The organism is Lysinibacillus sp. JNUCC-52 (genome assembly GCF_015999545.1).
GTDB lineage: Bacteria > Bacillota > Bacilli > Bacillales_A > Planococcaceae > Lysinibacillus.
The window spans coordinates 686,896-744,566 of sequence record NZ_CP065546.1; the positions used below are offsets into that span (position 1 = coordinate 686,896).

Here is a 57,671-nt window from a genome sequence, read left to right on the forward strand (position 1 = left end):
CTCGCCTTCGCTTACTAAAAGCTACCTTGGATGAAAAGGCTGAGAATTTCAAAGATATTATTAAAATCGGACGTACTCATTTACAAGACGCTACTCCACTGACTTTAGGTCAAGAGATAAGTGGCTGGTCAGCAATGCTAGGTAAATCTGAGCAAATGATTAAACATAATGTTGAATATATGAAGGAGCTTGCAATTGGCGGTACGGCTGTCGGTACTGGTATTAATGCACATCCTGAATTCGGCGATCGAGTAGCAGCTGAAATTAGCGAGCTGACAGGAAAACAATTTACATCTGCAGCAAATAAGTTCCATGCACTAACAAGTCATGATGAAGCTGTCGTGGCGCATGGCGCATTAAAAGCACTCGCAGCGGACTTAATGAAAATTGCGAATGATGTACGTTGGTTAGCAAGTGGTCCTCGTTCTGGTATCGGTGAAATTACCATTCCAGAAAATGAACCAGGCTCATCCATTATGCCAGGTAAAGTAAATCCAACGCAAAGTGAAGCGATGACAATGGTCGTGACACAAGTCGTTGGAAATGATGCAACGATTGCCTTTGCCGCTTCACAAGGGAATTTTGAGCTCAATGTTTTTAAACCAGTCATTATCTATAATTTCTTACAGTCAACTCGCCTCCTAGCCGATACGATGAAATCATTCAATGATAACTGTGCGATTGGTATCGAACCAAATATTGAAGTGCTTGATCATAACCTGCAAAACTCCTTAATGCTAGTCACTGCATTAAATCCTTATATTGGCTATGAGAATGCAGCAAAAATTGCGAAAAAAGCACATAAAGAAGGCACTACATTAAAAGAAGCTGCTATTGCTTCTGGTTTGTTAACTGAAGAACAATTTAATGAATATGTTGACCCAGCTACGATGATTTATCCAAACGCTTAATGTTATAAGTGTGGGACAACGGAGCTAACTACACATAAAAAAGCCTTGATATTACATCAAGGCTTTTTTCTCTGTCAGAAATTCCACTATAAGACGTGACTTGCTATGTAATTTTATAAAGAATAAGAGCTGTGTAAACACTATGCTTATCATAAAAAGTATATGTAGAATACTTAATATCGACAAAGTCTCCTTCTGGTAAATCATATAAAAATTTATTAATCATGTTTTCAAGCGTATCTTTATCTCTAGCCTCAAGTATGTTCGTTCTTAATCGTGCCACTTTAATCACCTCGCTGCATTCATCATATATTAAATGTCTATATTTGCCAATACTATAGATTGAATATAAATGATAGGAAGCTAAGAGCCTGACTACACAAATCAGACTCTTAACTAAACTATTGATGCAGCTCTAATCGTTTTTGTTTAAGTGAATTCCAAATTTTTATCGATGCTGCGAATACAAAAATTAGTGAAACAATTACGAACACTAAACCAACTGTATATTCATGAAGGTTACTGCCCATATAACTATATAGAATCCTTAATGGGGTACTCGCAATAATCACAGTAAAAATGTAAGTTGAATACTTAATCCCTACAGATGCGGACAAAAAACAAATCACATCTGCTGGTGCTATTGGACATATGACGCCTATTGCTAAAAATTTGTAATTGTACGTTTCTAATAAATTATTCAAGTCGGGGTACCTATTTTCTAAATATTTATTTAGCCTATTCCCCGCAAAGCTTTTTGAAAGTATATAGACGAACGTTTCGCTCAATACAATGCCTACAGTTGATAACATGAAAGCCTCAATAGGTTGGAAACAAACTCCCCCCAAAATCATTAGTGTTGTACCTGGAATAAGCAATATCAGTCTAATTATCCAAAGGCCAATAAACAATAAGTATGCATAATTTTTATTGGCCGAAATCAAATCATTTAGTGCATTCAAATTAAGTGGCAGTAACTGAAAATGCTTTAATATATAAATGAATACGAACCAAATTGCAATTATGAGCAGTTTCTTTGTCATTTCTACACTCTCCTCAACACTTTCAATAAACACATAATAAGAATTAAATATTAAGAAATACGCGTTGAAATCATTAAGGATTCTTAAGATGAGCAATATATACTTATGTCAATGTATGATAAATTAGGTTGCACAGTGATTATTAAAAGTCGAGACTAAAAAAGAGATGTATTGGCATGCACATCTCCTGCTTCTTCATTAATTTATTCTCCTCAATAGGGAGCATCACAATAAACGTTATCCAGCTATCCTTGTATACCGCGCGTAAATCCACATGATGAAGTTCAATGATTCTTTTAGAAATAGACAATCCAAGACCAGTACCTTTTGCGTCCATTCTTGCTTTATCCCCTCTAAAAAAACGTACAAACATTATTAGAGTTTCTTTTTTCAAGCAATTTTTCTGTGAATACCTGTATCTGGCCCAGATACAACAATATATTTTGCTACTTTAAAATCAATTTTTTCAATCATTTTATCACCGAGAAAACTTGAGCTTGGAAGAATGGCTCCAATTGTTTTTGGATTTGCGAAAAATTGAGTTAAGAAAGAAAGGTTTTTCACACTTATTCACCTCAGTAGTTTGAATTGATATAGATACTTTAAAATTCAAACCTTAAGAGGATATATCGAAAATTCTAAGAATCCTTAACATTTCTTTTCATTACCTATAAGACGATTTAATTCGTTTAAAGCAAATAAAAAAGAACAGTATTAGAACTTCCTTCTCTTCTAACACTGTTCCATATTTATTTTTGTAAAAATTATTTCATCATCTTGTCCAATTAATCGGCTTCCAATCTTCATCAATCCATTTTGAAGATGGTATTTCGAATGGTGCTGTCGCTAATAACTTGCCCTGTTGCCATATGGCAGCTTTAGAGCGAATCATTTCATCCAGTAATAGTTGGACAAACTCCTTAGGCTCTAATTGGAAAGAGTGCACGGCAAAATCATGAAACCAGCCACAGCCGAGTAGATACGGTGGAATTTCCTTGCTCGTTAATCCATTTTTCAGCATCAGTGTGAAAGAAAAAATTCGCTTACATGCATGCCAAGCCATTTTCTCAGGAGATTTCATCCACTTTTCGAGTCGTTCTCTTGCTTTATCTATCATTAGTAACGGTTCTTCAATCGCTCGCCCATGCCCAGGGTAAGCTAGTTTTATTGGTAGCTTAGCGAGTCGCTCCAAACTTTCGTATGAACGTCTTACACTATTTGTGCCTTCACGAAAAATATTCAACCAACCTACATCATTATATTGAAATAAGTCTCCACAAATTAATATCTGTTGCTTTTGTTCGTATAAAGCTATATGCCCTAATGTATGTCCTGGTGTATGTAAAACTTGAAGAGCACTATTTCCCGTTAAAATTTCTTGTTCATCTATAAGTAGCTGTTGCACAACATACTGTTCTACTGGTTGATCTAAATAATGGGAACCACATGACTCTAAATCACAATGGTTCACCATCTCCCCCTCCCAAAGATGTGCAGCAATCGGTAATGCGTACCGCTGTTGAAAATAATGATTACCCCCAACATGATCACTATGATAATGTGTATTAATGATACCTGCTAACTGCTTTGGTAATATCCCTGCATCGGTTAAAAGTTTTTCCGTTCGGAGCACATCACTACCAAAGCCCGTATCAACTAAAAAAGGTTGATCGTCTTGAATAACAATGCAATTGGCACTTGGAAACGGCCGTTCAAAAAACATCATATTTGTAGTTTTCATATGCTAGCCTCCACTTCTATAATTTATAGAATAATGCCAGAAAAGCTCCCTTTTAATACCTCTTTGTTAAGTTGATTTATACAAGAAAATGATGTATTAATCGCTTGACGATTTTTTTCATCTAGTTCAAATTGTTCAATCATGACATCACAGCGAATAGTATCACCGCTAAAAACTGGACGTAAAAACTCGAAGTTCATTGTACGCGCCAATACGTTAAAGTCACCACCCACTTTTGTTGGGAGTGTAGCTGTCAAAAGCCCCTGCACAACAAAACGACCTTGTTCATCTGGTGTGATATGATGAACACCTTCATCCTTTGATACCTTTGTAAATAATTCAACATCTTCTATTGTAAACGTACGTTCAAAAGTAATCTTTTCACCTACTTGTACTTTCATCATTTGCCCCCCTCTATATAAAACAAATTGTAGACTGAATATTAAAATAATTCAATAAACGATTAAAAAGATATAAGTGCATTAACGTTTGCAATAAACGAGCCACCTAGCATCTTTTGAGAGGTGATACTAGGTGGCTCAATAAAATTGTTTATTATGATTAATGAATAGTTGGTAACCAATTAATTTTTGTTTTCTAAAAAAAATAAACTTCTTTCTTTCGTAATCCAATCATTCAAATTATCATCACTTCTTTTTACTAATCGATTGACAAGTACGTCATGCCAAATGTAATCTTCTAAAAAGTTAATATGGAATGCATCATCAGTAAAAAAGGCTAAATCTTTGCGGAAAGGTGATGGTCCATAAATCATTTCATTTCCATCAACAGCGATAATAAACCAATGGGCAGTTGTTTGAGCTTTAATATAGTTGGTTGTTCGATGTTGGTCTACAGTAGCTATAGGGTTGTCTACATTTATTGTAATGCCATGAATGGGCACTTTTTCCCCAATTTCCTCTAAGTCCTCACGTAATATATTATAGACATCATCCCACATTGAAATTAGTACTTTTTCTTTTGCTCGTTTTAACATTGCAGTACAGAAGCTAAGAATTGTTTCCTTATCGCGTATAATTAGTATTTGATTTTCTTCTTCTTTCTTTTTTTGTTCTAGTGTCTTTAATTGATCAGCAATGGACATAAAATTAGATTGCCATTGCTGTTCTGTTTTTTGGATAAAAATAGAACTTGGTATTGCTGAATAGGTTGTTTGCTCAGGTGTCTCTTCCTTCATAACAAGTCCTTTTTCAACCAATTGATTGAGTGTATCGTATACACGTGCACGTGGAACTTTAGAATCTTTACTAACTTGATACGCCGTCACATTATTATTTTGTACAAGTGCTATGTATGCTTTCGCTTCATATTCTGTATAACCTAATTGCTTCAATTGGGAAATTAACTCCATCATCCATTACCTCCATTTGTTTCATTATAGTAAAACTATTCATCTAATTGCGAATGAAAATAGTCTTTACTTATATATTTATTTTAGTTACTATTGCGGTAGTAACTAAAATGAAAAGAGTGACATCATGATTTTTAATTTAGATCCACAAGTTGTAATTATCCTTATATTACTTGGCTTTTTAGCCGCTTTTATTGATTCTGTTGTTGGAGGTGGTGGTTTAATAGCATTACCAGCTCTTTTATTTGTAGGATTAAGTCCAACAACAGCTGTTGCAACAAACAAACTTGCAGGAACGATGGGGTCATTAACTTCTGTTATTTCTTTTTATCGTTCTGGAAAACTTGATTTTCGATTTGTCAGAAAGTATTTCCCATTAGCATTTATTGGATCACTAATCGGAGCCTGGTTCGTTACATTAATTAGTCCAGATATATTAAAACCTTTAATGCTCATTATGCTTGCTGCAGTGGGCGTTTATACCATTTTCAAAAAGGATTGGGGAGGCAGCGCTACAATAAAAAAACTCTCACCTATTCGTATTTTCGGGCTCATCTTTTTACTATTAGCGATTGGCTTTTATGACGGGTTTTTAGGGCCTGGTACAGGTTCCTTTTTTATTTTTACTTTTTTAATGCTTGGTTTAGATTTTTTAAAGGCGGCTGGAAATGCAAAGTTTTTAAATTTAGGCAGCAATATGGCAGCACTTCTGATGTTTGTCTATTTAGACGAAGTGCATTATTTATACGGAGTTATTATGGGAATCGCTCAAATTTTTGGGGCTATTGTGGGGACACAGTTTGCCATTAAAAAGGGCAGTACCTTTGTACGAAAATTATTCATCATTGTTACCATGACCCTCCTTCTCAAAAACACCTATGACTATTTCTTCAGTTAAAGTGTCAGGCACCGAAACGATTCTGAATTTTCACATAATAAAACCCCCTCCATCGATTGGAGGGGGTTTTATATGTTATTGCATTAATTCTTCGAAAAATTCAACAGGTACATATGTTTTTGATGGTTCTAGTAAAGCAGGTGCTACCTCAAATTGACGAAGTGCTTTATTGTAGCCGTATGCTTTTTCACCACGTGTAATTGTATAAGATACTGCGCCTTTTGAAACAATTGCGCCAGTTCCTGTTGACTCTACTTTAAAGCCAAGTTCTTCGGCAATTAATCGTAAAGGCACCATTGTAGTGCCATTGATATCATAGAAATCATTTTTTATTATATCTTGTACTGCTGAATTAGAAGAAGCTTCCTCAGTTTCCTCAGCTACTTCACCTTGTTCTTCAGATACAGCGTCTAAAACGATTACTTTTGTTGGTGGTGTTTGTGCTGGGATACTTCTTGTTGTAATCGTATAGAACACAAGTAAATGTTGCTCTGCTAAATCTTTCACTGATACTTCTTTACCTAGTTGGCTTTGGACTACTGTTTCTTCCCCAACATTTAATTTTAAGCTGTTATCCGTATTCACTAAATCTTCATTGAAAAAGTCAACTGTCACACTGCCCATTTCCTGTGATTCAACAATGATAACTTCTGGGTTGTATTGTGGCGGATAGATCATCAGCATTGGCTTATTTGCATACGTATAAGCCGTTACTTTATCTCCTTTTTGAAGCTTTACTTCTTTCCCTGTATTATCAAAAATAAGTGTGTCTTTATTTACAACAAATACGTTCGTATTTTCTCCATCTTTTGTTGTATAATAAGTCGCATTGTCACGTTCTTCCACATTCTCAACTGTACCAGCTACTTTTATAAAAATTGGCTGCACTTGTGGGCTTTGTTCATCTTGTTGTGTAGCATTTGTCACAACTGCTTCTCCTCCGTTTGCTGATGCTGTTGGAGCGATTGCCACACTCCCTAGTAATAATGCTGACATTGCAAATGGTACGACCTTAGTCATTTTCATAAAAAATACATCTCCTTCATTTCACGAATTCAATGAAGTAGTCGATTTCAAAAGAAAAAGGTTACAATATTACCAAATTATTTTTACATTTGTCGAAAGTCAGCATATTTACGATTTAACGAGCTAAAAAATAAAGGACAATTTATTTAATATCCGTTGTAAAAAATATTGTTGTTCGTTTTGCTTTGATCTTAAATCTAATGCCACATCTGGATGATCTGTAATGACACCTGAGACATTTTTCTCAATAAACTCCTGTAATGAACGATCTTTGTTTAATGTCCAAACAAATAAATCCATATGTTGTGCCTTTAGTTCGGTAATTAAGCTTTCATTCACCCACGATTCCTCTAACGCAATAAAATCCACATTTAAATCATCCATCGGTCCAATATTAAGTGCATAAACAATTCCTACGCGCAAATTAGGTGTTAAATTTTTCAACTGTGACATCAATTGCGCATCTGAGGACTGTACATAATACGTATCAAGCACCTTATAGGCTCGCAATTTTTCTACTAACCGAGGCAATACGTCTTCCCTTTCTTTACCGTGTACCTTTAATTCAATAAGCAATGTAACATCAAGTGCTTTTGCGATTTCTATAAAATCATCTAAAGATGAAATTTTATCAGTAAACCCATTTTCATAGATGGTAATTGTTTTTAAATCACTTAGTGTCATATTTGCAATCACTCCATTTTTACCAGCTAAGCGCCTTAATGTACGATCATGAAAAACGACAAATTCCCCATCTACCGTTTGCTGAATATCAAGTTCTATTATATCTGCACCTGCATTGGCTGCACTAACAAGTCCATTGATCGTGTTTTCTACATGTCCTGCTGTATAGCCTCGATGTGCAATAATTTTTGTATCAGGTGCGTAAACACTTTTTTCTAACGAATATATATTCGTCATGCTTAAAATAGAAAAGACTACACCAATCAGTATTGGCAATACGTTATAGCGTTTGCTCTTATGCGAATATTTTGGCATTGCCATATAACGTGTATTATACGTAATGGCAACCATTACTTGCGAAAACATTGCTTGCAACAAACTAAATAACACAACAAAGACCATTTCTAAAAACGCGAGTGTAAGACCTGCCGTTACAAGTGCTGCACTCGGCATATTGCGCTCCAAGAAAAATAAAGGTAGCGTACTGACAACTGTTATAGCTAATAAAAGAAATAAATGAACTGTTAAAACCATTGCCAGTAATACGAGTAGCTCAGCTAATCCTCGTCTTGAAAAACGCCAACTTTGTAGAAACGACTGGCGAATAGAAATTTTCGGCTGTATTGTAAAAATAGGTAAGGTCAAAATGCTACGTATTCCTACTATTACTAATATACTGGCTATAGCCGCATAAAGTACCCTTCCTAAACGTGTGCTCATCATTTCATTTGTAATAAAGTGAGGTAACGTAATTCCTTGCGTTAATGTAAGAGGAAGCAAAAATGAAGCCAAAGGCAACAATAGGGCAATATAAACGATTAAATAAATGACTTGCAGACTAAAAAAGTAGATAAGCTTGCGATTTAATTGTTGCCACATTGTAAGAAAGCGATAACGGATGCCCCTTTGCTGATTAAAAGCCATGATAAATAGAAAACCCATTTCATAATAAATAAAAAGTAAGATAAGCAATACTAAAAGAAGCATCATCGCTAAGACAAAAGGGTGCATTAAAAAGCTTTGTATATTTTGTTCCGTAATGTGGGTGTAGCCCGTCACATTTAGCATTAGCTTCAATACGACTGTTGACACTGGTATTACTAATAAAAACTGAAATACACGTATCATAATGAAAACTCGGATATAATCGGTGCGATACGTGTAAATGTTATAGATGGCTTGTCGCATAATTTGACGAGCTTTTTGCATTTCCTCACCCCTGTCGCGTACTATCCATTACGAGCCGTTTCACATTATTTCTACTTATAACGTATGATAATTATTGCATTTCAAGTTATCTTTCAAATAGAAAATGTTGCGTCCAGCTTTATTGTGGATGTTTGAAACACACATCTATCATATAAGTTGCGGTTGCGGATTTCTGCTTAAGCAAGATAAACTCGGGAATTGCTTGAATGTGATATTAAATTGAAACCTTTCCTTAGTTAATACGGTATATAAAACATCACAACAAATTAGGAGGAGGAAATTTAGATGCAATTCAACATCGGTGATATCATTAGTACTATTTTTATTTTTTTCGTTTTGGTCGCTATGTTTTTCTTTCTGATAAAGCTCATTAAAAATGGAAAGTCCAGTCTTCAAACACTTCCTCCCGAAACGCTCCAACACCAAATAAATGAACTTACAGTACGCGTTAAACAATTGGAAAAACAAGTACAGGACCTTTCTGATAGACGATAGCTCCTTCAATCATTTTTAAATTCGGTACAAAAAAATCGTTATGAAGCTAAGCTTCACAACGATTTTTTTTACTTTCATATACGATACGACCATCTACAACTGTATAGGCAACTTGAATATGTGGTACTTTTTCTATATCTACCGCAAATATATCATCTTCGAAAACGGTGAAATCAGCACTAAAGCCTTCTTTTATTTTGCCTCTCGCATGCTCCTGGCCAATTATTTCAGCAGACCCTACTGTATAGAGGCGCACTGCATCGAAGCGTGAAATTTTTTCCTGCGGACCAAAACCATGATGGCTTTCACCGAAATTTCGTCTTGTCACAGCGGCGTAAATGCCGTATAAAGGATTCGGTACTTCAATCGGTGCATCACTGCCACCTGCTACAATCAGTCCTCGATCTAGCAGTGATTTTAATGGATGAAGTCCTTGTGCGCGCTTCTCACCTAACTTCACAAGCTCCGCTAAATACTCTCCTTGAACAAACTGTGGTTGCATATCTACAGCTATCGGTAATGCTGCCAATTTATCTAAAATAACCTCATCAATTAAGCTGCAATGAATTAGTCTGTCCAATTGCCCTTCACGAGGTGGAAAAGCGGCAAAAACATCTAAAATTGTATCTATTGCTAAATCACCAATCGCATGCACTGCAACTGTTTGTCCATGACGTCTTGCAAGTTGCACATACTGCTCTAATTGCGTTGTTGAATGAACAAGTATGCCGTAATTGTTAGGGTCATCACAATATGGTTCACGTAAAGCGGCCGTACGTCCCCCGAAAGCACCATCGACGAATATTTTCATTGCACCAAATTGTACATATGTTGTTGATTGCTCGTTTAACAAAGCAACTTCCTCAAAAACGGTATGGTGTTGTAATAAGTGCACTTTAAATGATTGTTGCGCATCAACTATTTTTCGATAAGCATTTATTGGTTGACTAGGAGGACCGAAGTAGCTTAAATCTTCCGAGTGACCACCTACTAAGCCATACGATTGGAGCGATGCTATGGATTTTTGAAGCGCTTCTTCAATATATTCAGGCGTATAATACGGCATATGGTTAACGATTAAATATAATGCAGTATCTTTTAAAACACCTGTTAATTGACCGTTTTTCTTATCAATAATACCGCCTTCTGGTGAAGGTGTATCGTTTGTAATTCCAGCAAATGCAAGTGCCTTTGAATTAGCTAAAATTAAATGATGGCAACTACGTTTAATAATCAAATGGGCTTCACCGAGCGCATCAAGCTCCGACAAAGTTGGGAAAATGGGTTCGGCATACCCTGTTTCATTCATGCCAATAGCAACAACCCATTGTTCTGAAGAAGTGCCTTGCATACGTTCACCAATGATATGTAACAATTCTTCCTTGCTAGTTACATTCGACACATCAATGTGCATTAATTTTTCCCCATATCCAATAATATGTAAATGGCTATCAACAAATCCTGGGTACATTACATTTCCTTGTAAATCTCGGACCGTTGTAGCTTGTGGTAACAAACTGTCAACGGTACCAACCGCCACAATTTGTCCATCTTTTTCAAGTACTGCTTCAACTGTTTCGCCCGTTTTTTCCATCGTATATATTGTTCCACCTGTCCAAAGTGTTGCCATCCAATTACTCCCCCTATGCTATTGCTTCGATTAAATGCGCACTTTCTAAACGTCGACGTACGATGACACCAAGCCATGCCGCAAGTACTGCCTTCAATACTCCAACAACAATAAATGGAGCAGCTCCACCCATAAATGCTGCTGTCCATGTTAAATCGCCGACAATTTTTAACCAAGCTGTACCAAACGCCAATGTTACTACCATACCGATAATGTTGGCAATGATTGCTTGTACAATGGTAATGCCAAATTTATTTAAGTATAAACCCATCAATACAGCCGCAGCAAGGAAGCCAACAATATATCCTCCTGTCGGTCCTATAATGATACCATACCCCCCTGACATACCACTAAATACTGGAATACCTGCTGTGCCAAGTAAAATATAAACAAGTACAGATAGTGTACCAAGTCTTGTACCTAATATTGTAACAACTAAGCCTACAGCTAAAGTTTGACCTGTAATTGGAATCAGTGGTAGCGGAATCGTTACCTGTGCAAGAACTGCGATAATAGCCGCTCCGAACGCCGCTAACACATAATTGTAAGTATTACTCTTTTTCAAACGAAAATCCCCCTTTTGTTAACCTAAATTAAAAATAAGTTAACAAAAAGATAATGCAAATAAAAACAGTTGTCAATCGAATTTGACAAATTACTATAAAAAGAGACTTTTATATTTTTATTAGCTACCAAAGAGGCTCGTTACTTGGATCATCTTCTTGTAATTTTACTATATCAGGAAGTAATAAATAATGAAAAATTACGCTACTTGCGATAAAAAACAAGATACCGATAAAGAATTGATCAAATACTTGGCCCAAAAACACAATAAACGGTATAGGAATATTGAGTAGGCCAGATAATTGTACCGACTTTTTTGTACGGTATTGCTTTTTACTACAATGTGGACACTCTATCTGCCCATTTTTCCAATACAATTTTCGAACTTGCTTAGCTGACCAATTTTCTCCACATGCAATACATACTGGCAAGCCATACCCTTTTTTATGCAATATACGTTTAATAATCAATGCTATACTTACAGATATACAAATAAGGAGCAGCCCTTTTACCCAATCATGCCCTAATACCGTCCAAATGGTCCATCTCTCAGATTCTTGCTGTATGGCAGCTCCTTGCATAGGGGGTGTTTGTTGCTCTGATTTCTTTGTCATAAGGGCACTAAAGCCAATCGCTAGCAGTGTAAAAGTCGCTAGCACAATTCGATACTGATGTTGGCTACTGCTCTTGCTTTTACTTTTAGCTCTTGCTTTTTGTGCAATCCGTAGCTTTTTCTCCTCCGAAAGCTTTACATGTTGAAGCTCATGTAACACGTTTTCTTTAAATCGATTCATAGCGTAACACCTCCCAATCGTAGTCAGCGATGACTGTAGCTAGCTGCTTTCTTGCCCGTTGTAATCTTGTGCGCACAGTTGCCTCAGGACATTGAACAAGCTTAGCAATGTCTACTGTTGTCATTTCCTCAAAATAATAGAGAATCAACACCTCTCTGTATTGTACAGACAAAGTGAATAAAGCTTCTATTAGCTCCTGCTTGGACGATTTAGCGAGCATTTCTTTTTCTGGCGTGACTGTAGTTGAACGTCCTGAAATTTTCTCAAATAGCGACAGCCGTTTGCTTTTCCAGCTTCGTAAATAATCGTGACTGCGATTGACCGTCATTTTGACCAAATATGTACGTAATGATGATTCTTGGCGAAACTGTTGCTGCTTTTGATAAAAGGCAATAAACACATCTTGGACAATATCCTCTGCTGTTGCTTCATTCTTTACATATAAGTAGGCAACTTTCAGTAGATAATCCCCGTGCTCTGCAATAATTTCTTCAATTTCCATTGCTGCCTCACCTTCTTTCTAACCTACTGACGTAACCCAATTTATTTCCGATTCATTTTACATGAAAATTTTTTCAAAAAAGATAACAATTTTCTACTTGCAAGCTAGTCCTTAACACAAAAATCCGCTCCCTTTACACAAACAATACAATACACTACGTTTGCCCGTAATGTATTGTATTGTTCTATGTCTTACATAAAGGTCGCGGAAACTAACTTCATTTCATTTGTATGAATGCATTAAACACATTGAATAAATTACCTTTTTATTACTTTATTTACTATTTCCCACATTGCTATATTGGTTATAGAGCGTTAGTTGGTTACGTCCATTTCGTTTTGACGTATAAAGCGCACTATCAGCATAATGGATTAATTGCTCTACGTTCGTTATGTGAACATCTTCGTTGGTACTAACACCTATACTAAACTCCAATTGTACAACATCATTATCTACTGTTAAGACAAGGGAAGTTAAAGTATTGTATAAATTTTGAGCTATTATGGCGATGGATTCTTCTTCTCTTAAGTGGATGAGAACAATAAATTCATCACCGCCAAAGCGGGCCACAATAGATTTGTACGGCTGGAAAAATTGTTGCAATGTGGTGGCGGTCATTGTTAAGGCGTCATCGCCAAATAAATGACCATTGGAGTCATTTATGGATTTAAAATGATCTAAATCAATCATGAGTAAAGCTAATTTTTGATCATGTGATACACTTTCCACCATTGCTTTCGCATGTTCATCAAAATAGCGGCGATTATATATATTTGTAAGTGGATCGATGTAGGAAGTTCTTTCAAGATGTTTCTTTTGATCGTTATATTCCATTTCAAATAACACTTGCGTATAATTCTCTCTTTGCATCTCTAATAATATATTAATATATTCCTTTTGGACGGCACTTAATATAATCTTATTTCCCTGCTCTTCAATAAGCTTAACTAATGAATTGTAGATGGTTTGTAACAATGATAAATCATTATTTTGCAATGCATAATGCTTGGATTTTTGGTACATATCAATCGCTTCGCCGATATATCCTTGTTTTTCAAACAGTAATGCTTGAGCATTAAACACCTCTAATTGAGCCTTATTATAGGGAGGGTCCTTAATCGTCATAAGCAACTCTTGTATCAGAACATCTGCTTCTTCATATTCCTTCAGCCAAATATGCGCTGTAGCTAAATTGGTCTTAGAATGTATAATTCTTTTATAGGGTTCATCATGTTTCATTTCACATTCATTGGCATAGAACAAACTCTTTAATGCAAGTCTCTTTGCCTTTGCATACTTACCGAGTTCAATTTCTAAACCACTCAAATTATTATAAATTTTACCTAGGCTTTCTATATGTTGTATACGCTTTGCAATTTCGAGACCTTTCATTAAAAGCTCTTCCGCCTTTTTTAAATGCCCGAATGTTCCCCAATAAATGGAGGCAAGAGAATAATATTGAATGATATCGATATCATCGCCATATAAAAAAGTCAGTTCACGGTATTTTTCTAGTAAATTAATGGATATTTGGAGATCCCCCACTTGAAAATAGCTAATACAGCTATAACGCAATAAATGCATTGCTTTATCGTACAGAGCAAGTGCATTGGCACTTTCAATAGCGGCACTGCTTAACTCGATATATTCTAAATAGCGATTTGCACTATATAATTCATCTAGCGTAATCCATAGTTCTTCAAATTCTTGTAAATCCATACCGCACCCTCCTTTTTCATACCCCACTTCCTTAATACTACATTTGCTTATAAAATATTACAATTCTTTATCCTTATTTATTTTCCAATTAATGAGCAAAAAGTGCCAGTCACTCAAATAATTTTGAATTTTCAATTTACAACAGCAGCACTTCTACGACATACTGTTGAACGTGACAGAAAGTTTTCACTGCATCGAAAATCTACATAACAAACAGTCAAATGAAAATAGACTGTAGACAAACGCGAATTTTTTCGAGTTTGTCTACAGTCTGATGGAACTTTATTGGAGACTTAAATTCATTCTTCAATTTTTAAGAGTGCTTTAAATTCGTTAGCCCTTTCTTGACTAAGTTGTATTTCACCATATTCCTGCACTTGTAGCCAAAGTGAATTGCCATATCCTTCCCAAATGTCCACTCGATTTTCATCTATAATAAAAGAATAATTTGGTGGTCTCTCAATGTTTTTTTCTTTTACTCTCCAAGTTATTTGTTGAAGAAATTGTTTCACTTCATCTGTATTTTCAGGGGTAAGCTTTTTTGTAACAGTAGGCTCTAATAATTCTATTTCATCTACTAAACCATATTGGTTTACCAATCCATCTTCTTCAACTGTACCCCCGCCCACTGACTGGACGGCAACATAATCTCCTTTTTTCAATGCCATATTACCGATAAGAGGATACCATGTAGCGTTATGGTATTTGTCTATAATTTGTTCCTGCGTCAAATCTGCAATATCCTCTGGAACAGCCCCTTCAACATGTAAAAAGGTATTACCTTGGACTGCAACAACGGTCCCAATGTGGTTTGTTCCTTGACGGATATTTGAATAATTTTCTAAGCCCAATTCCTCCTGAAAGGCCTTCGCCTGTTCTGAAAAATGTGCATTAAAGTAGTGAAGCGCATCCCGAGTAGCAATATCCTCTACAATCCAATTCGGAAATGTTGGATACTTTTCGGCGTATATTGTTATAAGTTTTTTCTCTGCTACCAACATTGGTAACATCGGCTCGATATACTTTGTAAAATAACCTTTTAATCCTTGTTTTTCAAAGAGCTTGGCATATTCAGGTGATTCCTGATACATTTGCAACTCTTCATAGCGACTTTTTCCTTCGAGCTCTCGTTCTTCTTTTGTACTTTCGATACCAAGAGACTCGGCAAAATAATAGGACGCAACACGCTTTTCATAGCGTTCATACGCCTCTTCTATATTAGATTCTCTATCTGGATTAAACGAAATAATTTTTAAAATATCTTCATAATAGGCGAGCTGGGTCTGATTAAATAGTGATGCCGTCTGTTTTTTATCACTATCTAAAAGCTGTATGACGAATCCTACTAAACATAGCGTCACAATAGCGGCTATTACTCTAAAGCGAATGGTCTTTTTAGGTTGTACTTCATGACGCTGTAAAACACGTTGTTTGACACGTTCTTTACTCGGTAACATATCCCCTGCTATTTTAATCAGTTCTTTTTTAACGTCATTCATGTAATAACACCTCCCATTGCTCCCCTAAATGTGGCTTTAATGCTTCACGTGCCCTTTTAAGTCTTGTTTTCACAGTATTTTCGGGAATTGCAAGCACTTGGGCAATATCAGCAATCTTCATTTCTTCATAATAATAAAGTAGTATCGGTTCTCTATATGCCAGCGGAAGATTTAGGATTGCGGCTCCAATTTGTGATTTTTCCTCCGCTTCAATTAGTGCATCTCGCTGTCTTTTGGCCTGTGTAAGAAATAGTTTTTCCTGTAAAACACATTTTTTATAATGCCAGCTTTTTAAATAATCTTTGCTTTTATTAATCGTCAGCTTCGATAAATAAGCGCGTAGCTGTCCTCGTTCCTCATAGGCATGCTCTGAAAATTTTATAAACACTTCTTGCACAATATCCTCTGCTACATGCCGATTTTTAACGTAAAAATAGGCGAGGCGAAGCAAATGCTCTGCATGATCATCGATAATTTTTTCAAGAATGCTGTCCACCTCCTCCTCTTACACTATAAACGATTACCAATAGATGGCCGTTTCAACTTATGTAAAATTTTTATATAAATACACAAAAAAAGAGAAAATCCACTTAATTTCTATAGTGGATTTTCTACTATTTAAATAAATCGTTTAACGAGTGTTTCGTATACCCCAACCATAAACAAGCCGCCGAAGACAGGGATTAGGGAACTAAAGCTAAAATAAAAGCCTTCAGCATCGTACTGTCCTAAAAATTGAAATGCAAGCCATGAGATATTATAGGTTTCTCCGACCCCATATAAAAAGCTAGTAGTAAATAAAAATAACGCAAAGCATTTAATAAAATTAGCCTTCTGCATACCGTTCACCTCACTGAACAATAGTCATTTCCTTCGCATATGCTAGTATTTCTTCTTTTGTCAAATCAGGGTTTTCAGTAAGAATGCTGTATTGGTAGCCATTTTCATTCCAACTAATAACGAAGCGATCTCCTAATTCCATATAAGTCCCTTCTTGACCTCGTACTTGTATATCTTCTTCATTCGCAAGACTACCACCAAACGTTTCATAATTACTCACAACTTTAAACACTGACACTGAAAATGCAGGTTGCTCCTCTTTTTCATATTCAAATGAAAATTCTGGACGTTCTTCTACTTTCATATCTAGTATCGTTGATAGAGTCACCCCATCTTTTTCAGGTAGTATTAAAAAATTACCAAGCTGTTTTTTCACCTCATCCATTGTCGTAGATGTCGTTTGATCTTGCGTATCAATTTGCTCGATTGTTGCACCTTCTGGTATATCATAAGCAAACAATGCATCATCTATTTTCTTATTCACTTCAAGCTTCGTGTACTGTTGTTGCGTTACAATACCAGCGTTCGTCGTAATAGTTTTTAACGTTAACCACGTTTTTTTATCAATCCACACTTCAATGTCGCCTAGTAGTGTATTCTTTTTTTGTGCTTTTGCCGTAATATGATAAGCATCTCTTCCAGCAATTTTTTCTTCACCCGCTATGGCAATGTCATGGGAATCCTTTACTAAGTTTAATAAGACTTGGGCATTATCTTTTGCCGATCTTCCCATTAACTCTTCTAATTCTCCATTTTCAAATGTCATAATGGACGCTTTGTTTTCTTTTTTACTAAAAGTAATAACTTGCTTACCATCATTAACTGCAATTACATAATCTTCATCGACTGACATTTCAATTCGGCGTTTACCATCCTTCATCCACTCTTTCACGGTAGCGCCCTCAGTTTCATCTATATCCATAGTATATTCACCATAATAGCTTTCTAGCTCTTTTGTTTCCTGTAAAGCCTGGTCGATTATCTCCTGTGGCGAATAAGATGCCTCTGAATTGCAGCCAACTAAACTAATCGTTAGGAATGCAATCATTCCGCCTACACATAATGTTCTTTTCCATTTCATTCCTTATCTGCTCCTTTGTATGGCGGTAACCAGCAGAGCACTGCTGTCCCAACACCTTGTTGTGATACCATATTTACGGTTCCACCATGTTTTTCAATAATTTGTTTTGCTATGCTAAGACCAAGCCCAGTTCCTCGTTGTCCTGTCTTTGTTCTGGCATGATCGGATTGATACATTGGTTCAAATAATTGATTGATTTCTTGTTCACATACACCTTCCCCACTATTTTGCACAACTAAATACATTCCTTTCGTTTGGGAAAGCGCTGCATTGACAAAGTCAAAGCCCCAATCAAGTTTACGATTACTAATAGCCGCTAAACCAATCGTAGTGCCAGATGTTCCAAAATGTGTCGCATTGCTCATTAAGTTATCGATCACACGTTGCATTTGTGAAGGATGAACAGCATATGCCCCCTCAACATCACATAATGTATGTAGCGAAAATCCTTTTCTTTGACAAAGTGGTTCATATTCTGAAATCGCCATATCAAAAAATTCCTGTCCTTCTACTTGAACAAGTGATACATCGTAGCTTGTAGATTGAAGCAATGTATACATTAGTAAATCTTCTAGCATGTCCTTCATATCCACTGCCTTCGTTAGTATAACAGCTTGATATTCCTCCTTTATGTGAGAAGAGAGTGAAGGGTTTTGTAAACTTTCAGCATATGCTTGTATCGAGGTTAAAGGTGTTTTTAAATCATGTGAAATACTGGCAATCATCAGCTCTTTTTGTTGCTGTTCTTCTTTTAAATGTGCACGTGCTGTTTCAATTTCACTTTGCATACTTATGAAAGTCTTTGCAAGTTCACCAATTTCATCTTTTCTTGCAGCAATAACAGATTCAACATGTTTTCCTTTACCAAACGCATGCATTTGTTCCATTAACTTTTGTAAAGGCCGATTCAATTTACGATTAAGCAATAAAATTACTGTCACATAAATTGCTAAAAATAGTGTTATCGTGCTAGCAATAACAAGCCACGAACGCCTCTCTACAGCTTGGACCCAGTCCTTCCTCACTAATTGAATTTCATAAAATCCAACTAGATCACCTTTTTGATAAATAGGTTCTTTGTACGTAAACGCATTGTATTTTTGCTGTAATTCAAATAAGTTTTTCATAATAAGTTCCCTTGAAACAAAACCAGAATGTAAAGGATTTGAAGAATAATAAACAAAACCAGATTTCGCATACAGCGTAATAGCAAGTTGATCGCTCGTAAGTGCTTTCACCTCTTGCAAATCGGCATTTTTTCTATATAACAATGGGTCGTTAAGAACCGATTTTACACGATTTAGTTCAGTCCATTTTTCCATATACTCTGCAAAGCTTTTATCATGGTAATATGCGTTTACCCACATATATAAGCCATATGCCCCGCCAATCGGTACAATCATAACGATAAAAAACATGGTTAGTAGCCAAGTTTTAATTTTCATAACCGTTCTCCAATAAAGCGATAGCCCTTGCCCCAAACTGTTTGAATATAATGTGGGCTTTTAACAGGATCCTGTAGTTTTTCCCGCAGTGCTTTAATATGGACTGTGACTGTATGTGTTTCATCTACACTGGCTTGCTGCCAAATATGCTGATATAGCTCTTCTTTGGAAAATGTTTGACCAGGGTTTTTCGCAAGTAGTTTTAAAAGAGCAAATTCTTTTTGTGTTAAGGTTAATTCTTTATTTTGCAGTGTCGTTATTTCTTTTTGCCAGTCAATTACTAAACCAAAATCAAATGTTGCTACGTGATCTGTCATTTCTATTTTCTTAAAGCGTTGCCATCGACGTAGATGGGAAGCAACACGTGCCTTTAATTCTGCTAAGCTAAATGGCTTTGCTAAGTAATCATCCGCTCCTTGTAACCCTTCAACCTTATCAGCTTCTTCTTTACGAGCGCTCATCATAAGGATTGGCACATCACTTTCCCAGCGAATATTTTGACATACGGTTAGGCCATCCATTTCAGGTAGCATCCAATCGACTAATACTAAATCAAATGATTGTGCTTGAAAATCTGCTAGACCTTCTAAACCAGTTGTCGCCCAAGTGACTTCATATCCTTCTTGTTCAAGCGTATCTTTTACAATGCGTCCTATTGCGGGATCATCTTCAATAAGTAATAGCTTTTCACTCATCTGTTTTCCTCCTGTATTAACATTACTACGGATTGTTGCATTTCCTTTGAACTTTATACTTTCTTTATAATTACCTTAGATGGACTTACCTGTATTAACAAGGGCAAATCAAAAACGAAATAAAAAAAGAATGCACATCAATTGTGCATTCCTTCAATCTATTTTAGAAAAATAAGCTTAAGATAAAGTAAATTGTGGCTGCCATGACAGCTGAGATTGGCATTGTAATAACCCAAGTCGTCACAATTTTACGCGCCATCCCCCATTTAACACCTTTGACACGATGTGCAGTACCTACACCCATAATGGAAGATGAAATAACGTGTGTTGTCGAAACAGGCAAATGGATTAGCGTCGCACCGAAAATAATGGAAGCTGATGCTAAGTCTGCTGCTACACCATTAACTGGGCGGATTTTCATAATCTTACCACCCACTGTTTTAATAATTTTGTAACCACCTACTGATGTCCCAAGACCCATCGCACATGCAGCTGCAAAACGTACCCAAAACGGAATATCGTCTCCTTGGTGTAAACCACCTGCAATTAATGCAAGTGTAATAATCCCCATCGCCTTTTGCGCATCGTTTGTACCATGTGTAAATGATTGTAATGCCGCTGTACCGATTTGCACTGTACGGAATCCTTTATTCGTACGATATAAATTCATATCTTTAAAGACTACTTTAAATATTGACATCATTAAAAAACCAGCAGCAAACGCAAGTAATGGTGAGAAAATAAGCGCTTGAAGTATTTTAATGAAACCTGCGTAATTTAGAATATCAAAGCCTGCTGCTGCAATTGCTGCCCCAGCTACAGAACCTATTAATGTATGAGAGGAACTTGATGGTATTCCGAAATACCACGTTAACAAGTTCCATGTAATCGCTGAAAGTAATGCTGCTAAAATAACAACTGAACCTGTAATATCACCGTCATAAGTATTTAAGGTGAAAGGGTCAACAATATCCTTCGTTAGCGCCTTTGCAACACCCACAAACGTAATAGCACCGATAAAGTTCATTACTGCAGCCATATAAACGGCCGTGCGGGGCTTTAATGCACGTGTTGATACAGATGTTGCAATCGCATTAGCTGTATCATGGAAGCCGTTAATGAAATCGAATATAAGTGCGAACATAACGACTAATATTGTTATCAGTAATATCGTATCCATTATTTAGTACACTCCATCTTACGCATTTCGCATAATTATTGTTTCAATTGTATTTGCTACTGTTTGGCAGCAATCTGCAATATCTTCGAATTGTTCATAAATATCTTTGAATACGATAAGACGCATTGGGTCTTTTTCTTGAATAAATAATTGCTTCATAGAAGAACGGAAAATCTCATCACATTCACGTTCATAATCTTTAATTTGAATTGCATGTTTACGCATTTCAACAAGCTTTTTATTATTTAACAGTTCCATTGCTTGTACCATTTCATCTGTACTTTTCGCAATATAAGTAAGAAATTGGCGCATTGGCTCTGTTACTTCTGTTAAGTTATACATATTAAAATGAGCAATACAACCTTCCATCCCATCGATTACGTCATCTAATTTATTTGCTAATGCTAAAATATCTTCACGTTCAATCGGTGTCATAAATGATTTATTAAGCATGACGATAAGCTCATGAATTAATTTGTCACCGCTTGTTTCATATTGTTTCATTGTATCGGCAATTTCTTTCAATGCATCAATATTATCTTGAATACGCGCATTATGTGCGTAGTAAATGCCTTCTTTCACATTTTGAGAGATTTTTAATAATGCCTGGAAAAATGGATCTTGCTTGCTTGAGTTGAACATTATGTTCCTCCTGTTGATTAAATATTGTCGATTGCTGCAACCATCATAACAAAACCTTTACATAATTCTACATAACTTTAAAGATAAATAAATTGAATTTACAATAATGTAATATAAAAATCGCCACATTTACTTCCAATAGGCTTTAACAAGTTACAAACGTTGGAAATCTTCTAACAAAAACGTGTTTTTTGCTGTGAAATGTAACGTTTTTTCTTTCATTTTTATAAAAATACTTGAAAAAACTTTTTTCTTTTTATTTTTAAATGTAAAGGAATTGTAAAGGTTCTTTTCACAAAAACTACAAACCCCATTGTTATTTTTAGCCATTCACAGTACGCTTACAAGATAGCAATGATATCATAAGGATGTGTACTACTTTATATGGATATTAATTTACTCTCACTCGGAACATTATTAGTTTTTGGCTTTATCGCATCCTTTTTGAATGCAATTGTCGGTGGTGGCGGATTGATTTCTCTACCAGCATTAATGGCAGTTGGCTTACCTCCTAGCACAGCAATAGCAACAAACAAACTGGCGAATACCATTAGTAATGGAACAAGCATGCTAACATTTTTACGAGCAGGTAAAGTCGACTTTAAAAAAATAGGTAAAATCTTACCCTTTATTTTTGTTGGCTCACTAATTGGCGCATACACCGTACACCTCGTGTCTCCGTCCATTTTAAAGCCACTTATGCTTGTTATGCTCGTACTTGTAGCTACTTATACAATTTTAAAAGAAGATTGGGGACAACAACCTCATCAACGCATTTTAAGTATTGGGAAAAAACTTGGGTTCCTTTGTGCTTTTGCTGCAATCGGTTTTTACGACGGATTTTTCGGTCCAGGAACAGGTTCTTTTTTCATCTTTATCTTATTAATGATGGGTAATGACTTCTTACAAGCTGCAGGTAATGCAAAAGCATTTAATTTCACTTCAAATTTAGCAGCTCTTGCAATGTTTTTAGTATTAGGACAAGTTAATTTTCTGTACGGTTTACCAATGGGCTTCGTGATGATTTTCGGCGCCATTTTAGGTTCTAAATTTGCGTTAACTCGAGGTACGAAATTAATGCGAATTATTTTTATTCTTATGACTTGTATCTTAATTGTGAAAAATGCATGGGATTATATTGGCGCACATTAATTAAGCAGGCAGCAATAATTATTGCCGCCTGCTTTTTATTTGAATTTTCAATCAATTGACATTAATCGCTAGCGTGCTATAATACTTTTGGGCTTCACCGCATTGAAGCGAAAAAGTATTTTGTAGGAGGATTCATATGTTTCGAATTGAAGCAAAAAGTAACCCTCGATTTTTTGAGGCTTGCTTCATTACACTTTTAATTATTGCTACAATGGCAATTAGTATTGGCTATTTAAAGGCAACACCGCATATTCCGATTGTTTTAGTTATTTCGATTTTAATTGCCTATGGTCTTCTAAAAAAAGTTCCGTTTCGTGAGCTTGAGTCTGGGATGATTGCAGGCGCTAGCGCTGGTTTAGGTGCAGTCTTTATTTTCTTCTTTATCGGTATTTTAATTTCCAGTTGGATTATGGGTGGTACGATTCCAACACTCATTTACTACGGCTTTTTAACTGTATCACCTAGCTTTTTCTTTGCAATCGTTTTTCTAATTTGTAGCATAGTCGGTATTTCAGTTGGTAGTTCACTAACAACCGTTGCAACAGTTGGGGTAGCCTTTATGGGAATTGCGGGTGCGATGGATATTTCATTAGCAATAACAGCTGGTGCAATCGTTTCAGGCGCCTTTTTCGGAGATAAAATGTCACCACTATCCGATACTACTAATCTAGCATCCGGTACGGTAGGCGTAGACCTTTTTGAGCATATAAAAAATATGGGTTGGACGACAATTCCCGCCTTCATTATTTCATTTGTTCTGTATGCCTTGTTATCACCATCTAGCGCCAATACTTCTTTTGAAACGGTTGAACAATTTAAAGTAGGGTTACTTTCTACAGGTCTAATTCATTGGTATACATTACTACCAATCGTTGTGCTTATCATTATGACATTATATAAAGCTCCTGCACTTATTACACTTGCAGTTGTCTCTATCGTTGGTGTTGGGCTTGCTTACATTCAAGAACCACTTGCATTATCTCATGTATTCGAAATGCTTTTTAATGGTTATGTTTCTGATACGGGGAATGAGGAAGTAGATGCACTGCTTACACGTGGCGGTATGAATAGTATGCTATTTACCATTGCGCTCGTTTTACTAGCATTAACAATGGGTGGACTTCTATTTACGCTCGGTATTATTCAAAGTATTTTAGCAAAAGTTGAAAGTTTATTTACAAGTGCTGGCTCAGTAATTACTGGTGCAGCTCTTACTGGGATTGGCGTCAATACATTAATCGGTGAGCAGTACTTATCCATTTTACTAACAGGTGAGGCTTTTAAAGCTCAGTTCGCAAAGGTCGGACTTGCGCCAAAAAATCTATCACGAGTAATGGAGGATGCTGGTACTGTTGTCAATCCACTTGTGCCTTGGAGTGTATGTGGTATTTTTATCGCTAGTGTACTAGATATCTCCACGACAACTTATCTTCCATTCACCTTCTTCTGTTTACTTGGTCCAATTTTAACCGTACTATTTGGCTGGAGCGGCAAAACGTTAACAAAGCTTGAAAAATTAGATTAGCATTAATAAATCTGCTAGCATTCTACGTTATTACTCGTAGATTACTAGCAGATTTTTTTCTATTACATCATTCCAAATTGGAATCAAAACATCCACTTTTTCGCATTTCTGATTTATAAAACGCTTTGATATGCTAAAAACAAAGGAGATGAATTAACGATGACAACAAAATGGAATGCAAATCTATACGATCAAAAGCATGACTTTGTCTCAAAATTCGGGGAAAGTTTAGTGGACTTACTTGCACCACAAAAACATGAACATATTTTAGATGTTGGCTGTGGAACTGGAGATTTAGCAAATGAAATTGCACTTGCTGGGGCTGTCGTTTTAGGCATTGATGCTTCAAATGACATGATTAACAGTGCTCAGCAAAAATTCCCGACGATTACGTTTGATACACAGGATGCAGCGACGATGGACTATTCACATCAGTTTGACGCAGTATTTTCAAATGCTGCACTACATTGGATGAAACAACAGGAAAAAGTTATCGACAATATTTACCGAGCCCTGAAACAACACGGACGTTTTGTTGCTGAAATGGGTGGTCAAGGGAATATCGCTTCAATCGTCGGGGCACTTAGACAAAGTATGGAAGAACTTCAGCTTCCATATGAGGAGCAATATTTCCCATGGTATTTTCCTGCGTCAGAGGAATATCAATCAATGCTAGAAAATGTCGGCTTTACTGTTCAACTGATTACTTTATATGAACGACCGACCCCACTTCAAGGTGACGATGGCTTACGCAATTGGTTAGTCATGTTTAGCAATAATATCCTTCAGCAATTAAATGACGATGAAAAGGAGCTAGTTTACGCTAAATGTGAAGAATTATTAAAGCCAACATATTATCAAGACAAACAATGGATTGCCGATTATTGGCGATTACGTTTTGTTGCGACGAAATGCTAAAAATACACGGGGCGGTGACGCAGCTTAAGACGTAACAGACTACTGTAAACCTAGTTAAATCGCCAGCAAAGTCCCGTGAATCGCCACAAAGACATGCGATTTCGCCATAAACCTATGGAGAGCATCCGTCGTTGAAGCAAAAAAGTGTTAGATTGACTGTAATCAATCTACCACTTTTGCTCATTGTCTCCGCCTCGTATTATGAACGAGGCCATAACATTACCATGACCCCTACTATACAAATGCCAGCACCAATTAAATCTAACATATCTGGCTTTTGCTTATCTATTCCCCAGCCCCACAATACGGAAAGCACAATAAAGACGCCTCCATATGCTGCATAGACTCTACCGAAAGTTGGGAATGATTGAAAGGTTGCAACGACGCCATATAATGCTAATGCAATCCCACCAAAAATGCCCCAATAAAATGGTTTACCTTCCCTTAACCAAAGCCAAATTAAATAGCCCCCTCCAATTTCGCCAATGCCTGCTACGATAAATAATATAATTGCGTAAATCATGTTTTCTCACTTTCTTCTAATATTATTTGAGATACCGCTATGTAAAAATTCTACTATGTTTCATGCAAGACAGAACCCCATTGGGTACAAGGAGATGCCTGCTTCAACATCACCTCATGAAGCGCCCCAATATGTAATCGTGTCCGTTACACCAATAATGATTAAAATAATACCTGCTACGATTTGTATTACCCTTCCCATTTTCATACTTGTTTTCATAATAAAACGTTTTGTATCAAACAAATGGATAAGTGTCAACATTAAGATTAATGGCAATGAAGTCGCAACGCCGAAAATCGCAGGCAAAATAAAGCCATATGAAGTTGTAACAACTGTCGGCATGAGCCAAACGAAGAAGAGCACAAACATCGTTGGACAAAAGGCAATGGCAAAACAAGCCCCCATTATAAATGAACCAAGCTTTCCTTCTTTCAATACAAGTGGGATACGTGTTGCCATTTGATTCAGCCATTTTAATTTTAAAATACCAATTAGGACAAGGCCAGTCAACAACATAATTGGCCCGATCACCTTTCGAAAAATTGGAAAATAGCTAGTCATTGACGTTTCAAATGATTGACCAAATAGCCACGCAAATAATCCGATTAAACTAAACACAACGACCTTACCGATGATAAAAAATATTACTTCCCCAAAATTATTTTTCATTTGAATCGTGCGATTACCATAGAAAGTAATAGCACTCATATTGCCAGTTAATTGACAAGGTGCAAGTGCGCCTACTAACCCTAAAAGTAACGCTATTATGAGTGGAGAATGTTCATAGGAGTTTAAAAATAAAGTAATTGGTCCACTTACGATACGACTAATTTCAGACATCAAACTATACATGCTACTATCACCTTCAATCCTCGTAATGACCTGCACAACGGTCAGTCATCACCTTTTATTATAGATGTCATAACAAACAGCCAAAAATGCTTCTATATCTACAGTAACGTATTTAGCTAAAAAATAAGTGTTTGACACAATATGTGAAAACTCTTTTATCGAATAACTATGAAGCAATTGCCCATGATAGGCAGCTTCGATAACACTTTTCGGTAAAAAGGCTATACCTAAGCCTTGCTTCACAAAGTTTTTTATGACTTCGGTTTGATTAAGCTGCATGCTTTTATAGCTTGGCAATTGCTGAAGTACTTGCTGTACCTCCTGCCAATATGGTGCATATTCATGGGTTAAAATCGTTTCTTGCTGTAGAAGCGTCATTGGATCAGTAAATTTTTTTCCTATCGGTACGATTAGTTGGAGTGGCTCTTGAGCAAGCATTTCCATATGGATAGCACGTGTGGATGTTAATTTCGATATACCTATATCGACAGCTCCAGCATACACCGCTTCTCCAATTTCATTGGATTTTAACAGTTCTATTGAAAGCTGAATGCTAGGTTTTTGTTGTTGAAAATGATCAATAATAGCGGGTAATGTTGAATTCGCAATTTGCGGTGCTACGCCAATTGTTAAATGTGAAGTAAAACCGCTTTTCAAAGACTGTGTACTATGTAATGCTTCATCAATGGTTGCTACCACTTTTTCAGCATGCCGTAAAAAGTGTGCCCCAATGTAATTTAGTTTTACCTGTTTTGTTTGCCGTTCAAAAAGCGATAATTGCAATTCCTTTTCTAGATGCTGAATATGTTTCGTTACTGTAGATTGGGTAATAAAGCGTATTTCTGCTGTCTCACGAAAATTTTCAGTTTTCGCTGCAACGATAAACGTACGTAACCATTCTGTTTCCATAGACAATGCCTCTTCTAGTTTTTGATTTATTATAACGAAATTGTATTGTAACTTGAAGGATAAAGGGGAGACCATATGTCAAATAAGGCACTCCCCTTCTAAATACGAATATTAAGTCATTTTAAAAATTGCTTCAATACATCTATTTGTTGAATTGCTTGCTCGTAGCCCATGTCGTAATTTTTACGCATTTGCATTGTATCTTTCTCAAAACTATTGAGCGCTTGTGTTGGGCGGAATATAAATGCTTTTCCTTGCGCCTCCAACTGCTCACAATATTCAAGTGAAGCGTTATAATGGTCTGCACGTTTTTGCATGCTTTTCACCAAATTAGGATAACGTTTCGCTAATAGTTTCATAGCCCACTTGCTTTGACGATCCATTTGTTTTCGATAGCCTTTAGGCCGAGTTAACACAAGTACATGTTTTTTAAAACCGTTTTCGACACCATGCATTATCGGAATAGGCTCTGCTAAACCACCATCGTAATATGGCGTATTATTTAGTTTGATTTCTGGAAAAAGGATAGGTATAGCACATGTTGCACGCAACATCATACATTGTCGATCCATTTCTCTTGCATCCATATACTCAACTTGCCCTGTTGCTGCATTCGTTACACCAAACAGTAATTTCCCATCATATTGCTTGTACGTATCCCAATCAAAAATATCTAACTCATTCGGAATCACATTATAGGCAAAGTCTAAGCCAAATAAGCTCTTTTCCTTCAGGAAATTTTTCAAGCCCATATAACGCTTATCGTGACGGTAATCCATTAATACACGTAAAGAACGTTCCTTTTGCTGTGACACATAGGAGCAAGCATTGATAGCACCTGCTGAAATACCTACAACATAGGGCATCATAATATCATGCTCTAAAAAAGCATCGAGTACACCAGATGTAAACAATGTACGAAACGTTCCACCTTCCAATATTAAACTTGAATCCTCCACATTCACTTGTAGCATGCAATCACTCTTTCACTCTATTGTTCCTTTTAGTTTACCGCAATAAGCGTAGACTTTCTTATTTATTTTCAAGTATTATTTCGCGGCCTTGCCATTCTTATTCTAGAGGTTCTGCTAAGTTTATCTGCGATTCCCTCAGGTTTACCCGCGATTCGTGCTACTTTATCAGCGATTTCCTCTGATTTACCCGCGATTTGAGCTACTTTATCCGCGATTCTTGCGGGTTTACCCGCGATTACTGCATTCAACGACTACAAAAAAAGACTATAGACAATCTCGTACTTTTCGAGTTTGTCTATAGTCTGCGAAGAGCCTATTAAAAGGAACTTCCTTCTTTACGCCATTTTGCCGACAACTTTTACTTTTAATCTCGTGGCGTTTTCTGGATGATAAGCAAGTGGCGTTTCTTCCACTTCTACTAATTCAATCGTCTCTGGAAGTGCTCCAGCTAAAACCGCTTGCTTCACTGCTTTATTTTGTGCGTCTTTCAAGGACTCTTCACGTGGCTCTTTTGCATAAATGTAAATCTGTTCATATTGCCCGCTAATTTGAGCAATGGATGCGCCAATTGCATTGGCAACACTCCCATGTTCATTTTTAATAACGCTAGCGACCCCACGTAATGATTCAGGTACAATAATACTGCCCCCACCGACTAAAACGAGTTGCACATCCTCTGATGAAGTTTTCATTTTATCAATAGCCTGCTCAAGTAACGACGCCATTTCTTTTTGTACATCTTTGGCAAATGCTTCATCAAGATGAGCTACTAAACTACGATCTCCTATATTTGCAAGACCTAAGCGCACAGCAATATCTGTTGTTGTAAGCGTGTCGCCTCCAAAGACAAGTGCTTCTTGGCTAATTTTATAGCCTACACTATCAGGGCCAACCGTAATCTTGCCATCATTAACACGAACGATACTACCTCCGCCTAGTCCAACCGAAATAATATCGGGCATTCTAAAGTTTGTGCGGATATCCCCTACTTCTACAGCGACAGACGATTCTCTTGGAAAACCATCCTGTAGGACACCAATATCAGAAGTTGTTCCACCAACATCCAACACCATCGTATCTTTAATTTGTGATAAATACGATGCACCGCGAATACTGTTCGTCGGTCCACAAGCAATTGTTAGTATAGGGAATTGTTTTGCATAATCAATCGACATTAACGTTCCATCATTTTGACATAAATATACTTCCGCATTAAATATACCCTCTGTTTGCAATGCATGAACGAAGCCTTGTGTTGTTGTTTCAATTACTTTGCAAAGAGCTGCGTTTAGGATTGTTGCATTTTCACGTTCAATTAATCCCACTGAACCTATTAAGGAAGAACAAGAAATAGGAAACTCGTCGCCATACACTTGTTGAATAATATTACGAACCTTCAATTCTTGATCATTTTTAATAGAAGAAAAGACCCCAACGATAGCGATAGACTCTACTTCTTGTCGCCAGCCCTCTAATAGCGATCGTATTTCATTTTCGTCAAGCTGACTTAATACTTGCCCGTCATATTCGTAGCCACCATGTACTAAAGCATAATTCCCTGATAGGTTGTCCACCATATCTTGCGGCCAAGCAGTATATGGCAATACTGATGCTGTTGCTGGATAGCCAAGACGAATAACACCTACTTTTGCTAGTTTTTTACGCTCTACAATTGCATTCGTACATTGTGTTGTGCCTAGCATGGCATGGCTAATTTGCGTTTTATCAATGGCTAAGTCTTGCAATAAATTTCGTAAAGACGTTTCAATCCCCGTTTTAATATCTAAGCTAGTTGGTGATTTCACACTATGAATTAGCTTATTATTGTTATCTAAAAGGATAGCATCTGTATTTGTTCCACCTACATCAATTCCGATTTTATACATGTTCAGCTGCCCCCTTTTTGACGATTTCCTCGATTGGCTCATAATCATAATCATAGCCAAAGTATTTTGGACCTGCTGTTTCGATCCCTTTTGCCGTGCGCCATTTTTCATTAGCAGGCAGGCCAATAACACGTACACGTTTGCCATATTTCAAACTTTCTGTTGTGACAGGTAATAATGTTTCGTAATCTACTAAACAAATTAAATCTGGCGTCATCGCAACAACTTGCTCATTTTTTTCTGCTAGCAGGTTTTCATTTTGGAAATGGACTTTCATCTGTTCATCTTTATTGACATCAATGCCTTCAAGATTCATCTTCCCAAGATTAAAGCCGCCCTTCGTTTCTCGAATAACATCTACGATTTTACCTTGGAATAATTCGAAGCCTGAAACAAGGTTCAGCAATTCTTGTAACTTGTCATTTACTTCTTTATTTTTTGACGCTATGATTTCTCCAATTTTTTCTGAAAGTGTAATAATATGATGTACACCACTGTTCTTCATTTGTGCACCAGTTGTAGGATACAAGCTCACTAAAGCACTGGCGCCCATTTCTACTGTCGCCGTACGAGCTAGTCGTTCTGTCCATTTATTATCAATCGTTTCAAAAATACCTATATTGCCTTTTTCATCAGTAATCGCCATCGGTGTTGCTGATATCCCATCTAAATGGAATGTCACCATCTGCAATTCTGGGAAGGCACGTCCCATGCCATCACAATCAATAAGTGGTAAGCCAAGCTGGGCAGCTACTACAATCGGAATCATTGAGTTCACGCCACCAGCTTCCATTGGATACGTACCTGCAATTTTCTCTTTCCCTAAATATTGAGCAAGCTTTTGGAAAACTTTCACGAATTCATCGCCACGCGGAAACTTCTCAACTAAAACAGAAGGCGCCCCCATCATTGCAGCAGGAATAAAAAAGTCTTCATCTGCTATTTCATCAACTGAATACAATTTGACAGGCCCATTTTTTTCAATTGCAGAAAGTGCCATAAGCTTCCCGATGTAAGGATCTCCGCCTCCTCCTGTACCTAAAAATGCTGCGCCAATTGCAATATTTTCAATTGCCTCTTTATCTAAATATCTCATCTATTTTCCTCCAATAGTATCGATTTTTGTACAGTTACCCGATGCCCTATATAATAAATAACAAACGAAATGACAATCCCGATTAAAGGCTGGTTAGGTATTTGAGGCAACTCAGGGAATAACGATAAAACAACTGGCGCACTGGCAATAATTGCGCCTGCTAACCATGAAAATACACCTAAACGATTGACCCCTTCTACCTCATGCCAACTATTTTTATTACCTTTATTCATAAACCAGTATGAAGCAATCATTACGCCCGCTACTGGTGGTATCATCGCCGATAATATTGACATAATTGGTGTAAAGTAATTAAGTATCCCGACTACAGCCAGTAGTGTTCCAACTGTTCCAGCAATTCCAATTGCCACTTTTTCTTTTTCCTTTGAGACATTAAAGACATTAATTAGAGCAATTCCTCCTGAAATGGCATTGACCAAATTCGTTTTCCATGTTGCTAAAATTAACGCCACACCGCCAATAAATGGTGTTGCAATATTTAAAAAGACGGCCGTAATATCACTTGTTTGATAAGCAATTGTTAATACAGCCCCTACACCAATCATTAAAATGCCTGCAGGGATAATGCCGAATGTTGCTGCTTTAAAAACATCAGCTCGTTTTTTGGAAAATTGCGAATAATCACCTGCTATAACGGCTCCTAAAGCAAATGAACCAATCGTTACAGCTAAGCCATCCATAAAGCTCATCGTTTGTGTCGGTTTGTAATCCAAAATGATTTGCAGATGGTCTCCACTCAATGTTTGTACTAAACCAACTATACAAATGACAACTAATAAAGGTACGGCAATATAACTTAATACACGTAGTACTTTCATTCCATAAATTGCTGAAATCACCATTACCAACCCACTAAGGAAAGAAGCGAATGGCGTTGGTATATTCACATTAAAATGCGCTAATAAATTCGCTAACGCTACCCCACACACATTGGCTTGAATACCAAACCAGCCTAAGCAGGCGATAGCTAATATAATCGACAAAATCGTGCGAGATCCCGTTTTACCAAACACATACCCTGCGACATGAACGGTTGGTTTTCCTAAATCACTGCTTTGCATACCTTGCAACACCATAATAATGACAACAATCGTATAGCCCACTAGTGCTACGGTAAGTGCCATCGGTAAAGTCATACTTGATATAAGCGTATTCCCTACTAGTAAACTCGGTATACAAATCATCGCACCAGCCCAAATAATACCCAAACTATACCAGGACTGTTCATTGCCTTCGTTTCTCATAATACTCCCTCCTTATACTTCCTTGTTTAATTGAATGAATCTAATTATAAGAGAGATGGTAATGGTTCGTCTTTTTCATAAATAAAAAAAATAATCTGAAATTTTGTCAATTCGAACAAAATTCCAGATTATTTTAATTATTTATTAAACGATAAAGCATACATGCCATATAAACATCGTAAAATTCCGAGTAAATCGTGACATCATTGCCAATTAATTCACTTATTTTTTTGATGCGATATTTGACTGTATTTTTATGGATAAATAAAATTTTACTACAATCATCAAAGCTTCCATTGGCATCTAATAAAAACGTCATCAATGTTTTTAACGACTCTTCATCATTTAATATTGGTTCAATGACTGACAAGTATTCTTCAATCATCTCTTCCCCTTGTTTACTTAAATCGATTGCCCGCTTCATGGATCTTATTTCAGCAGCCGTATACAATTTGCGCAATGGAAAAATGGCATGGACCTTGTTGCCGACTTGATTTACTAACTGATACATTTGTCTAACTGCTTTCGTATTTCTCATTTTCGGAGAATATACAACTTCATCTATTTGCGCATCGAAATTTGTCGTTTGAATAAAGTCGATAGCCATTTCAAATTCATTATATTTATATAAACAATTACCTAAGAGAACAATAATGCAATGATCAATACATTGAATTACTCTTGTTTTATAATATTTTGAAAGCTGTTCATCTAATTCATCTCGAATACTTTTTTCTTTCGTTAAATCATTAATCATTACTAACCACATCATCTGAACAGCAGAAACATCTATATGAAGCACATTGGCCAATCGTCGCATTTTATCGCTTTCATCATTAATAATCGCTTTGACTAACGCATACTCACTTACATCATCATGTTTGTCTCCCCATAGATTAATTGCTACTTGTACCACTTCACTAATTTTTTCAATCGTTTTTGCAGGTAATTTCGAATTCTCTTTAATAAGGAACAAATACAGAAGTTCGCCATTTTTTTGGTGAACACGTTTATATTCAATGACACAAGATATATCTTTATTTAAAAGGTCTAGCTCCCCCTTGTCTTGATTAACAAGACTTTGAGAAAATTCTTCAATTACTTTCGATACATCTAAAGACGAATTTCTTGGCCACATCACTTGGTTAACAATATTAAAATTCGTATTGGTTAGGACGATATTCGCTTTTAGACGATCAGATAACATTTTTAGCGTAATTTCAACGCTTCGTAAATGCTCTGGTAGTAAAGACACCTTTTCTAATGTTTCTTTAACGAAATGATCATTGACTGCCTGATTACTAATGATTGTTTCCATCACTTCAAAAATGACCTCATTATACCTTAATGAATAATCATTTTTGGGCATACAAATAATAATAAAATCTTGTGAATCTGCTAATTGTAGTACTTCCTTTGGGATTTCAGGTAAAACGATACCGACATAATATAATATTAAACCTAATTCTCCTAGGTCATGTAAATATTGAATGGTATCACATTGTTTTTCCACACTATCTCGAATGGAAAAAAAAGAGCTAATGACTAGTTCTTCCGCATACCACTCTTCTTGCACTGTTTGGACAATCTTCGAACAAAAATCTCCATCTGAAACTTCTAAAACAGATAAGGAGGAAACCGTTCGATTTAGATTATTTCGACCAGTTAATACTTCTGCTCCTCTAAATGATGGTAATTGCAGTAAATCGTTTACTGTTACTCCCATATTCCTTCACCACTACTTTGTTAAAAATTTACACTCTATGAATCAATACAGGCATCACAAAAGTCGATACCTTATGAAAAAGAGTATCACATTCGACACAATGTTTCAAAAATAGACATTTTTCAAGAAGTTCACACAAATTACACTATGTCACCATTTAAAAGTAGACGTCTTCCAATCGAAAAAATATCCATTAAAAGTTATTTAATGGTAGAATCATAAGTAAATTCAGAAAATAAGTGAGGAAAATGTCTATGTCAGAGGGAATAAAAATCCGTAATTCCATTGGTCATGATTTACGTAAAAGCATGCAAGCAGACTGTCAAAACTGTTTTGGCTTATGCTGTACCGCACTCAATATTGTAGCCTCTAGCGATTTTGCTATTCAAAAACAAGCTGGTTTACCATGTCCAAATCTGCAATCTAACTTTACCTGTCAAATTCATAGTGAGCTTAGAGACAAAGGTTTTAAAGGATGCACTGTATATGATTGTTTAGGAGCAGGGCAATGGGTTTCACAATCGACATTTCATGGTCAAGATTGGCGACGTACCCCTGAAATCGCGGATAACATGTTTCGTGTATTCCCTATTATGGAACAAGTCTATGAAATGATTGCCTATATAACAGAGGCAATGTCTTATGAAATCTCTCAGCTTCTAACCGATAAACTAAATGAGCAGTTACAGACGCTGCAACATTTATCCAAATTAGACGTAGAAGCATTATTATCTATCAATATCTCTCTTATTCGAATACCTATAAATGACTTACTGTTAGAGACAAGTGAACATATTCGTAATAAGCTTGTAATTACCACGTTAGGTAAAAAACATGGACGCAAGACTAGTCACCGTGGGGTTAATTGGATAGGTAAAAATTTAGAGGGGAAAGATTTAAGAGCAACGGATTTTCGTGGTGCCTATTTAATAGCTGCAAACATGCAAAATGCAGATTTAAGAGGAGTCGATTTTATCGGTGCAGATTTACGAGATGCCAATATAAGTGGTGCAAATCTTTCTACTGCGATGTTTTTAACGCAAATGCAAATCAATTCTACCGTAGGTAATTGCGAAACAAAACTACCTTATTATTTAAGGATACCGACACATTGGCACAATAAAAAATAAAGGACAGACTAGAAGAATCTACTTCAATCTGTCCCTTTTCGTTACTTCGCTTGCTTCTTTTTATAAAAAATCGTCGCTATTACTAGCACAAGCAAAATGGCTTGCCCTATGATTGTTTCAAGGGTTGGGTAGAAGCCAATAAAGCTAATAACTGGCAGACCGTCAACGATTGTCGTTGATACACTATCTCTAAGTTGCAATGTATGCAAGCTAACACCGATAATTTTAAATGCCAACACATAAATTAGCACTGTCGCCACGGCAAAAAGCTTATGAATGGCAATTTTACCACTTGCTTTAAATAAGATAATTGCTATGATGGCTAAAATGATAAGTGCCAAAATAATACCGAGTATAAATTGAGAAGTCGGCATTTTCGGTGCAATTCCAGCGTAGAAAACAAGCGTTTCTGCCCCTTCACGGAACACCGATAAAAAGCTGACAGATGCCATCGCAAATACAGATCCACTTGAAATGGCGTTGCCCATTTGTTTAGAAATATAACGGTTCCAGCTTGCGACACTTGATTTACTATGAAGCCAAATACCGACACCTATCATCATCGCAGCAGCAACAAGACCTACATAACCTTCCATCACTTCTCGGTTCGCATCGACCGTTGCTGAATTGAAAATCGTAGACATTAGAACGGCTGCTACTGCTGAAATTAATATCCCAGCTAATGCTCCTACATAAATCCATTTACGTAACGATTTTTGTCCAGATTTATTTAAAAATGACACTAATGCCAAAATAATTAGTAATGCCTCTAAGCCCTCACGCAGTAAAATTAATGCAGAATCCCAAATGGTATAATCTGAATTCCCTTGAATTAATTCAATTTCAGTACGGAATTGATCAAGCTTACTTTTAATGCCTTTGACATCAACCTTGGACTTTAATAGGTCGCTTACTAGAATCGGCATATCGCTTTCAATCTTTGTATAAAGACTGCCATTGCGAGTTGAAATTTCTATTTCCACACTTGGCCAAATTGTAATAAATTCACGTATTTTATCGGATGCAGCTTTGTAGTTTCCTTCATCAATTAAATCATTGGCTTCATCAATATATGCAATTAAAGAAGCTAAAGAATAGTCGCCCTCTACAACTTCTGCTGTATCCTTACCTGCTACAAAATTTTCGATTGTTTTTTTTAATTCTGTATATTGTGATTGCATCAAAGCCACATCAGGCTCTTCTGAAGAAATTGTTATACGTAAAAAGGCCATTTGCGTTTCAATTTGACCGTACATCGCAATACTTTGTTCACGAACTGGTCTTTCATTTTTATTCCATTTAATATTAAACTCTTTGTACGCAGCGTCAATCGTGGGAATATCACCAGTTGCCAGTGCTTGTTCAAACGTAGCCATAATTGGTTTCATTTTTGTGCCAAAGTCAGCACGTTGCTCTGATTCATCTACTGGATTTTCAAGCTTTTCTAGCGCACGTAAAGCATTTGAAAGTGCAGACAATGCCGTTAAACGCTCTTCTTTCGAAGAAGCTTTTACAGCTTGCTCTAGTACTTTATCGACCTCTCTTTTCGCTTCAGTCTGTTCCGATGCAACGGAAGACCAATCTGTTGCGAATTGTTCAAGTGCCCGCTGTGCTTCTGCATCCTTGTCTTGCTTTGTATTCATTAGCGCGTCACTAATTGAAATGTATAAGTGACTATAAGATTCAGCTGCCTGTACAGGGACCGTAAGTACCATTAATAAACATACGATCATACTACAGCGCATTAAAAAGTGCTTCACCTAAGTAACTCCCCTTTTGTACTCCAGGGAAGCAAGCAAACACTGCACTGCCTCGATGGGTAATGTATTCATTCATTTTATCCATTCGACCTAAACTATTTTGAATCGTTGTAAATTGCGCTGGATCTTTTTGGAAAGAGATAAACACTAGTCCTGCATCATGTGTACCTGTATTCGACATCACACCAGATGCGTATGAATAAGAACGGCGTAATATGCGAGCACCTGATTTACGTGCTAGATGGACATGTGATGTATCAGGCATAATATACTCGCCCTTGCTATCTTTTTCTTCTATATCGAAATCATCAAATTCCTTTGTTTTACCTAATGGGGCACCACTATCGCGATAGCGCCCAAACGTTGCTTCCTGATCCTTTAAAGATGTACGATCCCATGTTTCAAGATGCATTTGTACTTTCCGAGCAACTAAATAAGAGCCACCCTTTAACCAGCCTTTATCGACCCACACGACTTTATTTAAGTCTTGTTCATCCGAAATTGAAGGATTGACTGTACCATCCTTGAATGCGAATAAATTGCGAGGCGTACCTCCCGTTGCTGGGAATGAGTTAAACCCTGCTTGTGACCATTTAATTTCCACTTTACCTGAAGCAGCACGCACTAAATTGCGGACAGCATGGAATGCCACTTGTGGATCGTCTGCACATGCTTGAATACAAAGGTCTCCTCCTGTATATTCCTTTTGTAGCTGATCTTTTGGGAAATGTGGTAAATCAGCTAATTCTGCTGGTTTTAAATGAGCGATACCAAGCTTATCAAATAAAGATGGACCAACACCTATCGTAATTGATAAATTTGAAGCATCCAAGCCCTCTGCCTCTCCTGTATCACCTGTAGGCACTCTTGTATTGGTTGTTAAATCTACCATTAATTCGCCATTCATTAAACGAACAACAAGAGGTGTCCATTTTTTGAACAACTCTTGTAGCTCTTCTTTTGACGTTACAAGAACAGATAAAGAAGCAAAATAAATATTTTTTTGAACGGGGGTCGTTATGCCAGCCTGATGCTTACCATAAAAGTTAACTTTATTCTTTGCAGTAGTGCTATCTGCGACAGGCTCGAAAACATCATAGCCCATCGCTTTCATTACCCCACCAAAGCCAGAAGCACCAATAGCAATACCAGCCACACCCATGCCTGTTAGCTTTAACATATCGCGGCGAGATATTTTTTTATTGACCCATTTATCATCTTTTGACGATGTCATTCTATATCACTCCAAAATAATGCCCATTTGACTTAGTGGTTCACCTAACTGGTTCACCGCAGCTGCAAGTGCTTTTGTATTTTCTTCTGTTAATTCTTCGTAAGAAATATAGCCACCATCAGTTGTGGCATGTTGAGCTAATAAATCGTCTACCGCTTTGAATTTTTCATCTAACGTAGTGACTAAATCTTTGTCTTTAGCTTCTAATTTAGAACGAAGAATTTCAAAGATTTTTTCTGCACCTTCAATATTCGCTTTAAAATCATATAGGTCCGTATGTGAATAAATTTCTTCTTCTCCAGTAATTTTTGAAGTAGATACTTCGTTCAACAAATCAACAGCACCTGTAATCATTAAATCTGGCGTTACTTCTACTGTTTGAACGAGTGCATGTAATTCTTTCGCGTCAGCAAGTAGCTGGTCTGCCACCGCTTCATAGCCTTCTGTTTTATTTTCTACCCAAAGCGCATACTCAAGCTTATGGTAACCTGTCCATTCTTCTTTGCCTTTGCCCTCTTCTTCGATATCTGCTAAACGACCATCGATACGAGGGTCAAGATCACCGAAGCTTTCTGCGATTGGTTCAGATCGCTCAAAGTACATACGTGCTGGAGCATACGCTGCTTTCGCGCCTTCAATATCCCCTGCTTTGAATAGATTCACAAACTTTTCAGTATCTAGCAAAAATTGATCCATTTGCTCTAATGCAAATTGTTGATAGGCTGATAGTTCAGTAGATAAATCTACCGCTACAGCTTGTTCTGCTTGTTCTGTTGCTGGTTTCTCTTCTTTTTTTACTTCCTCTGAATTACCACAGCCCGCCATTAAAATGCCGCCTGCTACTAATACTGATAATAATGATTTATGTTTCATGCTAAATACCTACTTCCCGAATTAGTCTCTAACGTGAATGATAATCATTATCATATGTGATTGCAAGAAGTATTTTTAACTTAAGAAAAAAACGTCATTTTGCAGTTGAATTTTATTTCCAACTAGCAAAATAACGCCTTTTCTACAATATAATGATTCTAATCTACTAAATATTGACTTGTTTTATCTTTTCATCTTTTCCATATAAGAAATAATAAAGCACAATTGAAATAATAATAACTGCTACCATCGCTAAGAAAATGGCACTATACCCCATCGTCGGTACAAAAAATCCTAAGAAATAAGGCCCTATACCTAATCCTAAATCATATAAAATGAAATACGTCGAAGTTGCAAGTCCTAAACGTTCATTTGGTGTAACCTTAATAGCTATTGCTTGTGCGACTGAGTTGAAATTACCATAACCAATTCCAATAAAAGCTGCAGCTATTAAAAATACACCAGTGCTTGTTGCTGAGCTAAATGCATACATACCGATTGCAAATAACACAAGACAAGGATAAATAATAATATTGGCTCCTCTTGAGTCAAGTAATTTTCCAGTAAATGGTCGAGTAGCTAAAATTACGATGGCATAAACGATAAAGAAATAACTACCTGCTGTTACTAAATTGAGCTCTTTTGCGTAGAACGTCATAAACGACATAACACCTGAATACGCAAAGCCGATTACAAGCGCTACAAAAGCAATCGGTACTGCACGCATTTCGATAAAGTTAGATAGCTTAAAGCCTGCTTTCTCCCCAGCTGCTTTCATATTTTTTGGTGCACCTGGCACTTTCACAATAAAATACATCATAAAGCAAATAATTGCTAATACTGAATCTACCGCAAAAATCATTCGATAATCTTCAAATAACTGTGTTAATAATATGCCGATAAATGGACCAATTGCCGTTGCTAAAATAGCACTTAAGCTGTAATAGCCTATCCCTTCACCACGTCGTTCTGGTGGTAAAATTTGTGCAATAATTGTACCTGTTGCTGTACTTGCTATACCTAGCGCTATCCCCTGTACTAAACGATTCAGCATAAGGAATGGTAAATTTAAGGCGATAAAATAAGACATCGTAGATAACATAAATAATAATAATCCAACAAATAATGTTTTTTTACTGCCCCAATCCCCGATAATTCGACCTGTGCCAAGACGTCCAAAAAGCGTCCCGATAATAAAAATACTCGACACAAGCCCTGCTGTACTTGTTGATGCGTCAAATTTCTCCACCGCATAGCCAGCTATTGTTACCATCAATAAATAAAAAATTAACGTAATCGTAAAATTAATAAGTGAAACGATTAAAAAGTCTTTTGTCCATAGTTTCTGTCTAGTTGCTTCCACTTGTTTCCTCTCCTACTGATGAATGTTTTTACTTATGCTTGCTAAAACTCGAGAAGCAATTTCAATATCTTGTTTCGATACACCAGCTAATGCGTTTTCTAAAAATGGTTTTATATGCTCTTGGATTTCGTCCACGATTTTTTGACCATTTGGCGTTAATTGTACAACTTTTGCTCGCTTATCTTTTCCAGCTACCGTCTCCACATAACCTAGGTCTACTAGCTTTTGTACAAGCCTTGTTACACTTGGCTTTTCAATAGACATAAAGTTCGCAATTTCAACTAGTGAATGCGGACCTTTATCGACTAAGAAACGTAAAACGGCCCACTGAGAGCTATATAATTGATATTGTTCCAACTGCTTGTTGAGTTGATTCGTAAACGGTCGGTACATTAAACGAAATTCATTAAAAAATTGCTGTTCAATCGTCAAGATCATCACTCCTTAATTAGTTAGCCTAGCTAACTATATAACAAAACATAGCATTTGTCTAGGTTTAATTATGCTACATATCTATGTTTGACAAGTCTTTCTGAACAAAAAACTGAACAGCGCAAGCCATTCAGTCGTTTTTTCTTAATAAATATAAAAAATAAGGTGCACCGATACATGCGACAACGATGCCTGCAGGCACAGTGGCAGTTGAAATAGCCACACGTCCTATTGTATCTGCTAGCATTAATAAACAAGCACCTATAAATAATGTTATGGGTAAAAAGAATTGATAGCGGGGGCCAACAAGCTGCTTGGCAATATGTGGTGCCATTAAGCCGATAAACGCAATGCCCCCTGTTACCGATACGGCAGCTGCTGCAAGGGCAACTGCCACCATTAATAATTGTAGTCGCTCTTTAGCAATATTTACACCCAACCCAATTGCTGTTTGCTCTGTCATTGCTAGTACATTTAAAACATTTGCTTTATAAAAAATGAATGGTATACATATGACTAGCCATGGTAGTAATGCCCATACAAATGGCCAATCCGTTCCCCATACACTTCCAGCAAGCCATTGTGCGATAAACTGTACATCTGAGCGCTCAGCCGAGGAAATTAACAACATCATTACACCTGATAATGCAGATGCCACACCTACCCCGATTAAAATTAGCTTTACAGGTTGAACACCTTGACTACGCTTATATGAAAAAAAGTAAATACTAAGGGCCGTTAAGATCGCACTGAAAAATCCTACTACTGGCAATATGTACGCAAAATTTGGTAAATCACCATGGACAAATAAATAAAAAATAGTGATTCCCACCCCTGCACCAGCATTGATACCAATAATACCAGGGTCTGCTAAATCATTACGTGTGACCCCCTGTAAAACAGCTCCTGCTAATGCTAAAGCCATGCCTGCTAGTGCGAGTATAAATATCCTTGGCAGGCGAACTGAAAACAACACAAAGGATTCTTTAAAAGTACCATCACCAAACAATATAGGAAGAATACGATTAATAGACACCGAAGCTGCGCCAAGTGAAATGCCCATTACAAAAATAAATAATGTTAGCACTAGCCAAATAAGTAGCCAAATTCGTTGTTTTTTTTGTGCAGCTTTAAGCAAACTGACGACCTCCCTTACGTACAAGTAGTAAGAAGAATGGAAGGCCAATAATTGAAATAACGGCTACTACAGGCGTTTCATACGGTGCATTCACCATGCGGGCTACAAAATCTGCAGCAACCATTAACCAACCACCTACAAGAGCACACATCGGTAAAACAAAACGATAATCTGTACCAACTAAAGCACGGACAATATGTGGCACCATTAAGCCAATAAACGCTAGATTCCCTACAAGCGCTACAGCGGCCCCCGCAAGAATAACCACTACGAACATCATAATCCCTTTAATCACTGCTGTTTTCTGACCTAAGCCGACAGCTACCTCTTCATTTAAACTTAAAATCGTTAGCTGTCTGCTAAATATAAACGCAATCCCTAAACCTATTACAATTACAGGTACAATGATTAAAGCTTGCCACGTAGTGCCGATTAAACCACCACTTGTCCACATCGATACATCTTTTGCAATTTTAAATAATATCCCCGTTCCATCAGCAACTGCTTGTAAAAGAGCCGAAACTGCAGCACCAGCTAAAACTAGCTTTAGTGGAGAAAAGCCACCCTTTGTAGATGCACCAATACTATATACAATAATCATCCCTATACCCGCACCAATAAAGCATGCGAAAATTAGTACATAATACGAGGAATTTGGAATAACCGCCATCGTTAAGGCTAAAGCAGCATTTGCTCCTGCTGTAAGACCAAGAAGCCCTGGATCTGCTAAAGCATTTCTTGTGACGCCCTGCATAATAGCTCCAGCAACTGCGAGTGCACTACCAACAAAAATAGCAGCAATAATACGCGGAAATCGAATCTCACGTAAAATAGCGTAATGCTTGCCCCCATCTTGTCCAACAATCGCTTGATAAACATCTTGAATACTCGTATTCGCAGCGCCAATACATAGCGAGATGGTTACTGTCACTGCTAAAACGAGCAGTGATAGTAACAGCTGAAGCCAAAACGGAAAATGTCGAAACTTTGTCATTTGCCTTCGCTACTCTCTATTGAAATTATTGTAAAAACTTCTCTTTAAAGAATTCTAGTTGATATTCTAAAGTAATAGGATCATTAAAGTAAAATGCGTTACCATTCACTTCAAATAAATGACCGTTTTTTACTGCTTCTAAATCTTTATACCATCCAGCATTTTCAATAGAAGTATTATCGCCATTAAACGTACTAAAGATTACATAGTCGCCAGCGTATTCATTTAAAACTTCAGTAGAAATAGCAAAATAACCTGGTTTTAAAGCATCTTCTTTCACTTTTTCAGCCATATTCAAGCCCATTTCTTGATATAAAATTTCTGTGCCACGTCCCCAATTATCGCCATACACATACATTTGTTTATTAAACATTTCCGCAACCGTAACTGTTGCATCTTCACCGATTTTCGCTTTGATTTTTGTACCTAAATCAGCAGCGCGTTCTTTAAAATCTGCTACCCATTTTGTTGCTTCTTCTTCTTTGTTTACGACTTTACCAATTTCAATAAATTGCTGTAAATAATCGACTTTACCATAAGTGAATAGTACAGTAGGTGCAATTTCTGCTAGTTTATCGGCATTTTCAATCCCATTTAAACCAATGATTAAATCTGGATCAAGCTCAATAATTTTTTCAATATCCGTATTTTCAACGACTACTGCATCTTTAATTGCATCTTTAAAGTTCGGATTATCTGCCGCCCACGAATCAATCCCTACAACATTTACACCAAGTTGCAATAAATGCCCAACAAATGATGATAATACGACTACACGTTTAGGATTCGCTGGTACTTCAATAGGACCTGTTTCGGATTGATAAGTAATTGTTTCCGCTGATGATGACTCATTTGCGCCTTCATCTTCTTTCTTTGCATTGTCTTCTTTGTTGCCGCACGCTGCAAGTACAAGCACGACAATCATAAACATTGGTAAAAGCCACTTTTTCATTTATATATCCCCTTTAAGTTGTTTGTAATAAGTTATATGTAATGCACATCGGTTTGTCTGTTCGTGGATCTTTTCCAATAACTGCATCGATATGAAATACTTTTTGTAATACTTCAGGTACAATAACTTCTTCCGCAGTACCGAATTTCACGAGCTCTCCTTGTGAAAGCGCTACAATATAATCAGAAAAACGCGCTGCTTGATTTAAATCATGGAGCACCATGACAATTGTGCGACCTTCCTCTTCATTTAGCTTGCTTAACAATTCTAAAACTTCTAATTGATGTGCCATATCTAAATAAGTTGTTGGCTCGTCTAAAAAAATAATATCCGTTTCTTGTGCTAATGCCATTGCAATCCATACACGCTGGCGTTGTCCACCAGACAAAGCATCTACTGCCTGCTGACGAAAAGCATCTGTTTTTGTAACCTTTAGGGACCAATCAATGACATCTTTATCTTTTTGCGATAAATTGCCAAACCCCTTTTGATATGGAAATCGACCGTAGGACACAAGCTCCTCTACCGTTAAACCGTGAGCACTTTCAGGACTTTGTGGCAAAATAGCTAGCTCTTTCGCCAAATCTTTCGTATGCATTTTGGAAATATTTTGACCATCTAATATGACGCTACCACTGTCATGCTTTAAAATTCTCGTAATTGCTTTTAAAAGTGTAGATTTACCACAGCCATTAGATCCAATAATTGTCGTTATTTTCCCATCTGGAATTTGTAATGATAAGTCATGCACTATGGTTTTGTTCTCATAGCCAACACGGATCGATTCAATTTGTAAACGCAAAACATACCCTCTCTTTCTTTTTACTAATACACATGATATGATAACATCAAAAGCGACATTGATAATCATTATCACTAAAGATAGTCTAGTTTTCCAATAAGTATTTGTCAAATACTTTTTAATATTTTTCAAGGATGTGACGATGCAAGTGCAAGATTTATATGATGTAACGATTATAGGTGGTGGGCCTGCGGGCTTATATAGTGCTTTTTACAGTGGGTTAAGAGGCCTAAAAACTAAATTAATAGAGAGCCAAGAACAGTTAGGTGGAAAGGTGTTACTTTATCCAGAAAAGTTAATTTGGGATATTGGTGGTCACCCTCCTATTTTAGGTGGGCAGTTTGTCAAACAATTAATTGCACAAGCCAAAACATTCGATCCAACTATCATAACGGCTACAAAGGTTGACTTTATTGAACGTCTTGGTGAAATGTTTGTTTTACATACAGCACAAGGGGAAAAACATTATTCAAAAACAATTCTATTAGCAGTCGGTGGGGGCATTATTAACCCTCAAAAACTGACACTAGAAGGTGCTGAAAAATACGAAATGTCTAATTTGCACTATACCGTCCAGTCATATAAACGTTTTGTCGATAAAGACATCATTATTTCTGGCGGCGGTAATGCTGCCATTGACTGGGCCGTGGAGCTTAGCCCTATCGCTAAAAACGTAACTGTTGTATATCGTAAGGACACGCTCTCCGCACATGAAGCGACAATACAAGAAGCGCTAGATGCTGGCGTTCAAATTGAATGTAACACGACAATTACAAAGCTAACTGCAAATACAGATAAAACAGCCATTGAATTTGTCACTTGCGAAAATTCTCAAACAAAGCAGAGCTACACACGTCAAGTGGATGAAGTCATTGTAAGTCATGGCTATAACCGTGAAGCATCTCTTACATTTGACGAGGCAATCTCACTTCCTAAAAAGGACGACTATTATTTTGAAGGAAAAGCAACAGGTGAAACAGCCCAACCAGGTATTTTCGCAGCAGGAGATATTTTATCATTCGAAGGGAAAATTCATCTTCTACTAGGCACATTCCAAGACGCTGCTAATGCTGTCAATTCTATTAAAACGTATTTAGAACCGACCGCTAATCGTCATGCAGTCGTATCTTCACATAATGAAATCTTTAAAGAAAAAAATCGCTCTATTATCGAAAACAGCTTGGTTAGATAATTCGGACCAAAAAGGTAAAGTGTTAGATTGACTGCCATCAATCTAACACTTTTTTGCTGCACACATTGATGAGCGATTTCTGTAGGTTTACTGGCGATTATCAGACTTCTATCGGCGATTTCTAGTGTTTTACCAGCGATGAAGAGTCTTCTGAAAACATGGTGAAATTTAAAGTATATCCTAGCCTTTTACTTTCTGAGCAAAGTTACGCTATTCTAATCATTCATTCCCTTACCATCAAGAATTTGTTGCGTATATTTTTCAATCCTAGACAGACGTGTTTTGGCTTGCTTCGCCTGTGAAAAATAATAAATATACGCTCTTTGTCGTCCAGGCGTTAATGCTTCAAAAGCTATTTTTAAAGCAGGTAGTTCATTGAATTTCGTTTGCAGTTCTTCTGGAATTTCAAAATCTTCCTTCTTTTTAAATGCCACAGCTAAGCCTGCCTTTTCAACTTCTATTGCTTGTTCAATATAGGCTTTTAAGTCGCTTTCCATTTCAATGATTTCATGCACATTTGTAAAGCGAATTTGGCGTGCCGCTTGTACATTTTCCGTTTGTTGAATAAGAATCCCTTTTGGATCCTTTAACAACGCACCTTTATGGAATAACAATGCACAATATTCTTTAAAACCATGTATTAAGAAAACGTTCTTGTTGTCCAATGTATAACAAGGGTGCATCCATTTAAATTCTTCTGTCAATCCACTATCAAGTGCAATAGTTCTTAATACTTCATATTCTGCTTTCCATGTCTTCGCTTTACTTAAAAATTCATCCACTTTCGGATTTGGTTTAATTGTTGTCATCAACGAACACCCCTCTATATTTTTCAACCTACTACAATCAAAATTAATTTGTTCAATTATCAATTGATTAATAATAAGTCATTCATTAAGGTGCTGTCTATTGATTTAAATAAAAAAAAAGAGAATATACGTTGCTAAACTAAACGTATAATCTCTTTATAAGTGTAATACATTGTAATCTGCCCTTTACTGAATCCTTATCTACATATAACTATCTAAATAGACTTAATAATGATCCCATTTGCCTAAGCATATTAACTCCACTCGTAATAGTGTCCGCATGGCCCTTCATTGCGCTGAAATTTTCTGCTAAGTTTCCAAACCGAGAATTTCGAGGTTGTTGATTATTGAACGAATTAGGTTGTGGACGCATACTTTGAATCATAGGATTATAATTTTGTCTATATCTTCGTGGAACTGGCCTCCTTCTAGGATTCGGCGAATAATATGGCATCAATTCACCTCCTATACAAAAACGTTTATATATTATACGTCAGGATATTTTTTTCGTTTAGACTTTTGAAGTTGTTTATAAAAATTAATAGTATAAATAAGTGCTACTTAAACATATTGAAATAACTAAATTGCTACATTGTATTTTGCTTTTTATCATATAGTCCGTCCTATGTCCTTCTAGGAACCATACTATTTTTATTTTCATATTATACAAATAAGAACAATAAAGAAGGTGTTTGATATACAGAGGTCCAAATATTTAGACTTTTTATCCAAGTTTGGTGTTGGGGGTGCCCACCCTGGTGGTATGGCACTGACGAAGGAACTATTAAGAGCTGAAAACATAAGCAATACTTCTCAAATATTAGATGTAGGCTGTGGTACAGGCCAAACCGCTGCCTATTTAGCCTCCACATATAAAGCTTTTGTTACTGGCATAGATTTCAATTCAATCATGGTAGCTAAAGCTCAAAACAGAATGAAGAAACATCACCTACCAGTCAACATTATAGAAGCCTCAATCGAACAAATTCCTTTACGTGATAAGCAATTTGATTTGATTATTTCTGAATCTGTACTTTCCTTTGTCAACAAGTCTAAAGCGCTCGATGAAATTTATCGATTATTGAAATACGGCGGTCGGTTCATTGCAATAGAATTTACTATGAATCAAATGTTAGATAAAAAGAGTATGGATGAAATTGAACAATTTTACGGTTTCGACACATTATTATTAAAAAAAGATTGGGTTGCTCTTTTTAACGATGCTGGATTTCAAACAATTCGTATACGTAAAAATCAACAATCGCTTTCTTCCTCTCCTGAGTTTCAGCACTCACAAAATATCGAACGTGAACTTTATGATGTGATGAATCAACACATTGAAATGAATTTAAAATATGATGGCATATTAGATTATCGTATTTACAGTTGTACGAAATAGCTAAAAGCGTATGATTTGCCTTGTGCGAAAATCATACGCTTTTTTAAGTCTTTTTGAATTATTCGAGTTAGTGTAACCTTTATTTCATCATTGCGATAAAATGTTTTAAAATTCTAGCAGTTAAACCCCAAATGGTATATTGTTCATAATCATAAAACCATTCTTCCATAGCTCGCGTTCTCCAGTTGTACTGTGCTCCATTGAAAATTTTGTCAAAAGGGAAGTCTAAGGAAGGTACTGGTTCAATAGATACTAAATGCATATAAGGTTCATGTTGCAATAACCAATTAACTGGTACTGTAAATACTTCTTCGACTTCATCTTTGTTATAGGAATGAATGATTTCATTGAAATCTACAATGGCCACAAATGGATATGTAACAAATGAGGAAGATGAAATATAGGGACTTAATTGTCCTATAACTTGAACCGTTTTCGGATCAATGCCTAACTCTTCGTATGTTTCTCGTAACGCGGCTGCTAATGGTGATGCATCGGAGGCGTCAATTCGACCACCTGGAAAACTAATATCGCCAGGCTGTTTTCTCATTGTCAATGAACGCACTTCAAAAAGAATATGCCATTCACCATTCACTTGAACTAATGGGATTAATACCGCTGAACGAAACGCTGTGTCCTCTCCTATAAATAATGGCTGATTTTGCTGTAAATGATGCTTCAATTTATCTAGAAACATGAGATTGTGCTCACCTCAATAGTTTATATTCTACTTTATCGTAACATGAATAGATAGTTGGATAAAGGCTATCATATTCAAACTTTTATTTAAGATAGTTACAATAAAAATGCAGAGGGGCATGCAATCCCCCATCTGCGTTTAAGGCTGTAATAAAATTTTCCCAATACTTTTACGACTTTCCAGTAAAACATGTGCCTGTGCACCGTCTTGAAGGGCAAAAATGGTCGGCTTAGCAATTTTTATATGGCCCTCTGTAATCCATTCAAATAGTTGTTGTGACCGTATTTTTCTTTCCTCAAAGGAAGTTAAAACATTCCAAAGGTCTCCCCCAGTTAATGTTTTCGATGTATCCATTAGCAGACGAGGATCTACCGCCACAGGATCTCCTCCCGACATACCAAAAAATACGACGGTTCCGCCGATTTTAGTTGCCTCTAAACTATCTAGCAGTGTAGAGCCTACCGATTCGTATACAACATGAGCTCCTAGACCATTAGTAATTTCCTTCACTTTTTGTACCCACGGTTCTTCATATAAAAAGACCTGGTCTGCACCGATGGCATATGCTACTTTTGCTTTTTCTTTTGAAGATGTAAGACCGATTACTTTAGCACCTTTTAACTTAGCCATTTGTATTAAGTTTTGACCAACGCCACCTGCCGCTGCATGAATTAGGACTGTATCTCCTTGTTGAATGGCATAGCTATCTGTCACTAAATATTGCGCAGTTAAGCCTTGTAATAAAACCGCAGCCGCCGTTTCAAAAGAAATTTCATTTGGTAATAAAATTACTTTATCTAGTGGTACTGCCACGAACTCTGCATTCGCAAATGGAACATCTGCAAATGCTATACGATCACCTACTTGGATATTGTGAATATTTGCGCCTACCTTTTCAACAACACCCGCACCTTCATATCCTAAAATAAATGGAGGCTGACCTGCTAAATGGTAATTGCCTTTACGTCGATAAATATCAGCAAAATTTAATCCAATCGCTTTCGTTCGTACGAGAACTTCGTTAGTTGTAATGATTGGATCCGCTATTTCCTTATATTGTAATACTTCTGGACCGCCAAATGTTTCAAAAACTAATGCTTTCATTATTTAACCCCTTATTCAATGTATGTAGCACCATATTACGCTAAAGAAAAAGGTCAATACAACTCTTTATGCTTGACATAAACCATAAAAAAGCCAGTAGCGAATTGATTCACTACTGACTTCTTCACTTTTTACTTCGCTGTTAAAGTAACATTATCGGCAGTTGCCCAATTGTTAATTGGTAGTACTTTATAAGTACCGCCTGCCTTCAATGTTTCCTCCTTTACATCAAATATCCCAACAGCTCCTTTACGAGATGAATATCGATATTGAGCTTGTAATGTCGAGCCATCTTCAGCCTGTAATTCTATACTGCGACCTGCAAATAATTCCATGCCTGGATCTTTATCAAGTGTCACTTGGAATGATGTGGCATCTATCGATTCTAGCGACTGAATTGTTAAAGGTGCTATTTCAGTCGCCGTGAACCTAGGATTTTTAAGTACTGCCCAGTCAGCTGTTACCGTATATTCCATTCCCGACTTTAATGCTTTTCCTTCTGGTAAGCGGAATTTTGGTGCTTGTCTTCCATCTGCCGCTTGTGTAAACAGTACATAATTTGCCTGTATTTTCTCCCCATTCCCTGCTGTCAGTGTAACGACACGATCACGCAATGAGGAAATAACCTGATATTGCTTGCCTTTTTCGTCCTGATTTTCCTCATTCACTTGGAATGAAAGATCACCTCTAGCCTCTTTATATGCCTCTATAATATTTGAATAATCTGTTACACCTTCATCTTTAAATGATTCAATTTCAAACGTATCACTTGTAACTTGTTTCGCTTGGCTAATATTTATTAATTCATCGCTGGCATCAAAGGCAGTCGTTTCTCCACTTTTGTATCTTAGTGTGTAGTTAGTTCCTGCCTTCTGAATAGTGACTGGCACTATATACGTACTTTTAGCCCCTATTTTTAATCGAGGCACATTGACGATACTTAAATCATGATTGAATGAGAAGTCTTTTTTTATTGTCTCTAAATTTTCTACTTTTACATCTTCTTCTGATAATGGTTCAGCAAAAGTTACTTGTAATGTCATAATGTTTAATGGCTTTATATCTGTAATTTGTTCCGTTTGTTTCACATCTTTTTTCGCCTCTTGTTGTGTTTGCCCTTCCTTTTGTTCTGTTTGTTTATTGAAAAAATTACACCCTGATATCGTGAATGTTACTGTTAACAAAATAGGCGCGATTATGCTTAGTCTTTTAGTCATTGTCATAACTCCCCTTCAAGTAATTTTTCTCGCACTTAGACCTTTTCGAAATGTACAATCGTTTACCTTCTTCAATTTCCATTCTTGCCCACCCTACACGATTGTTATACGTAAAGATGTTTCTTGTTACTTTCCAACGATTTCATTTAATTTGAATGGATAAAATGGTTAAAAACAAAAAAATAGTATGCTTGGTCTTAATCCAAGCATACTATCGATCATGTGAATTTTAGTTCAAATCACTTACTGTGGGCTTATTTTTCCTTTTAATTTTCATCGCTAGCTCAAGCAATGCGACGACAATTAAAGATATGCCAAATAGCGGCATAATGATACCTAAAATAATTATAACAATGATTAAAGGAATTGATATTTTTTGAGATAATTGAGGTGGTGCTGATAGTAAGCCTTTTTTCTTGCGCAGCAACCATGTTCGGAATCCCCAGAAAATCACACCTAAAAATGCTATACAAACAACTAAGTTTAATAACTTATTTGGCCAACCAAATAAGTGTCCTTCATGCAACGGAATACCCCAAGTAAACCATTTAGCTAAAATACCATAATCATCATAGCTAACCTTAGAAATAAATTCGCCACTGTATTGGTCAAAGTAGCTAGTCATTTCCTCATAAGGACTAACATCAAGTCCTGTTACACCTGTGTTACTTGATTTTGCTACTGTAAATACACCATCATCACTTGTCGGATAAATAATGGAATATGGCTTTGTAACCCCATTTGCCTCTATTTGTTGTTGTAAACTAGCGACATTCATTTGATTTGGATTTCGACTTACATTTACTGCTCCCATCCCATGATGCGCATGTTTAGAAGAAGATGGCGCCTCTTCTTTACGTGTTGCCCACGGAATTTCACTCATATCTGAAGTAGGCGGTTGTTGTTGTAATAATGGCGTTCCAATTGACGGGTTTGCTTGTGAAGCTGAATAAATAAAATTCCCCATAAATGCCGACCAAGGTAAGCCTGTAAAAATAAGAACAATCATCGGAATTGTTATAATCGTTCCAATCAGTGCATGCCATCTTCTATTGTTTTGTCGTTTATTCGCCTGTTTCGCTTTCTTTAACACTTTTCCTTTAAAAGTCATATACAGACCAGATAGTAGTAAAAAGATTGCCCAACAGGCAGCCAATTCTACTAAGTAATTGACTACAGTTCCACCTAAAAATAAAGAGCTGTGCAAGCTTCTTAACACATTCGAAAATGTATATGTCGGATCTTGATAACCAATGATTTGATTATTTTCATCTAAAAATAAATATCTTTGATCACCCTTGGCATTTGTCATCGTTAAACGTGTATTGTAAGGTTCTTCTAATTCAATAATTTTAGTCGTCGTATAGCTTGAAAATGCCGCTTCTGCCTGTTGAACACCTTCATCAATTGTTAATGCTTCTGTTTTTTTACTACTACCAAAAAAATAATCGTCATATAATTGATTTTCTACATCGGTATAAAACAAATAGCCAATGCCACTAAGTGTGAGTGTGATTAGAAGTGGTGTAATAAATAATGCAGCATAAAAATGCATTCGCCAAAAACCTGAATAAGTTGCATTTTTCATCTCTTGTTCCCCAATCTATTATAATAAAAGCAAATTTATTATATAAAATAAAAGTGAAATAAGAATGAAGTCCTAGAGAAAAAGGAAAAAAAGTCTAAGCATGGTTACTTTAAATATTAAAAGGCTACTTAACATCCTGTAAATCAGGTTGTGTTAAGTAGCCATCCGTATTTTATCCGATTAATTCTTTTCTTACATTGCAATAAGCTGCATAAATGTCTGAATGGTGCGCTTCATCTTGCCCAAAAAAATACTCAACAAGCTCTACTAATGTTTTTCTAGCTCCATCAAACTGTTTTTGCATAATTTCATATTTAAAAAGATTTTCATAATGCTCGATCACTTGTGGATTCATGTGATACACTCCTTCATTTTTAGCATAAAAAAACATCTTTCCTTCTTGAGAAAGATGCCTACTATGACAAATACACGACATAATACGTCGATTGCCATGACAGAAAAAGCTTGCTATTACACATAGAAGCTACCCTTTTGACGATCGTCGTACTATGAGCATGCAGAAGAAATTCTCTAGTCACACTCAACACCCCCTATCCTCGTAGGTTTTTTGGTTGTACTAGATAAAGGCAGGTCTCCTGGCTTATGTTCATCACACGTTTCCCCTTCCCATTACATTCACGTAACAGTGGGTTTGTTGAAATGTGCTCCCATTTACAGTTGCGGGACAGCGTCGGTTTTTCACCGATCTTCCCTTTTAAACAAATCGAAATGAAGATTTGTACCTCTATCTTATTATTCCGTTTTTATTATTATACCATAAAAATTTGTACACATTGACACGTTCCTAATAGATTACTAATATTTAATGTAACGGTTTTTATTTTCCAATAAATCCATTTTAATAAAAATATTCACATTTCTTTTTTCACATAAAAAAGAGTGTGATGCCGCCTATCTTTACATACTCATTGCTTCATTTAATTGTATCTAATTCGCTTAGATACCTTGAATATCATGTACATACTTTTCACGTTTTTTAATGATGTGATAACGAAAGCTTTACATTGACCGAATCGAATTGTAACAAAGTCTATGTTTTTTGCAACAAAACGAAAAATTATCGTAAGTGCTAAGAAGTGTTGCTACGATAAAAACAGGAAGGAGAACACATGAAATTCAACTACATATGGAAAAACAAACAATCCATTTCTGAAATTGACATCATAAGTCATCCATCGAATAAGGAATTGCTTTTGACATTTGAACAGCATTTTTCACAACCTATTACATTAAGCGCAACAGATTTCAAAACAAATCGCAACGTTATGATTGAACTCAATGATATTGAAGCAATTGAAGCATCTGGTCATTTTACGAAAGTCTTTTTAATAGATGGTACAGAGTTATTACTAAACAAGATTTTAAAAGAATTAACTTACTTGGAATCATTTGGATTGGTTAGAATCAACAATTCGATGATATTGAATTTAAATCAAATACGCTCTTTTGCTTCAGGAAGTCATGCAAGATTGGAAGTGATGACAAAACAACAAAATAAGTATATTGTCAGCAGACATTATGCAAAATCGATTAAGGAGAAATTAATATGATACAAGATTTAAAAAACAGCTTTTTGTCTACTGCATTTTTGGGGTTAATTTTGATTGTCTTTTTAATGACTATATTTAATTTGCACGAAGAAGTGATCCACTTTCATTATCTATGGAATTTAATCGGGATTAGCGTGCTAATGGGGATTGTTTTTGGTATCGCATATCCTTACTTGTGGAATTACTCTACATTAAAAGTAACCTCAAAAATAACGATTAGCACTTTATTAAACTTTTTTTGTAGTGTAGGAAGTGTATATCTTTTTTCTTTAGACGTATTTGGATTCATCAAACCCTATTTGTTGCTATTTTTTGCAATAACGTTAGTTGGTCATATTATTGGATTTTATTTTTTCTCAAAATATGAAAACAAAAAAATAGCGGCTAGTTTGAATAGCTCGCTATAACATTAAGGAGACGGAAAATGAACCATGACACTAGTTTACAAGTACTATTAAACGATATAGCTCAAAAACAAAAGAAGGGGCTCCCTTTTATAATGGCCTCCATATTTATATGGGGAATCATTACAACAATTACATTACTACCTTTCGATTTAATGATCAAAAACATTGGTATCTTATCTTGTGGGGCCTTGCTATTTCCTGTTTCAATTGTTTGTGCCAAAATAGTAAAAGTTGATTTATTTTATAAAGAAAACCCTTTGATTAATGGTCTATTAATTGCAACAAACAATCAAATTTTATATTTAATTATTTGTATCCTTCTATTACTGAAAGCACCGATGTTAGTATTACCTGTTTATGCAATTATTTACGGTGCCCATTTATTACCATATTCATTCTTTTATCAATCAAAAAATTATCGATATAGTTCAATTTTTATTTGTTTCGCTATTTTAATAAGTATACTTTTCTTCCATTTAAACATAATTTTTGTCCCACTAATCGTAGAAATCGGTGTGCTATTCTTATTTTTCATGTTGCAAAAAGAAATAAAAACTAGTCTAAAAAAATCAGACTAGTTTTTTATCTACCTAGTAATGCTAAAAGCATGGCACCGATCTCTACCAAATGCTTTCTTAGTTACTAATTATATTAATAATCTTCTGATGAGCATCTTTGGCTTCAGGGATTGGCATTACAACAAACACATGAATCATTTTAGGATAAACATAGGTAGTGATTGCAATTCCTTGTTCTGTTAATTTTTCGTCAAGTTTCATTGCATCTGGATATAAAGCTTCGTGTGTTCCAATAAAATGAGTAATCTTCCCAAGTCCTTTAAAGTCACCGTAAATCGGACTAAATAATGGGTCGGTTAAATTTTTATCAGCTGCCCATATTTTTGTAATTACTTGCATTCCCTCACGAGCTAAGAGGGGGTCCTTTTCATCATATTCAGGTATAAGAGGATTACTCAAACTCATATCAACACATGCAGACAATAAAATAATATCTTTCGGCTGAGGCAAATTCTCATTCTTTAAAAGTTGCGCCAAACCAAGTGCAATATTTCCGCCAGCCGAATCTCCCATGATAGTCAATTGGTGAGTACTTTCAATAGTTCCAATAATATCTTTATAAAGGCTGAGGATTTTCGGATAGGTATCCTTATAGTTATAATGAGGTACTTTAGGATAAATAGGAGCAATTATTTTTGCATCTAACGATTGTGCCATATTATCCATAAATAGCCAGTGTAAATCTAAAGGCTGACTCGTCCAAGCACCACCATGTAAATAGTAAATAACTTTTTGATTCGAGGACTTTTGATCATTTAATGTAAAGACTTGCATACCCTCGAATGACAGCTCCTGAACATCACTTGAAAATTTAACATCTTCTCCAATAACATAGGGTTTTGTATTTTCAGTACCCCTTTGCTGTAGGAAGCTTTCAGTGTTTTCGATAGTAGAAAAACTCTTTTTATTGCCTTGGGAAGTTATCCATTTTTCAAATTGAATACTTTCTACAGAACGTTCTCCATTATAAGTTTCTACGCTCATATTGTATTTCACTCCTTTAAACATTTTATTGTTCATTTACATATCACGACTTGTTTGATAATCCATCACTATTAGAAGGCTTGATTGAATAGAAGGCTTGAAGAGGTATTCAATTAAAAACACGTTGGTTGAAGTGTCATAATCCATTTAGTTTATGCAATTGTATCATACATTTTTACTAATTATTGGACTTTATTACAATTATAGAATGGAAAGTAAGATACTCAAAAATGAATATTATACTAAGGAATGTTAAGACATACATGAAAAAGCTACGAATGTTGTATCAACATTTCGTAGCTCTCATGTAAACATTATTTATATATGCTTATAGGTCATTTTTTAAAAGTCAGTCACAGTATACTTTCGTAATAATAGATACACTGCTCACTCAATTTCATTCATATGCCTTATCTGTTTGTTCTTGCTTCTTTTTCAAATACTCCGCACGTATTTTTTCAATTTGCTGCTTTTTATCAAATTTGGCAGGCTTGTTTTTTTCATGATACTTTGTCACAGCTACCTTACCTTTAGTATCCAATTGATATTTCCCCAATTTGTTCACCTACTTTTCTTATCCTTAAAGAGAATTAATTCACCAAATATACTATACCTTATTTTACTGAGGTAAACCTTATTATGTACTGA

Annotated in this window: 58 protein-coding genes, 1 pseudogene and 1 riboswitch (1 of these 60 running past the window's edge); of the genes and pseudogenes, 12 read left to right on the plus strand and 47 right to left on the minus strand. The window is 36.3% G+C overall.

The window, feature by feature from the left end; genetic code table 11:
- Window positions 1-911: the 3' portion of a class II fumarate hydratase gene (fumC, locus tag JNUCC52_RS03785; protein WP_337981448.1), read on the plus strand. The gene continues 478 nt to the left of window position 1, outside the view; only the last 911 of its 1,389 coding nucleotides appear in the window; its start codon lies off the left edge, out of view; its stop codon occupies window positions 909-911.
- A 103-nt stretch (window positions 912-1,014) separates the two neighbouring features.
- Here the strand turns inward: fumC and JNUCC52_RS03790 are convergent, their stop codons facing one another.
- From JNUCC52_RS03790 to JNUCC52_RS03820, 7 genes and pseudogenes are all read right to left on the minus strand, one after another.
- Window positions 1,015-1,194, minus strand: a complete 180-nt coding sequence (locus tag JNUCC52_RS03790) for a sporulation protein Cse60 (protein WP_172771265.1) — start codon at window positions 1,192-1,194, stop codon at window positions 1,015-1,017.
- Between the two features lie 118 nt (window positions 1,195-1,312).
- A complete protein-coding gene (locus JNUCC52_RS03795; protein ID WP_337981449.1) occupies window positions 1,313-1,954 on the minus strand; it encodes a TVP38/TMEM64 family protein in 642 nt (213 codons plus the stop codon).
- Between the two features lie 214 nt (window positions 1,955-2,168).
- Window positions 2,169-2,327, minus strand: a pseudogene (locus tag JNUCC52_RS03800) (ATP-binding protein); the annotation flags it as partial.
- 17 nt (window positions 2,328-2,344) lie between these two features.
- A complete protein-coding gene (locus JNUCC52_RS03805; RefSeq protein ID WP_337981450.1) occupies window positions 2,345-2,518 on the minus strand; it encodes a hypothetical protein in 174 nt (57 codons plus the stop codon).
- A 208-nt stretch (window positions 2,519-2,726) separates the two neighbouring features.
- Window positions 2,727-3,695, minus strand: coding sequence for an MBL fold metallo-hydrolase (locus JNUCC52_RS03810; RefSeq protein WP_172771262.1), 969 nt, complete (start codon window positions 3,693-3,695; stop codon window positions 2,727-2,729).
- Window positions 3,696-3,718: 23 nt separating this feature from the next.
- Window positions 3,719-4,096, minus strand: coding sequence for a hotdog family protein (locus JNUCC52_RS03815; RefSeq protein WP_172771261.1), 378 nt, complete (start codon window positions 4,094-4,096; stop codon window positions 3,719-3,721).
- Between the two features lie 182 nt (window positions 4,097-4,278).
- Complete coding sequence (locus tag JNUCC52_RS03820) at window positions 4,279-5,070, minus strand: TrmB family transcriptional regulator (protein WP_337981451.1); 792 nt, start codon at window positions 5,068-5,070, stop codon at window positions 4,279-4,281.
- A 124-nt stretch (window positions 5,071-5,194) separates the two neighbouring features.
- On the opposite strand from JNUCC52_RS03820, the gene JNUCC52_RS03825 reads away from it, so the two are divergent.
- Entirely contained in the window at window positions 5,195-5,965 is a 771-nt protein-coding gene (locus JNUCC52_RS03825) for a TSUP family transporter (RefSeq protein WP_337981452.1), read from the plus strand.
- A gap of 75 nt (window positions 5,966-6,040) precedes the next feature.
- Here JNUCC52_RS03825 and JNUCC52_RS03830 read toward each other — a convergent pair whose 3' ends face one another.
- Together JNUCC52_RS03830 and JNUCC52_RS03835 are read right to left on the minus strand one after the other, a co-directional pair.
- Window positions 6,041-6,991: a stalk domain-containing protein gene (locus JNUCC52_RS03830; protein WP_337981453.1), complete on the minus strand. Its 951-nt coding sequence runs from the start codon at window positions 6,989-6,991 to the stop codon at window positions 6,041-6,043.
- 123 nt (window positions 6,992-7,114) lie between these two features.
- The gene (locus tag JNUCC52_RS03835; protein WP_337981454.1) at window positions 7,115-8,884 is read right to left on the minus strand and encodes a glycerophosphodiester phosphodiesterase; all 1,770 of its coding nucleotides are present in this window, start codon (window positions 8,882-8,884) and stop codon (window positions 7,115-7,117) included.
- A gap of 285 nt (window positions 8,885-9,169) precedes the next feature.
- On the opposite strand from JNUCC52_RS03835, the gene JNUCC52_RS03840 reads away from it, so the two are divergent.
- Entirely contained in the window at window positions 9,170-9,379 is a 210-nt protein-coding gene (locus JNUCC52_RS03840) for a hypothetical protein (RefSeq protein ID WP_172771256.1), read from the plus strand.
- A 46-nt stretch (window positions 9,380-9,425) separates the two neighbouring features.
- Here JNUCC52_RS03840 and JNUCC52_RS03845 read toward each other — a convergent pair whose 3' ends face one another.
- The 13 genes from JNUCC52_RS03845 to JNUCC52_RS03905 form a co-directional block, all read right to left on the minus strand.
- On the minus strand, window positions 9,426-11,009 hold the full coding sequence (locus JNUCC52_RS03845) for an amidohydrolase (protein WP_337981455.1): 1,584 nt from the start codon (window positions 11,007-11,009) through the stop codon (window positions 9,426-9,428).
- A gap of 13 nt (window positions 11,010-11,022) precedes the next feature.
- A complete protein-coding gene (locus tag JNUCC52_RS03850; RefSeq protein ID WP_172771254.1) occupies window positions 11,023-11,574 on the minus strand; it encodes a biotin transporter BioY in 552 nt (183 codons plus the stop codon).
- A gap of 124 nt (window positions 11,575-11,698) precedes the next feature.
- On the minus strand, window positions 11,699-12,367 hold the full coding sequence (locus JNUCC52_RS03855) for a TIGR04104 family putative zinc finger protein (protein ID WP_337981456.1): 669 nt from the start codon (window positions 12,365-12,367) through the stop codon (window positions 11,699-11,701).
- A complete protein-coding gene (locus JNUCC52_RS03860) occupies window positions 12,354-12,869 on the minus strand; it encodes a sigma-70 family RNA polymerase sigma factor (RefSeq protein ID WP_172771252.1) in 516 nt (171 codons plus the stop codon). Before JNUCC52_RS03860 ends, JNUCC52_RS03855 begins: the two co-directional genes overlap by 14 nt.
- A gap of 273 nt (window positions 12,870-13,142) precedes the next feature.
- Window positions 13,143-14,588, minus strand: coding sequence for a GGDEF domain-containing protein (locus tag JNUCC52_RS03865; protein WP_337981457.1), 1,446 nt, complete (start codon window positions 14,586-14,588; stop codon window positions 13,143-13,145).
- A gap of 299 nt (window positions 14,589-14,887) precedes the next feature.
- Window positions 14,888-16,087, minus strand: coding sequence for a hypothetical protein (locus tag JNUCC52_RS03870; protein WP_337981458.1), 1,200 nt, complete (start codon window positions 16,085-16,087; stop codon window positions 14,888-14,890).
- Complete coding sequence (locus JNUCC52_RS03875) at window positions 16,080-16,583, minus strand: sigma-70 family RNA polymerase sigma factor (RefSeq protein ID WP_172771249.1); 504 nt, start codon at window positions 16,581-16,583, stop codon at window positions 16,080-16,082. Before JNUCC52_RS03875 ends, JNUCC52_RS03870 begins: the two co-directional genes overlap by 8 nt.
- Before the next feature lie 122 nt (window positions 16,584-16,705).
- Window positions 16,706-16,927 (minus strand): hypothetical protein, encoded by a 222-nt coding sequence (locus JNUCC52_RS03880; protein WP_172771248.1) that lies wholly within the window; start codon window positions 16,925-16,927, stop codon window positions 16,706-16,708.
- A gap of 10 nt (window positions 16,928-16,937) precedes the next feature.
- Window positions 16,938-18,008: a LolA family protein gene (locus tag JNUCC52_RS03885; RefSeq protein WP_337981459.1), complete on the minus strand. Its 1,071-nt coding sequence runs from the start codon at window positions 18,006-18,008 to the stop codon at window positions 16,938-16,940.
- Entirely contained in the window at window positions 18,005-19,453 is a 1,449-nt protein-coding gene (locus tag JNUCC52_RS03890; RefSeq protein ID WP_172771246.1) for a sensor histidine kinase, read from the minus strand. The genes JNUCC52_RS03885 and JNUCC52_RS03890 overlap by 4 nt, the downstream gene beginning before the upstream one ends.
- Window positions 19,450-20,148 carry a response regulator transcription factor gene (locus JNUCC52_RS03895; protein WP_172771245.1) on the minus strand — a complete coding sequence of 233 codons (699 nt, stop codon included), beginning with the start codon at window positions 20,146-20,148 and terminating at the stop codon, window positions 19,450-19,452. The genes JNUCC52_RS03890 and JNUCC52_RS03895 overlap by 4 nt, the downstream gene beginning before the upstream one ends.
- Before the next feature lie 163 nt (window positions 20,149-20,311).
- Entirely contained in the window at window positions 20,312-21,328 is a 1,017-nt protein-coding gene (locus JNUCC52_RS03900; RefSeq protein WP_172771244.1) for an inorganic phosphate transporter, read from the minus strand.
- Between the two features lie 18 nt (window positions 21,329-21,346).
- A complete protein-coding gene (locus JNUCC52_RS03905; protein ID WP_172771243.1) occupies window positions 21,347-21,970 on the minus strand; it encodes a DUF47 domain-containing protein in 624 nt (207 codons plus the stop codon).
- A 384-nt stretch (window positions 21,971-22,354) separates the two neighbouring features.
- Here JNUCC52_RS03905 and JNUCC52_RS03910 point away from each other — a divergent pair, with 384 nt between their 5' ends.
- From JNUCC52_RS03910 to JNUCC52_RS03920, 3 genes are all read left to right on the plus strand, one after another.
- Window positions 22,355-23,122, plus strand: coding sequence for a sulfite exporter TauE/SafE family protein (locus JNUCC52_RS03910; RefSeq protein WP_337981460.1), 768 nt, complete (start codon window positions 22,355-22,357; stop codon window positions 23,120-23,122).
- Between the two features lie 136 nt (window positions 23,123-23,258).
- Window positions 23,259-24,647 carry a Na+/H+ antiporter NhaC gene (nhaC, locus tag JNUCC52_RS03915; protein WP_337981461.1) on the plus strand — a complete coding sequence of 463 codons (1,389 nt, stop codon included), beginning with the start codon at window positions 23,259-23,261 and terminating at the stop codon, window positions 24,645-24,647.
- Between the two features lie 159 nt (window positions 24,648-24,806).
- Window positions 24,807-25,565 (plus strand): class I SAM-dependent methyltransferase, encoded by a 759-nt coding sequence (locus JNUCC52_RS03920; RefSeq protein ID WP_337981462.1) that lies wholly within the window; start codon window positions 24,807-24,809, stop codon window positions 25,563-25,565.
- Between the two features lie 199 nt (window positions 25,566-25,764).
- On the opposite strand, the gene JNUCC52_RS03925 is transcribed toward JNUCC52_RS03920, so the two are convergent.
- The 8 genes from JNUCC52_RS03925 to JNUCC52_RS03960 all read right to left on the minus strand — a co-directional run bounded on the left by JNUCC52_RS03925 (window position 25,765) and on the right by JNUCC52_RS03960 (window position 34,796).
- Window positions 25,765-26,088 carry a YnfA family protein gene (locus JNUCC52_RS03925; RefSeq protein WP_172771240.1) on the minus strand — a complete coding sequence of 108 codons (324 nt, stop codon included), beginning with the start codon at window positions 26,086-26,088 and terminating at the stop codon, window positions 25,765-25,767.
- A 114-nt stretch (window positions 26,089-26,202) separates the two neighbouring features.
- On the minus strand, window positions 26,203-26,940 hold the full coding sequence (locus JNUCC52_RS03930) for an urease accessory protein UreH domain-containing protein (RefSeq protein WP_337981463.1): 738 nt from the start codon (window positions 26,938-26,940) through the stop codon (window positions 26,203-26,205).
- A 48-nt stretch (window positions 26,941-26,988) separates the two neighbouring features.
- Window positions 26,989-27,849, minus strand: a complete 861-nt coding sequence (locus tag JNUCC52_RS03935) for a LysR family transcriptional regulator (protein ID WP_337981464.1) — start codon at window positions 27,847-27,849, stop codon at window positions 26,989-26,991.
- Between the two features lie 116 nt (window positions 27,850-27,965).
- Entirely contained in the window at window positions 27,966-28,823 is an 858-nt protein-coding gene (locus tag JNUCC52_RS03940; protein ID WP_337981465.1) for a patatin-like phospholipase family protein, read from the minus strand.
- Between the two features lie 335 nt (window positions 28,824-29,158).
- On the minus strand, window positions 29,159-30,709 hold the full coding sequence (locus tag JNUCC52_RS03945; protein WP_172771236.1) for a hydantoinase/oxoprolinase N-terminal domain-containing protein: 1,551 nt from the start codon (window positions 30,707-30,709) through the stop codon (window positions 29,159-29,161).
- Entirely contained in the window at window positions 30,702-31,805 is a 1,104-nt protein-coding gene (locus JNUCC52_RS03950; RefSeq protein WP_337981466.1) for an S-methyl thiohydantoin desulfurase family protein, read from the minus strand. Before JNUCC52_RS03950 ends, JNUCC52_RS03945 begins: the two co-directional genes overlap by 8 nt.
- On the minus strand, window positions 31,802-33,070 hold the full coding sequence (locus tag JNUCC52_RS03955; RefSeq protein WP_337981467.1) for a cytosine permease: 1,269 nt from the start codon (window positions 33,068-33,070) through the stop codon (window positions 31,802-31,804). The genes JNUCC52_RS03950 and JNUCC52_RS03955 overlap by 4 nt, the downstream gene beginning before the upstream one ends.
- A 133-nt stretch (window positions 33,071-33,203) precedes the next feature.
- Complete coding sequence (locus JNUCC52_RS03960) at window positions 33,204-34,796, minus strand: PucR family transcriptional regulator (RefSeq protein WP_172771233.1); 1,593 nt, start codon at window positions 34,794-34,796, stop codon at window positions 33,204-33,206.
- Between the two features lie 254 nt (window positions 34,797-35,050).
- Between JNUCC52_RS03960 and JNUCC52_RS03965 the strand changes: the two genes are divergently transcribed.
- Window positions 35,051-35,926 carry a pentapeptide repeat-containing protein gene (locus tag JNUCC52_RS03965; RefSeq protein WP_337981468.1) on the plus strand — a complete coding sequence of 292 codons (876 nt, stop codon included), beginning with the start codon at window positions 35,051-35,053 and terminating at the stop codon, window positions 35,924-35,926.
- Between the two features lie 41 nt (window positions 35,927-35,967).
- On the opposite strand, the gene JNUCC52_RS03970 is transcribed toward JNUCC52_RS03965, so the two are convergent.
- From JNUCC52_RS03970 to JNUCC52_RS04010, 9 genes are all read right to left on the minus strand, one after another.
- Window positions 35,968-37,686: an FTR1 family iron permease gene (locus tag JNUCC52_RS03970; RefSeq protein WP_337981469.1), complete on the minus strand. Its 1,719-nt coding sequence runs from the start codon at window positions 37,684-37,686 to the stop codon at window positions 35,968-35,970.
- Window positions 37,661-38,920, minus strand: a complete 1,260-nt coding sequence (gene efeB, locus JNUCC52_RS03975) for an iron uptake transporter deferrochelatase/peroxidase subunit (protein ID WP_337981470.1) — start codon at window positions 38,918-38,920, stop codon at window positions 37,661-37,663. Before efeB ends, JNUCC52_RS03970 begins: the two co-directional genes overlap by 26 nt.
- Before the next feature lie 6 nt (window positions 38,921-38,926).
- The gene (efeO, locus tag JNUCC52_RS03980; RefSeq protein WP_172771229.1) at window positions 38,927-39,793 is read right to left on the minus strand and encodes an iron uptake system protein EfeO; all 867 of its coding nucleotides are present in this window, start codon (window positions 39,791-39,793) and stop codon (window positions 38,927-38,929) included.
- Window positions 39,794-39,959: 166 nt separating this feature from the next.
- Window positions 39,960-41,156 carry an MFS transporter gene (locus JNUCC52_RS03985; RefSeq protein ID WP_172771228.1) on the minus strand — a complete coding sequence of 399 codons (1,197 nt, stop codon included), beginning with the start codon at window positions 41,154-41,156 and terminating at the stop codon, window positions 39,960-39,962.
- A gap of 12 nt (window positions 41,157-41,168) precedes the next feature.
- On the minus strand, window positions 41,169-41,588 hold the full coding sequence (locus JNUCC52_RS03990) for a MarR family winged helix-turn-helix transcriptional regulator (protein WP_172771227.1): 420 nt from the start codon (window positions 41,586-41,588) through the stop codon (window positions 41,169-41,171).
- A 130-nt stretch (window positions 41,589-41,718) separates the two neighbouring features.
- Window positions 41,719-42,726: a FecCD family ABC transporter permease gene (locus tag JNUCC52_RS03995; protein WP_172771226.1), complete on the minus strand. Its 1,008-nt coding sequence runs from the start codon at window positions 42,724-42,726 to the stop codon at window positions 41,719-41,721.
- Window positions 42,719-43,720: a FecCD family ABC transporter permease gene (locus JNUCC52_RS04000; RefSeq protein ID WP_172771225.1), complete on the minus strand. Its 1,002-nt coding sequence runs from the start codon at window positions 43,718-43,720 to the stop codon at window positions 42,719-42,721. Before JNUCC52_RS04000 ends, JNUCC52_RS03995 begins: the two co-directional genes overlap by 8 nt.
- A 25-nt stretch (window positions 43,721-43,745) precedes the next feature.
- A complete protein-coding gene (locus JNUCC52_RS04005; protein ID WP_172771224.1) occupies window positions 43,746-44,672 on the minus strand; it encodes an iron-hydroxamate ABC transporter substrate-binding protein in 927 nt (308 codons plus the stop codon).
- Between the two features lie 13 nt (window positions 44,673-44,685).
- Window positions 44,686-45,474, minus strand: coding sequence for an ABC transporter ATP-binding protein (locus tag JNUCC52_RS04010; RefSeq protein ID WP_172771223.1), 789 nt, complete (start codon window positions 45,472-45,474; stop codon window positions 44,686-44,688).
- A gap of 148 nt (window positions 45,475-45,622) precedes the next feature.
- Between JNUCC52_RS04010 and JNUCC52_RS04015 the strand changes: the two genes are divergently transcribed.
- Window positions 45,623-46,666 carry an NAD(P)/FAD-dependent oxidoreductase gene (locus JNUCC52_RS04015; protein WP_337982179.1) on the plus strand — a complete coding sequence of 348 codons (1,044 nt, stop codon included), beginning with the start codon at window positions 45,623-45,625 and terminating at the stop codon, window positions 46,664-46,666.
- 215 nt (window positions 46,667-46,881) lie between these two features.
- Here the strand turns inward: JNUCC52_RS04015 and JNUCC52_RS04020 are convergent, their stop codons facing one another.
- Window positions 46,882-47,475: a YdeI/OmpD-associated family protein gene (locus JNUCC52_RS04020; protein ID WP_172771222.1), complete on the minus strand. Its 594-nt coding sequence runs from the start codon at window positions 47,473-47,475 to the stop codon at window positions 46,882-46,884.
- Window positions 47,476-48,238: 763 nt separating this feature from the next.
- Between JNUCC52_RS04020 and JNUCC52_RS04025 the strand changes: the two genes are divergently transcribed.
- On the plus strand, window positions 48,239-48,874 hold the full coding sequence (locus JNUCC52_RS04025) for a class I SAM-dependent methyltransferase (protein ID WP_337981471.1): 636 nt from the start codon (window positions 48,239-48,241) through the stop codon (window positions 48,872-48,874).
- Between the two features lie 79 nt (window positions 48,875-48,953).
- Here the strand turns inward: JNUCC52_RS04025 and JNUCC52_RS04030 are convergent, their stop codons facing one another.
- From JNUCC52_RS04030 to JNUCC52_RS04050, 5 genes are all read right to left on the minus strand, one after another.
- Window positions 48,954-49,571, minus strand: coding sequence for an NUDIX hydrolase (locus tag JNUCC52_RS04030; RefSeq protein ID WP_337981472.1), 618 nt, complete (start codon window positions 49,569-49,571; stop codon window positions 48,954-48,956).
- A gap of 141 nt (window positions 49,572-49,712) precedes the next feature.
- Window positions 49,713-50,678, minus strand: a complete 966-nt coding sequence (locus JNUCC52_RS04035; RefSeq protein WP_337981473.1) for a quinone oxidoreductase family protein — start codon at window positions 50,676-50,678, stop codon at window positions 49,713-49,715.
- Window positions 50,679-50,809: 131 nt separating this feature from the next.
- The gene (locus JNUCC52_RS04040; protein ID WP_337981474.1) at window positions 50,810-51,895 is read right to left on the minus strand and encodes a hypothetical protein; all 1,086 of its coding nucleotides are present in this window, start codon (window positions 51,893-51,895) and stop codon (window positions 50,810-50,812) included.
- A 229-nt stretch (window positions 51,896-52,124) separates the two neighbouring features.
- The gene (locus JNUCC52_RS04045) at window positions 52,125-53,483 is read right to left on the minus strand and encodes a PepSY-associated TM helix domain-containing protein (RefSeq protein ID WP_337981475.1); all 1,359 of its coding nucleotides are present in this window, start codon (window positions 53,481-53,483) and stop codon (window positions 52,125-52,127) included.
- Window positions 53,484-53,655: 172 nt separating this feature from the next.
- Window positions 53,656-53,838: a hypothetical protein gene (locus JNUCC52_RS04050; protein ID WP_172771217.1), complete on the minus strand. Its 183-nt coding sequence runs from the start codon at window positions 53,836-53,838 to the stop codon at window positions 53,656-53,658.
- 214 nt (window positions 53,839-54,052) lie between these two features.
- A riboswitch (cobalamin riboswitch) is annotated at window positions 54,053-54,245 on the minus strand.
- 368 nt (window positions 54,246-54,613) lie between these two features.
- Here JNUCC52_RS04050 and JNUCC52_RS04055 point away from each other — a divergent pair.
- From JNUCC52_RS04055 to JNUCC52_RS04065, 3 genes are read left to right on the plus strand one after another with little or no spacing between them, the layout of a single operon-like run.
- A complete protein-coding gene (locus JNUCC52_RS04055; RefSeq protein WP_172771216.1) occupies window positions 54,614-55,054 on the plus strand; it encodes a LytTR family DNA-binding domain-containing protein in 441 nt (146 codons plus the stop codon).
- Window positions 55,051-55,461 carry a hypothetical protein gene (locus JNUCC52_RS04060; RefSeq protein ID WP_337981476.1) on the plus strand — a complete coding sequence of 137 codons (411 nt, stop codon included), beginning with the start codon at window positions 55,051-55,053 and terminating at the stop codon, window positions 55,459-55,461. The genes JNUCC52_RS04055 and JNUCC52_RS04060 overlap by 4 nt, the downstream gene beginning before the upstream one ends.
- Window positions 55,462-55,478: 17 nt before the next feature.
- The gene (locus tag JNUCC52_RS04065) at window positions 55,479-56,039 is read left to right on the plus strand and encodes a DUF7010 family protein (protein ID WP_172771214.1); all 561 of its coding nucleotides are present in this window, start codon (window positions 55,479-55,481) and stop codon (window positions 56,037-56,039) included.
- 57 nt (window positions 56,040-56,096) lie between these two features.
- Here the strand turns inward: JNUCC52_RS04065 and JNUCC52_RS04070 are convergent, their stop codons facing one another.
- Window positions 56,097-57,023 (minus strand): alpha/beta hydrolase fold domain-containing protein, encoded by a 927-nt coding sequence (locus JNUCC52_RS04070; protein WP_337981477.1) that lies wholly within the window; start codon window positions 57,021-57,023, stop codon window positions 56,097-56,099.
- Between the two features lie 397 nt (window positions 57,024-57,420).
- On the minus strand, window positions 57,421-57,579 hold the full coding sequence (locus JNUCC52_RS04075) for a hypothetical protein (RefSeq protein WP_172771213.1): 159 nt from the start codon (window positions 57,577-57,579) through the stop codon (window positions 57,421-57,423).
- Between the last annotated feature and the right edge of the window lie 92 nt (window positions 57,580-57,671).

Coding starts and splice junctions, on each gene's coding strand:
- JNUCC52_RS03795 (WP_337981449.1), bottom strand. CDS start 1,954: ATGACAAAGAAACTGCTCATAATTGCAATTTGGTTCGTATTCATTTAT.
- JNUCC52_RS03810 (WP_172771262.1), bottom strand. CDS start 3,695: ATGAAAACTACAAATATGATGTTTTTTGAACGGCCGTTTCCAAGTGCC.
- JNUCC52_RS03815 (WP_172771261.1), bottom strand. CDS start 4,096: ATGAAAGTACAAGTAGGTGAAAAGATTACTTTTGAACGTACGTTTACA.
- JNUCC52_RS03820 (WP_337981451.1), bottom strand. CDS start 5,070: ATGATGGAGTTAATTTCCCAATTGAAGCAATTAGGTTATACAGAATAT.
- JNUCC52_RS03825 (WP_337981452.1), top strand. CDS start 5,195: ATGATTTTTAATTTAGATCCACAAGTTGTAATTATCCTTATATTACTT.
- JNUCC52_RS03830 (WP_337981453.1), bottom strand. CDS start 6,991: ATGAAAATGACTAAGGTCGTACCATTTGCAATGTCAGCATTATTACTA.
- JNUCC52_RS03835 (WP_337981454.1), bottom strand. CDS start 8,884: ATGCAAAAAGCTCGTCAAATTATGCGACAAGCCATCTATAACATTTAC.
- JNUCC52_RS03840 (WP_172771256.1), top strand. CDS start 9,170: ATGCAATTCAACATCGGTGATATCATTAGTACTATTTTTATTTTTTTC.
- JNUCC52_RS03845 (WP_337981455.1), bottom strand. CDS start 11,009: ATGGCAACACTTTGGACAGGTGGAACAATATATACGATGGAAAAAACG.
- JNUCC52_RS03855 (WP_337981456.1), bottom strand. CDS start 12,367: ATGAATCGATTTAAAGAAAACGTGTTACATGAGCTTCAACATGTAAAG.
- JNUCC52_RS03860 (WP_172771252.1), bottom strand. CDS start 12,869: ATGGAAATTGAAGAAATTATTGCAGAGCACGGGGATTATCTACTGAAA.
- JNUCC52_RS03865 (WP_337981457.1), bottom strand. CDS start 14,588: ATGGATTTACAAGAATTTGAAGAACTATGGATTACGCTAGATGAATTA.
- JNUCC52_RS03870 (WP_337981458.1), bottom strand. CDS start 16,087: ATGAATGACGTTAAAAAAGAACTGATTAAAATAGCAGGGGATATGTTA.
- JNUCC52_RS03880 (WP_172771248.1), bottom strand. CDS start 16,927: ATGCAGAAGGCTAATTTTATTAAATGCTTTGCGTTATTTTTATTTACT.
- JNUCC52_RS03885 (WP_337981459.1), bottom strand. CDS start 18,008: ATGAAATGGAAAAGAACATTATGTGTAGGCGGAATGATTGCATTCCTA.
- JNUCC52_RS03890 (WP_172771246.1), bottom strand. CDS start 19,453: ATGAAAATTAAAACTTGGCTACTAACCATGTTTTTTATCGTTATGATT.
- JNUCC52_RS03895 (WP_172771245.1), bottom strand. CDS start 20,148: ATGAGTGAAAAGCTATTACTTATTGAAGATGATCCCGCAATAGGACGC.
- JNUCC52_RS03900 (WP_172771244.1), bottom strand. CDS start 21,328: ATGGATACGATATTACTGATAACAATATTAGTCGTTATGTTCGCACTT.
- JNUCC52_RS03905 (WP_172771243.1), bottom strand. CDS start 21,970: ATGTTCAACTCAAGCAAGCAAGATCCATTTTTCCAGGCATTATTAAAA.
- JNUCC52_RS03910 (WP_337981460.1), top strand. CDS start 22,355: ATGGATATTAATTTACTCTCACTCGGAACATTATTAGTTTTTGGCTTT.
- nhaC (WP_337981461.1), top strand. CDS start 23,259: ATGTTTCGAATTGAAGCAAAAAGTAACCCTCGATTTTTTGAGGCTTGC.
- JNUCC52_RS03920 (WP_337981462.1), top strand. CDS start 24,807: ATGACAACAAAATGGAATGCAAATCTATACGATCAAAAGCATGACTTT.
- JNUCC52_RS03925 (WP_172771240.1), bottom strand. CDS start 26,088: ATGATTTACGCAATTATATTATTTATCGTAGCAGGCATTGGCGAAATT.
- JNUCC52_RS03930 (WP_337981463.1), bottom strand. CDS start 26,940: ATGTATAGTTTGATGTCTGAAATTAGTCGTATCGTAAGTGGACCAATT.
- JNUCC52_RS03935 (WP_337981464.1), bottom strand. CDS start 27,849: ATGGAAACAGAATGGTTACGTACGTTTATCGTTGCAGCGAAAACTGAA.
- JNUCC52_RS03940 (WP_337981465.1), bottom strand. CDS start 28,823: ATGCTACAAGTGAATGTGGAGGATTCAAGTTTAATATTGGAAGGTGGA.
- JNUCC52_RS03945 (WP_172771236.1), bottom strand. CDS start 30,709: ATGTATAAAATCGGAATTGATGTAGGTGGAACAAATACAGATGCTATC.
- JNUCC52_RS03950 (WP_337981466.1), bottom strand. CDS start 31,805: ATGAGATATTTAGATAAAGAGGCAATTGAAAATATTGCAATTGGCGCA.
- JNUCC52_RS03955 (WP_337981467.1), bottom strand. CDS start 33,070: ATGAGAAACGAAGGCAATGAACAGTCCTGGTATAGTTTGGGTATTATT.
- JNUCC52_RS03960 (WP_172771233.1), bottom strand. CDS start 34,796: ATGGGAGTAACAGTAAACGATTTACTGCAATTACCATCATTTAGAGGA.
- JNUCC52_RS03965 (WP_337981468.1), top strand. CDS start 35,051: ATGTCAGAGGGAATAAAAATCCGTAATTCCATTGGTCATGATTTACGT.
- efeB (WP_337981470.1), bottom strand. CDS start 38,920: ATGACATCGTCAAAAGATGATAAATGGGTCAATAAAAAAATATCTCGC.
- efeO (WP_172771229.1), bottom strand. CDS start 39,793: ATGAAACATAAATCATTATTATCAGTATTAGTAGCAGGCGGCATTTTA.
- JNUCC52_RS04000 (WP_172771225.1), bottom strand. CDS start 43,720: ATGACAAAGTTTCGACATTTTCCGTTTTGGCTTCAGCTGTTACTATCA.
- JNUCC52_RS04005 (WP_172771224.1), bottom strand. CDS start 44,672: ATGAAAAAGTGGCTTTTACCAATGTTTATGATTGTCGTGCTTGTACTT.
- JNUCC52_RS04020 (WP_172771222.1), bottom strand. CDS start 47,475: ATGACAACAATTAAACCAAATCCGAAAGTGGATGAATTTTTAAGTAAA.
- JNUCC52_RS04025 (WP_337981471.1), top strand. CDS start 48,239: ATGGCACTGACGAAGGAACTATTAAGAGCTGAAAACATAAGCAATACT.
- JNUCC52_RS04030 (WP_337981472.1), bottom strand. CDS start 49,571: ATGTTTCTAGATAAATTGAAGCATCATTTACAGCAAAATCAGCCATTA.
- JNUCC52_RS04035 (WP_337981473.1), bottom strand. CDS start 50,678: ATGAAAGCATTAGTTTTTGAAACATTTGGCGGTCCAGAAGTATTACAA.
- JNUCC52_RS04040 (WP_337981474.1), bottom strand. CDS start 51,895: ATGACTAAAAGACTAAGCATAATCGCGCCTATTTTGTTAACAGTAACA.
- JNUCC52_RS04045 (WP_337981475.1), bottom strand. CDS start 53,483: ATGAAAAATGCAACTTATTCAGGTTTTTGGCGAATGCATTTTTATGCT.
- JNUCC52_RS04050 (WP_172771217.1), bottom strand. CDS start 53,838: ATGAATCCACAAGTGATCGAGCATTATGAAAATCTTTTTAAATATGAA.
- JNUCC52_RS04055 (WP_172771216.1), top strand. CDS start 54,614: ATGAAATTCAACTACATATGGAAAAACAAACAATCCATTTCTGAAATT.
- JNUCC52_RS04060 (WP_337981476.1), top strand. CDS start 55,051: ATGATACAAGATTTAAAAAACAGCTTTTTGTCTACTGCATTTTTGGGG.
- JNUCC52_RS04065 (WP_172771214.1), top strand. CDS start 55,479: ATGAACCATGACACTAGTTTACAAGTACTATTAAACGATATAGCTCAA.
- JNUCC52_RS04070 (WP_337981477.1), bottom strand. CDS start 57,023: ATGAGCGTAGAAACTTATAATGGAGAACGTTCTGTAGAAAGTATTCAA.